54 protein-coding genes (2 of these 54 cut by a window edge) are annotated in these 56916 nt (G+C 59.9%); 29 read left to right on the top strand and 25 right to left on the bottom strand.

The annotated features are described in order from the left end of the window. Window positions 1-367, bottom strand: the 5' portion of a protein-coding gene (gene petA / locus A6U86_RS07310) for a ubiquinol-cytochrome c reductase iron-sulfur subunit (RefSeq protein ID WP_068388340.1). It extends 212 nt beyond the left edge of the window; the window shows 367 of its 579 coding nt (coding positions 1-367); its start codon is at window positions 365-367; the stop codon falls past the left edge of the window. Window positions 368-833: 466 nt separating this feature from the next. Between petA and A6U86_RS07315 the strand changes: the two genes are divergently transcribed. Beyond that, complete coding sequence (locus A6U86_RS07315) at window positions 834-1775, top strand: endonuclease/exonuclease/phosphatase family protein (protein WP_068388343.1); 942 nt, start codon at window positions 834-836, stop codon at window positions 1773-1775. Window positions 1776-1820: 45 nt separating this feature from the next. Here A6U86_RS07315 and A6U86_RS07320 read toward each other — a convergent pair whose 3' ends face one another. Next, entirely contained in the window at window positions 1821-3683 is a 1863-nt protein-coding gene (locus tag A6U86_RS07320; RefSeq protein WP_068388346.1) for an ABC transporter ATP-binding protein, read from the bottom strand. Window positions 3684-3893: 210 nt separating this feature from the next. Here A6U86_RS07320 and A6U86_RS07325 point away from each other — a divergent pair, with 210 nt between their 5' ends. Further along, window positions 3894-4169 (top strand): CopG family ribbon-helix-helix protein, encoded by a 276-nt coding sequence (locus A6U86_RS07325; RefSeq protein WP_068388350.1) that lies wholly within the window; start codon window positions 3894-3896, stop codon window positions 4167-4169. After that, window positions 4169-4444, top strand: coding sequence for a type II toxin-antitoxin system RelE/ParE family toxin (locus tag A6U86_RS07330; RefSeq protein WP_068388353.1), 276 nt, complete (start codon window positions 4169-4171; stop codon window positions 4442-4444). The genes A6U86_RS07325 and A6U86_RS07330 overlap by 1 nt, the downstream gene beginning before the upstream one ends. Window positions 4445-4486: 42 nt before the next feature. Here the strand turns inward: A6U86_RS07330 and A6U86_RS07335 are convergent, their stop codons facing one another. Further along, the gene (locus A6U86_RS07335; protein WP_068388356.1) at window positions 4487-6340 is read right to left on the bottom strand and encodes an ABC transporter ATP-binding protein; all 1854 of its coding nucleotides are present in this window, start codon (window positions 6338-6340) and stop codon (window positions 4487-4489) included. 395 nt (window positions 6341-6735) lie between these two features. Between A6U86_RS07335 and A6U86_RS07340 the strand changes: the two genes are divergently transcribed. The 3 genes from A6U86_RS07340 (at window position 6736) to A6U86_RS07350 (ending at window position 10311) form a co-directional block, all read left to right on the top strand. Further along, window positions 6736-7233, top strand: a complete 498-nt coding sequence (locus A6U86_RS07340) for a tRNA (cytidine(34)-2'-O)-methyltransferase (protein ID WP_068388359.1) — start codon at window positions 6736-6738, stop codon at window positions 7231-7233. A 77-nt stretch (window positions 7234-7310) separates the two neighbouring features. Continuing rightward, the gene (locus tag A6U86_RS07345; protein WP_068388362.1) at window positions 7311-8462 is read left to right on the top strand and encodes a hypothetical protein; all 1152 of its coding nucleotides are present in this window, start codon (window positions 7311-7313) and stop codon (window positions 8460-8462) included. A 205-nt stretch (window positions 8463-8667) separates the two neighbouring features. Then, window positions 8668-10311, top strand: coding sequence for a Na/Pi cotransporter family protein (locus A6U86_RS07350; RefSeq protein ID WP_068388365.1), 1644 nt, complete (start codon window positions 8668-8670; stop codon window positions 10309-10311). A 51-nt stretch (window positions 10312-10362) separates the two neighbouring features. On the opposite strand, the gene A6U86_RS07355 is transcribed toward A6U86_RS07350, so the two are convergent. Continuing rightward, window positions 10363-10623, bottom strand: coding sequence for a hypothetical protein (locus A6U86_RS07355; RefSeq protein ID WP_068388647.1), 261 nt, complete (start codon window positions 10621-10623; stop codon window positions 10363-10365). A 168-nt stretch (window positions 10624-10791) separates the two neighbouring features. On the opposite strand from A6U86_RS07355, the gene hemF reads away from it, so the two are divergent. From hemF to A6U86_RS07370, 3 genes are all read left to right on the top strand, one after another. Next, the gene (gene hemF, locus A6U86_RS07360) at window positions 10792-11703 is read left to right on the top strand and encodes an oxygen-dependent coproporphyrinogen oxidase (RefSeq protein ID WP_068388367.1); all 912 of its coding nucleotides are present in this window, start codon (window positions 10792-10794) and stop codon (window positions 11701-11703) included. Between the two features lie 193 nt (window positions 11704-11896). Then, entirely contained in the window at window positions 11897-12175 is a 279-nt protein-coding gene (locus A6U86_RS07365; RefSeq protein ID WP_068388369.1) for a hypothetical protein, read from the top strand. Between the two features lie 128 nt (window positions 12176-12303). Then, window positions 12304-12489, top strand: a complete 186-nt coding sequence (locus tag A6U86_RS07370) for a DUF1059 domain-containing protein (protein ID WP_068388371.1) — start codon at window positions 12304-12306, stop codon at window positions 12487-12489. Window positions 12490-12503: 14 nt separating this feature from the next. Here A6U86_RS07370 and A6U86_RS07375 read toward each other — a convergent pair whose 3' ends face one another. The 3 genes from A6U86_RS07375 to A6U86_RS07385 are packed head-to-tail and all read right to left on the bottom strand — an operon-like array spanning window position 12504 to window position 15012. Continuing rightward, window positions 12504-13760 carry a CCA tRNA nucleotidyltransferase gene (locus A6U86_RS07375; RefSeq protein WP_068388373.1) on the bottom strand — a complete coding sequence of 419 codons (1257 nt, stop codon included), beginning with the start codon at window positions 13758-13760 and terminating at the stop codon, window positions 12504-12506. Then, window positions 13757-14392, bottom strand: a complete 636-nt coding sequence (locus A6U86_RS07380; RefSeq protein WP_068388377.1) for a CoA pyrophosphatase — start codon at window positions 14390-14392, stop codon at window positions 13757-13759. The genes A6U86_RS07375 and A6U86_RS07380 overlap by 4 nt, the downstream gene beginning before the upstream one ends. Continuing rightward, window positions 14389-15012: a DUF1285 domain-containing protein gene (locus A6U86_RS07385; protein ID WP_068388380.1), complete on the bottom strand. Its 624-nt coding sequence runs from the start codon at window positions 15010-15012 to the stop codon at window positions 14389-14391. The genes A6U86_RS07380 and A6U86_RS07385 overlap by 4 nt, the downstream gene beginning before the upstream one ends. 168 nt (window positions 15013-15180) lie before the next feature. Here A6U86_RS07385 and A6U86_RS07390 point away from each other — a divergent pair, with 168 nt between their 5' ends. Genes A6U86_RS07390 through A6U86_RS07410 form a run of 5 tightly spaced genes read left to right on the top strand, consistent with a single transcriptional unit; the run spans window position 15181 to window position 22465 of the window. Next, a complete protein-coding gene (locus A6U86_RS07390; protein WP_068388383.1) occupies window positions 15181-16194 on the top strand; it encodes a MoxR family ATPase in 1014 nt (337 codons plus the stop codon). Between the two features lie 27 nt (window positions 16195-16221). After that, a complete protein-coding gene (locus A6U86_RS07395; RefSeq protein WP_068388385.1) occupies window positions 16222-17142 on the top strand; it encodes a DUF58 domain-containing protein in 921 nt (306 codons plus the stop codon). Beyond that, window positions 17139-19961, top strand: coding sequence for a DUF4159 domain-containing protein (locus A6U86_RS07400; RefSeq protein ID WP_068388389.1), 2823 nt, complete (start codon window positions 17139-17141; stop codon window positions 19959-19961). Before A6U86_RS07395 ends, A6U86_RS07400 begins: the two co-directional genes overlap by 4 nt. 1 nt (window position 19962) lies before the next feature. Continuing rightward, entirely contained in the window at window positions 19963-22035 is a 2073-nt protein-coding gene (locus A6U86_RS07405) for a hypothetical protein (RefSeq protein ID WP_068388392.1), read from the top strand. A 4-nt stretch (window positions 22036-22039) separates the two neighbouring features. Beyond that, a complete protein-coding gene (locus tag A6U86_RS07410) occupies window positions 22040-22465 on the top strand; it encodes an N-acetyltransferase (RefSeq protein WP_068388651.1) in 426 nt (141 codons plus the stop codon). Between the two features lie 39 nt (window positions 22466-22504). Here the strand turns inward: A6U86_RS07410 and A6U86_RS07415 are convergent, their stop codons facing one another. Further along, window positions 22505-23077: a GNAT family N-acetyltransferase gene (locus A6U86_RS07415; protein WP_068388395.1), complete on the bottom strand. Its 573-nt coding sequence runs from the start codon at window positions 23075-23077 to the stop codon at window positions 22505-22507. A 347-nt stretch (window positions 23078-23424) separates the two neighbouring features. On the opposite strand from A6U86_RS07415, the gene A6U86_RS07420 reads away from it, so the two are divergent. Further along, on the top strand, window positions 23425-24414 hold the full coding sequence (locus A6U86_RS07420) for a glutathione S-transferase family protein (RefSeq protein WP_068388654.1): 990 nt from the start codon (window positions 23425-23427) through the stop codon (window positions 24412-24414). Between the two features lie 329 nt (window positions 24415-24743). Here the strand turns inward: A6U86_RS07420 and A6U86_RS07425 are convergent, their stop codons facing one another. Then, window positions 24744-25235 carry an NUDIX domain-containing protein gene (locus tag A6U86_RS07425; RefSeq protein WP_068388398.1) on the bottom strand — a complete coding sequence of 164 codons (492 nt, stop codon included), beginning with the start codon at window positions 25233-25235 and terminating at the stop codon, window positions 24744-24746. Between the two features lie 47 nt (window positions 25236-25282). Here A6U86_RS07425 and A6U86_RS07430 point away from each other — a divergent pair, with 47 nt between their 5' ends. The 5 genes from A6U86_RS07430 to A6U86_RS07450 all read left to right on the top strand — a co-directional run bounded on the left by A6U86_RS07430 (window position 25283) and on the right by A6U86_RS07450 (window position 28742). Beyond that, window positions 25283-26221, top strand: coding sequence for a metallophosphoesterase (locus A6U86_RS07430; RefSeq protein ID WP_083196753.1), 939 nt, complete (start codon window positions 25283-25285; stop codon window positions 26219-26221). A gap of 91 nt (window positions 26222-26312) precedes the next feature. Continuing rightward, window positions 26313-26879: a M48 family metallopeptidase gene (locus A6U86_RS07435; RefSeq protein WP_068388403.1), complete on the top strand. Its 567-nt coding sequence runs from the start codon at window positions 26313-26315 to the stop codon at window positions 26877-26879. 203 nt (window positions 26880-27082) lie between these two features. Continuing rightward, complete coding sequence (locus tag A6U86_RS07440; RefSeq protein ID WP_068388406.1) at window positions 27083-27592, top strand: RNA polymerase sigma factor; 510 nt, start codon at window positions 27083-27085, stop codon at window positions 27590-27592. A gap of 3 nt (window positions 27593-27595) precedes the next feature. Continuing rightward, on the top strand, window positions 27596-28438 hold the full coding sequence (locus A6U86_RS07445) for an anti-sigma factor (protein ID WP_068388409.1): 843 nt from the start codon (window positions 27596-27598) through the stop codon (window positions 28436-28438). Between the two features lie 100 nt (window positions 28439-28538). Then, window positions 28539-28742, top strand: coding sequence for a hypothetical protein (locus tag A6U86_RS07450; RefSeq protein ID WP_068388413.1), 204 nt, complete (start codon window positions 28539-28541; stop codon window positions 28740-28742). A 129-nt stretch (window positions 28743-28871) separates the two neighbouring features. Here A6U86_RS07450 and leuA read toward each other — a convergent pair whose 3' ends face one another. Beyond that, the gene (gene leuA / locus A6U86_RS07455; RefSeq protein WP_068388415.1) at window positions 28872-30575 is read right to left on the bottom strand and encodes a 2-isopropylmalate synthase; all 1704 of its coding nucleotides are present in this window, start codon (window positions 30573-30575) and stop codon (window positions 28872-28874) included. 328 nt (window positions 30576-30903) lie between these two features. Beyond that, the gene (locus A6U86_RS07460) at window positions 30904-32088 is read right to left on the bottom strand and encodes a benzoate/H(+) symporter BenE family transporter (protein ID WP_068388419.1); all 1185 of its coding nucleotides are present in this window, start codon (window positions 32086-32088) and stop codon (window positions 30904-30906) included. A gap of 228 nt (window positions 32089-32316) precedes the next feature. Here A6U86_RS07460 and A6U86_RS07465 point away from each other — a divergent pair, with 228 nt between their 5' ends. Genes A6U86_RS07465 through A6U86_RS07475 form a run of 3 tightly spaced genes read left to right on the top strand, consistent with a single transcriptional unit; the run spans window position 32317 to window position 34658 of the window. Then, the gene (locus A6U86_RS07465; RefSeq protein WP_068388657.1) at window positions 32317-33102 is read left to right on the top strand and encodes a DeoR/GlpR family DNA-binding transcription regulator; all 786 of its coding nucleotides are present in this window, start codon (window positions 32317-32319) and stop codon (window positions 33100-33102) included. 22 nt (window positions 33103-33124) lie between these two features. Continuing rightward, window positions 33125-34309: an MFS transporter gene (locus A6U86_RS07470; RefSeq protein ID WP_068388422.1), complete on the top strand. Its 1185-nt coding sequence runs from the start codon at window positions 33125-33127 to the stop codon at window positions 34307-34309. Continuing rightward, window positions 34275-34658, top strand: coding sequence for a glyoxalase/bleomycin resistance/extradiol dioxygenase family protein (locus tag A6U86_RS07475; RefSeq protein ID WP_068388425.1), 384 nt, complete (start codon window positions 34275-34277; stop codon window positions 34656-34658). The genes A6U86_RS07470 and A6U86_RS07475 overlap by 35 nt, the downstream gene beginning before the upstream one ends. Before the next feature lie 157 nt (window positions 34659-34815). Here the strand turns inward: A6U86_RS07475 and A6U86_RS07480 are convergent, their stop codons facing one another. Next, on the bottom strand, window positions 34816-35391 hold the full coding sequence (locus tag A6U86_RS07480; RefSeq protein ID WP_083196754.1) for a TetR/AcrR family transcriptional regulator: 576 nt from the start codon (window positions 35389-35391) through the stop codon (window positions 34816-34818). A gap of 64 nt (window positions 35392-35455) precedes the next feature. Between A6U86_RS07480 and A6U86_RS07485 the strand changes: the two genes are divergently transcribed. Further along, complete coding sequence (locus tag A6U86_RS07485) at window positions 35456-36160, top strand: DUF4336 domain-containing protein (protein ID WP_068388428.1); 705 nt, start codon at window positions 35456-35458, stop codon at window positions 36158-36160. A 119-nt stretch (window positions 36161-36279) separates the two neighbouring features. On the opposite strand, the gene A6U86_RS07490 is transcribed toward A6U86_RS07485, so the two are convergent. Beyond that, a complete protein-coding gene (locus A6U86_RS07490) occupies window positions 36280-36867 on the bottom strand; it encodes an ATP-dependent Clp protease proteolytic subunit (RefSeq protein ID WP_068388429.1) in 588 nt (195 codons plus the stop codon). Window positions 36868-37100: 233 nt separating this feature from the next. Between A6U86_RS07490 and A6U86_RS07495 the strand changes: the two genes are divergently transcribed. Continuing rightward, entirely contained in the window at window positions 37101-37919 is an 819-nt protein-coding gene (locus A6U86_RS07495) for a DUF2076 domain-containing protein (protein WP_068388430.1), read from the top strand. 59 nt (window positions 37920-37978) lie between these two features. Here the strand turns inward: A6U86_RS07495 and queF are convergent, their stop codons facing one another. Together queF and A6U86_RS35415 are read right to left on the bottom strand one after the other, a co-directional pair. Beyond that, window positions 37979-38443 (bottom strand): preQ(1) synthase, encoded by a 465-nt coding sequence (gene queF / locus A6U86_RS07500; RefSeq protein ID WP_068388433.1) that lies wholly within the window; start codon window positions 38441-38443, stop codon window positions 37979-37981. Between the two features lies 1 nt (window position 38444). Then, on the bottom strand, window positions 38445-38582 hold the full coding sequence (locus tag A6U86_RS35415) for a hypothetical protein (RefSeq protein ID WP_158008737.1): 138 nt from the start codon (window positions 38580-38582) through the stop codon (window positions 38445-38447). 239 nt (window positions 38583-38821) lie between these two features. Between A6U86_RS35415 and bluB the strand changes: the two genes are divergently transcribed. Continuing rightward, the gene (gene bluB / locus A6U86_RS07510; RefSeq protein ID WP_244509849.1) at window positions 38822-39559 is read left to right on the top strand and encodes a 5,6-dimethylbenzimidazole synthase; all 738 of its coding nucleotides are present in this window, start codon (window positions 38822-38824) and stop codon (window positions 39557-39559) included. A 39-nt stretch (window positions 39560-39598) separates the two neighbouring features. Here bluB and A6U86_RS07515 read toward each other — a convergent pair whose 3' ends face one another. The 5 genes from A6U86_RS07515 to A6U86_RS07535 form a co-directional block, all read right to left on the bottom strand. Then, complete coding sequence (locus A6U86_RS07515) at window positions 39599-40234, bottom strand: glyoxalase superfamily protein (RefSeq protein WP_068388439.1); 636 nt, start codon at window positions 40232-40234, stop codon at window positions 39599-39601. A gap of 120 nt (window positions 40235-40354) precedes the next feature. Beyond that, window positions 40355-41068, bottom strand: a complete 714-nt coding sequence (locus A6U86_RS07520; protein ID WP_068388665.1) for a TIGR02117 family protein — start codon at window positions 41066-41068, stop codon at window positions 40355-40357. 136 nt (window positions 41069-41204) lie between these two features. After that, a complete protein-coding gene (locus A6U86_RS07525; protein WP_068388442.1) occupies window positions 41205-43394 on the bottom strand; it encodes an anthranilate synthase in 2190 nt (729 codons plus the stop codon). 254 nt (window positions 43395-43648) lie between these two features. Further along, window positions 43649-45172, bottom strand: a complete 1524-nt coding sequence (locus A6U86_RS07530) for an ABC-F family ATP-binding cassette domain-containing protein (protein ID WP_068388446.1) — start codon at window positions 45170-45172, stop codon at window positions 43649-43651. Window positions 45173-45599: 427 nt separating this feature from the next. Continuing rightward, the gene (locus A6U86_RS07535; RefSeq protein WP_068388449.1) at window positions 45600-47831 is read right to left on the bottom strand and encodes a TonB-dependent hemoglobin/transferrin/lactoferrin family receptor; all 2232 of its coding nucleotides are present in this window, start codon (window positions 47829-47831) and stop codon (window positions 45600-45602) included. Window positions 47832-48119: 288 nt separating this feature from the next. On the opposite strand from A6U86_RS07535, the gene A6U86_RS07540 reads away from it, so the two are divergent. Next, entirely contained in the window at window positions 48120-48926 is an 807-nt protein-coding gene (locus A6U86_RS07540) for an extensin family protein (RefSeq protein ID WP_244509850.1), read from the top strand. Between the two features lie 126 nt (window positions 48927-49052). Here A6U86_RS07540 and A6U86_RS07545 read toward each other — a convergent pair whose 3' ends face one another. Beyond that, the gene (locus tag A6U86_RS07545; protein WP_068388455.1) at window positions 49053-50732 is read right to left on the bottom strand and encodes a formate--tetrahydrofolate ligase; all 1680 of its coding nucleotides are present in this window, start codon (window positions 50730-50732) and stop codon (window positions 49053-49055) included. Window positions 50733-50896: 164 nt separating this feature from the next. Here A6U86_RS07545 and A6U86_RS07550 point away from each other — a divergent pair, with 164 nt between their 5' ends. After that, window positions 50897-51406 (top strand): TIGR00645 family protein, encoded by a 510-nt coding sequence (locus tag A6U86_RS07550; protein ID WP_083196755.1) that lies wholly within the window; start codon window positions 50897-50899, stop codon window positions 51404-51406. Window positions 51407-51412: 6 nt separating this feature from the next. On the opposite strand, the gene A6U86_RS07555 is transcribed toward A6U86_RS07550, so the two are convergent. Next, window positions 51413-52264 carry a hypothetical protein gene (locus A6U86_RS07555; RefSeq protein ID WP_068388458.1) on the bottom strand — a complete coding sequence of 284 codons (852 nt, stop codon included), beginning with the start codon at window positions 52262-52264 and terminating at the stop codon, window positions 51413-51415. A gap of 47 nt (window positions 52265-52311) precedes the next feature. Continuing rightward, entirely contained in the window at window positions 52312-53295 is a 984-nt protein-coding gene (locus A6U86_RS07560) for a hypothetical protein (RefSeq protein WP_068388461.1), read from the bottom strand. A gap of 586 nt (window positions 53296-53881) precedes the next feature. Here A6U86_RS07560 and A6U86_RS07565 point away from each other — a divergent pair. Next, window positions 53882-54613 (top strand): LuxR family transcriptional regulator, encoded by a 732-nt coding sequence (locus tag A6U86_RS07565; RefSeq protein ID WP_068388465.1) that lies wholly within the window; start codon window positions 53882-53884, stop codon window positions 54611-54613. 190 nt (window positions 54614-54803) lie between these two features. On the opposite strand, the gene A6U86_RS07570 is transcribed toward A6U86_RS07565, so the two are convergent. Then, a complete protein-coding gene (locus A6U86_RS07570; protein WP_068388469.1) occupies window positions 54804-55943 on the bottom strand; it encodes a DUF2333 family protein in 1140 nt (379 codons plus the stop codon). A gap of 198 nt (window positions 55944-56141) precedes the next feature. Beyond that, window positions 56142-56916: the 3' portion of a hypothetical protein gene (locus tag A6U86_RS07575; protein ID WP_068388472.1), read on the bottom strand. The gene runs 245 nt beyond the window's last position; 775 of the gene's 1020 nt are visible here — the last part of the coding sequence; the start codon falls outside the window, past its right edge — the gene reads right to left on this strand; the stop codon is at window positions 56142-56144.

Here is a 56916-nt window from a genome sequence, read left to right on the forward strand (position 1 = left end):
CGCCGGCTGAACGGGCGACATCGGTCGCCTGCGCGTCGGCAGGAAGGTTGGCATTGCGGGCGATGGGATCTTTCAGTTCGGAAATCTGCGTGCCCTTGGCATCGTCGATTTCCTTTTGCGTCCGGTTGCGGATGAAAACGGGCTTGCCGCGCCATTTCACCGTCAGGGACATGCCAGGCTCGAGGCTCGACACGTCGACTTCGATGGAAGCAAGAGCGAGTGTCGATGCGTCCGGCCGCATCTGATCGATAAACGGCCACGCGACGGCAACCGCGCCGACTGCGCCGGCCATCCCGGTCGTCAAATAAAGGAAATCGCGACGAGTTGGCTCGCCGGTGGATTCACTTGTCGTACTATGCTCGCTCAACGCTGCACATCCTCTTCCCGCAAACCACGGCAAAACCGCGGTACCCCTCACCAACAGCGAATCGTGGCGACCATAATTCCGCCATAGATTCCTCCGTAACCCGCTGCGTTCTAAGCTTCATCGCAAATTATGTCCAGTCTTGGCAAGGGGAGAGGGCACAATGTCGCGGCAAAACTGCGCTATTGCGTCGCAAGGACCGAGCCTCAGATCTTCCTTGCCCGCGCCAGGACGTTAAGATCATGAAAAAGCAAGCAATTCGCATGACAGTTTTTTATGTTGCAGAGCGAAATAAACAATGATTTTCATGCTGCATCGCAGCACATATAAATAGAATTCACCGGCAGGCTTTGACAACCCTCGCCTTTCCGCCTCCGAAAGCCGCATGCACTTCATGCACGATTTATCAGCCGACGCGATAATCGCGCAGCGCTGATATAATGCTGCAATTTGAGACTTGAGACGCTTGATGAAACATACGGCCTACTGCGTATTCTCAGTCCTTTCCACTCTTGCGGTCGGCATTCTGGCGGCTCGTTATGCCGTCCATTTGTGGATACTGGCCTTCTTTGAAAGCCTGCAGACCCATTTCAGCCTGGTGGCGATCGCCCTTGCCTTGATCGCGCTCATCTTCAAGCGACACTGGTACGCGGCGCTCATCCTTGCGGCGGGCATAGCGCTCTGCGTCCATTCCGTCGTGATGCTGCGGGAATTTGCCGCCCCGGCGATCGCGGAGACGCCCTCGGCGCAAGCCAAACGCTACAAGCTTCTCTCGTTCAACATTGAGAACGACAATTTCGAAAACGGCGCACGCATTGCCGACTTCATCCTCGCCTCGCAGGCTGATGTCGTTGAAATTTTCGAGGCGGAGCCGATCCTGTCACAGATGGACCGCATCACGCAGCTCTATCCTTATCGCATCGGCTGCGGCGCGATGACGCCGGACTGCGATTCCCTGCTGCTATCGAAAAGACCGTTCCGCACACAGGAAATCCGCAGCATTGGCGGCCTTTGGAACAATCGCTTCATCCTGGCGAATATCGACATGGACGGGCAGCCGGTCAATTTCGTCACGACCCATTTGAGCAAGCCCTATTTCGACGACTTCCATGAAAACGAACTTGATCTCCTCGCCCGGCGCGTCAATGGCATGAGCGACCCGCTGATCCTGGCCGGGGATTTCAATGCTTCCGTTATTGCGCCCGACATGCGTGAGTTTCTGGCCGCGACCGGCCTGCGCCATGTCCTTCCCGAACCGGCGACCTGGCCGATCGAAGCCGGCGCCTATGGCATCGCCATCGATCATGTCTTCGCTCGCGCACCGCTGCGGCTGATATCCGTCGAGCAGATTCCGGATGCCATGGGCTCGAACCATTTCGGCCTGATGACGGAGTTCGACGTTCCTCAATAAGGCGTTGATATCGAAGGACCTTCATCGCCAGTTTATCGATTTTGGTTAGTCGGCTTCCGCCGCGATGAAGCCACCGGACTGACGCGCCCACAATTCGGAATAGAGGCCACCGCGAGCGATCAGCTCGTCGTGTGTCCCCTCCTCGATGATCTCGCCCCTGTCGATGACAATGAGCCGATCGAGCTTGGCAATGGTCGAAAGCCGGTGTGCGATCGCCAGAACGGTCTTGCCCTTCATTAGCGTATCGAGATTGGCCTGCAGGACCGCCTCGGCCTCCGAGTCCAATGCCGACGTCGCCTCATCGAGCACAAGGATCGGCGCGTCTTTCAGCATGACACGGGCGATGGCGATGCGCTGGCGCTGGCCGCCCGAAAGCTTGACGCCGCGCTCGCCGACATGGGCGGCATAGGCAGCCCGCCCCTTCTGATCCTCCAGGGTGGTGATGAACTTGTCCGCCTCGGCCTGTCGTGCCGCTTCCACCATCTGCTCGTCGCTGGCATCCGGCCGACCGAAGAGGATGTTGTCGCGAATGGATCGATTGAGAAGCGCGGTATCCTGCGTCACCATTCCGATAGCACCGCGCAGTGACTCCTGCCGCACATCGGCAATATTCTGGCGGTCGATCAGGATGCGGCCGCCTTCAAGGTCGTAGAAGCGCAGCAGCAGATTGACCAACGTCGTCTTGCCCGCCCCTGAACGGCCGACGATACCGACCTTCTCTCCCGCACGCACGGTGAGAGAGAAATTATCGATGATGCCGCCGCCGCGCCCATAGTGAAAAGTCACATTCTCGAAACGGATTTCCGGGCCTGTTATTGTCAGATCCTTGGCATCAGCCCGATCGACCAGGCCAATCGGCTCGGAAATCATCTCAGCCGAATTCTGGATCGTGCCGAGATTGCGCATGATGGCATTGAACTGCGACATCATGCGGCCGAAGAGCATGTTGAGCCGCAGCACCATGCTGAGCGTGAAGGCAACGCCACCGGTCGAGATCTCGCCCGACAGCCAGAGGTGCACGGCGAGCGCTCCGATGGTGGTGATCATCACGCCCGACAGCAGCGCCAGCGACGAACGCACGCCGGTCAGCAGCCGCGTAAAGGGCATGACGGCGGCCTGGAAGCGGTCAAAACCCCTGCGAATGTAATCGTCGTTCTGCTCTTCCCGTCCGAAGAGCTTCAGCGTCTGGATATTGGCATAGGCGTCGACCATGCTGCCGTTCAGCATCGAGGATGCCTCTGCGGCATTGCGCGCATGCTGCCGGATGCGCGGCACGAAATGGCGGGCGAGCAGCGAGAAGACGCCGATCCAGATCGTGATCACCAGCGCCAGCCGCCAGTCGAGACCACCGACCAGTGCGATAGTCGAGGCGGCGTAGATGATGATGAACCAGACCACCTGCAGCAGCGACACGACAAGATCGCCTGTCGCCTGCCCCGCCGACCAGACCTTGGTAACGACCCGGCCGGAAAAATCGTTCTGGAAGAATTCGACCGATTGCCTGGCCACATGCCGGTAGGCCTGCCAGCGCACAAGATTGAGGAAGCCGGGAACGACCACCTGTTCCTCGACGAGCGCACCGAGGCTGACGATGACGAAGCGGACAACGAGCACGACGAAGACCATGCCGAGAAGCGCCTCGCCATGGCCGGCGAGCAATCCGCTCCAACCCTCGCCCGGCTTCACCTTGTCGAGAATGTCGACCAGGTGGCCGACGAACCAGAAGAGCGCGGCCTCCAGCATCGCCACCGCCCCACCGAGCGCCGCCATTGCCAGGAACGGCCCTTTCGCCTGGCCGACATAATACCAGATGAAGGCCCCGAGCGACCGCGGCGGCCTGAGATCGCCGCTGCGATAGTAGGGATCAATCCAGGTCTCGAACAGGCGGTACACGGAACGGATGAGCATGCGAGCGATATAGGGAATTTCCGAGCACACGCAAAGTGAAGGCTCACCCCGGCAAAGGTTATATTTTGTTCATGTTTCGCCACTTGCGCTCGAATTCCTCGGCGTTGAAACAGTGTAATCAATCCTAATCAAAAAGATTAAAATTGATAAATAGCTATGCAATATTCATCGCACCCGCTATCCTCCAGCGAGAGTTAGGACGCGATAGAAATGAACAACAAGACGGCCGATACAAAAGTTCTTACGGCACACGTGCCGTTGTCATTGGCGGAAAAAGTCGACCAGATAGCTGCCCGGCTGGAGCGCTCCCGTGGATGGATCGTGAAGCAGGTATTGAACAATTGGGTCGAGTTACAGGAAGAGCGCCATAGGCTGACCATTGAAGCCTTGTCCGATGTCGATGCCGGCAATGTTGTTGACCATCAGGTCATTGAGGAGTGGGTGCGCAGCTTGGGCGAGCCGGAAGACGAAGAGCGGTCTCGCTAGTGGAAATCAAGTGGACTGCAAAAGCGCAATCCGACTTGATCCGCGTCCATGATTTTCTGGCACTGGTCAATAAGCCCGTCGCTATAAGAACCGTACAAACTCCGTCGGCTGCTCCGCTACAGCTGCTTCAACACCCGCGCATTGGCGAAAGACTTCAGGAATTCGAGCCTCGTGACGTCAGGCGCATCGTGGTGGGCGCGTATGAAATGCGCTACGAAATTGTCGGATCGACTGTTTTCATCCTGCGAATATGGCACGGTCGGGAAGACCGCTAGAACAGCAACCGGGGCGCCACAGCGCCCCGGTTGCTTGATCAATCACTCCGCTGCCGCCTCGGCCTCTTCGTGGTCGGCGAGGAAACCGCCGGACTGGCGGCTCCAGAGCTCGGCGTAGATGCCGCGGTTCTCGACCAGCTCCTGATGCGTGCCCGTTTCGATGATCCGGCCCTTGTCGAGAATGATAAGGCGGTCCATCTCGGTCAGCGTCGACAGGCGATGCGCGATGGCGATCACCGTCTTGCCGTGCATCAGCGCGAAGAGGTTTTCCTGGATCGCCGCTTCCACTTCGGAATCGAGCGCCGAGGTCGCCTCGTCGAGCACCAGGATCGGCGCGTCCTTCAGGAAGACGCGGGCGATCGCGATGCGCTGCCGCTGGCCGCCGGAGAGCTTGACGCCACGCTCGCCAACCTGTGCATCGAGCCCGGCACGGCCCTGCATGTCGACCAGACCTTCGATGAACTCCCAGGCATTGGCGCGCTTGGCCGCCTGGATCACCTCTTCGTCGGTCGCGTCCGGACGCCCATAGGCGATGTTGTCGCGGATCGAGCGGTGCAGCAGCGAGGTATCCTGCGTCACCACGCCGATCAGCGAACGCAGGCTGTCCTGCGTCGTCTCGGCGATATCATGGCCGTCGATGGTGATGCGTCCACTCTCCAGATTGTAGAACCGGAGCAGCAGGTTCATCAGCGTCGTCTTGCCGGCGCCTGAGCGACCGACTAGCCCGACCTTTTCGCCGGCACGGATATCCAGGCTCAGATCCTCGATGACACCCTTCGCCTTGCCGTAGTGAAAGCGAATGTGGTCGAAGCGGATCGCGCCCTGCTTGGCCGTGATCGGTGCGGCCGCCGGCTGGTCGACGATATCATGCGGCTTGGTCATCATTTCCATGCCGTCATAGACGGTGCCGATGTTTTCGAAGAGCGCCGAGACTTCCCACATCACCCATTGCGACATGCCGTTGATGCGCATGGCAAGGCCGATGGCGATGGCGATCGAACCGACCGCGATCGAGCCGTTGAGCCAGAACCAGATCGACAGTGCCGAGACGACGAACAAGGCCGCGCAGTTGTTGGTGTAAACAGCGGCGTTGAACAGCGTGATCTTGCGCATCTGCTTGTGCACGGTGTCGAGGAATTCCTCCATGCCGGCCCGGGCGTAGCTCTCCTCGCGGCCCGCATGCGAAAACAGCTTCACCGTCGCGATGTTGGTGTAGCTGTCAACGACACGTCCCGTCATCGTGGAGCGCGCATCGGCCTGCTGCGCGGCGATCTTGCGCAGCTTCGGCACGAAGTAGGAGACGATACCGATGTAAATGCCGAGCCAAATCACGATCGGAATCACCAGTCGCCAGTCCGCCATTGCAATGACGAAGATCATCGACAGGAAGTACGTGACCACGTAGACGAAAACGTCGAGGAGCTTCATGACGGTTTCGCGCACAGCAAGCGAGGTCTGCATCACCTTTGTGGCGACGCGGCCCGCGAACTCATTGGCAAAAAAGGTCATGCTGTGGCGCAGCAGGAAGCGATGCATCTGCCAGCGCGCGATCATCGGGTAGTTGCCGATCAGCACCTGGTGCATGATGAAGCTGTCGAGCGCAGCCGCCAGCGGCAGGCCGACAAGCACCATCGCCCCCATCCAGAAAAGCTTGGTCCATTCCGTTTGCAGGAAGGTCGCCCTATCGGCCTTCGTCAACCAATCGACGATATCACCGAGGAACTGGAACAGCGCCACCTCGCCGATCGCGATCGACATGGTGAGGACGCTCATGGCAATCAGCCAGGGCGCGGCCGGTTTGGTATAGTGCCAGCAGAAGGCAACAAGACCGCGCGGCGGAGCGTCCGGTATCTCGCTCGGAAATGGATTTAGTCGGCGTTCAAACCAGCCAAACATTGAAATGCTCCAGAGACTCGACCTTTTGGCCACCCGCTGCACCTAAAGGTCGCAGACTGATATGGTGGCCGGGCGATGAAAGAACGAGGCCACGCTGGCCGCGAAATGGATCGAAAGGGGGTTTTTTACTGCGAAAGTGCGCCCGGGAGCGCCTTGATCAGAGCCGTGGGTCTACGGCACGGAGGCGCATCATCACAAACGAGATATCCATCTGAGCCTCCTCTTTCGCAAGTTGTAGAGCGCCCGTCTTCTAGCGCGTATTCTCCGCTTTGAAAAGCGAAATATGCCTTAAAAATGGGCTGAAATCTTCAATTCTGCTGATGGAAGACATCACAAAAGTCGAAACCTCATGGAAAATCGAAGACAAATCCGGGCGATTTCGCTAGTTGCAACCCATGACCATGCTTCGTATCGCCCTCTATCAGCCCGACATTCCCGGCAACACCGGCACGATCCTGCGTCTGGCCGCTTGCCTCGGCCTTGGTGTCGACATCATCGAGCCGGCCGGCTTCGACATATCCGACCGCAACCTGAAGCGCGCCGGCATGGATTACCTTGCAGCCGTCAGCCTTACCAGACACGTCAACTGGGAGCGCTTCGAGGCATGGCGCCTGGAAAGCGGGCGACGGCTGGTGCTGGCCTCCACCAAGGCGGCCGGGCGCTATACCGATTTCACCTTCCGCAGCGACGATATTCTTCTCTTCGGCCGCGAAAGCGCCGGCGTGCCGGAGCATGTCCACGACAAGGCCGACGGCCGCATTCTAATCCCGATGGTCGAAGGCCAGCGCTCCATCAACGTCGCCATGTCGGCCGCCATGATATCAGGTGAAGCCCTGCGGCAGACGCAATGGTCGCCGATGCCGGTAGCGAGCCCGAATGTCGCACCCCGATAGGCGTTGGCACGCCGAATAAAGTGTGAGAAGCTTCTCCCTGGAATGCTCTAACTCAGGCAGCCTTGGCGAGGTGACCCATGTTCCAGACGGCATTCACACTTTCTCTTACACAGTTCGCACGCAGCTTGAGCCTCCCCGAGCGGCTGCAGCGTTCGCCCGGCCGAAATCTCGCACTCGAAGGTCTCCGCCAGCGAAATCTCGCGCTCGACGCGATGTTTTACGACATCAAGGTGATCACGCCGGAAGAGGCCTTCTACATCAGCGATTCTCTGGCCGCCGAAGGTGCAATCATGATCGTCCCGCCGAGCGGCGGCGCGGCGATCAGCCTCTGCGAGACCGTGGATGAATTCGTGCTGCGCGGTGGCGCCAGGGTGCAGGCCCTTGCCGTCGCAGGCATCGGTGGTTCGGCGCTTGGCGCGGCAGCTTTTGCCCGCAACGTCGCCGACGCGATCCAGGGGCCGGTCGCCGTTGTCGTCTCCGGCTATGGCATCGCCGATGTCATTACCGAGGCGTTCGGCGGGCTGTTTTTCTTCGGCCATCTGAAAGGGCTGCGTCCGTTCCTGGAAACATTGGACGATCTTGCCGGCCGCCCAAAAGTCGGGGCGCAGAGCAACGGACCGGCTGCACGCACCAGCCTCGACACCCGGACAGTGCAAGCGCTCCTTGCCGACCCCCGCCTCTCCTTCCGCCTGCTCACCGGCCATTCCAAGGGCAACCTCGTACTATCCGCCGCCCTGCACGAGCTGTGCAAACAAGATGAAGCGCGGATCGAGAAACTGGCCCGAAACATGAAGATCGTGACGATAGGCGCGCGGATCGCCATGCCGCCGGCCTTCACCGATGTCGTCGATGTCATGGGTGATTGGGACTGGTTCGGCGAGATGAATTCACGCGCCTTCATCCACGCCGATCGACGCATCTCGCATGCATGGCACCACACGAACACGGATCTGAACGGGCATTTGTCCGTAACATCGGCACTCAGGGACATCCTGGCAACGTCGCCGATGACAGCTAAAGGGCATGCCAAAGAACGTGATGGCAAATCCTCGGGAGAGCTATGGTCGACAGTTGCAGAAACGGCCGCGCTCCTAGCTGCCACAAGCCCGGAACCGAGATCCGCAACGATCGAAGAGGTCAAGAAGGCCTTCGCCGCCGGCAGCTTGCCCAACCCGCCGCAGATTGAGCCCGGCTCACCGGATGAATTGCAGCCGCCCAAGCCACATTGAATTGGGCCATGCGCAATTACTGACCAAATATGTCGCAAGCGACGGTGGACTAAGGTTTCGGCAAGCGTATAATGCTTAGCCGGCGAGCAAAACAGCCGTTTCTCATCCAACACGATTACATGCTGAAATCCATGCCTTTTCAGTAGGTTATTATCGCTTTCGGATTCATTGACGACATGCCGGCATGAGAAAGAACTAGAAAAAGATGGAATCAACCATTGTCATGATCAACCTGTTCGGTGCCGTCGGCCTTTTGCTGTTCGGCCTTGCGCAGGTAAAGGACGGCGTGTCCCGCGCCTTCGGTGCCCGTCTCAGAACTGGCCTTGCCAAGGGCACCCGCAGCAGTGCGCGATCTTTCGCGTCCGGCTTCGCGGCGACCATTGCTTTACAGAGCTCAACGGCAACGGCTCTGATGATCGCCTCCTTCGTCGAACGCGATCTCGTTTTACCAAGCATGGCGCAGATCGTGCTGCTCGGCGCCAATGTCGGCACGGCGGTCACGGCATGGATCGTCGCAACCGGCATCGAATGGCTATCCCCCCTCATCATTCTCATCGGCATCGTCTTCTACCGCCGATCGTCGACCGCCCAGCAAGGTGCCGGCGCGGCGCTGATCGGCATCGGGCTCATGCTGCTGTCGCTGCAGCTGCTGAGTATGGCGACCGCGCCGATGCGGCAATCCGCAGCGCTTGGCGCTTTCATCGGCCTGCTTGACGGCGCGCTACCGGTGGCCTTGATCTTTTCGGCGGTGCTGGCCTTCGTGTCCTCTTCAAGTCTTGCCGTCGTCGTCCTCATCCTGTCGCTGGCATCCACCGGCATCCTCTCTCCGGCCCTGACCGTCGTGCTCGTGCTCGGCGCCAATCTTGGCGGTGCGGTTCCGCCCGTCATGGCGACACTCTCGGGCCCGGCAACTGCGCGGCGCGTCACGCTCGGCAATCTGATCGTGCGCGCCATCGGCTGCCTCATCGTTCTGCCGCTCGCGGGCTATATCGGCGACTGGATGCAGAGCCTGCATTTCTCGCCGGCCAAACTGCCCGTGGATGTTCACCTACTGTTCAATATCGCCCTTGCCATCTGCGCCTGGCCCTTCTCAAGCCTGCTCTCGAGAACCATGCTCAGGGTTGTGCATGACGATCCAAAAGCCGATGACGGCCCCAAATTTCTCGATCAGCAGGCGCTGAACACGCCTGTCGTGGCACTTGCAAGCGCCACACGCGAGGTGCTGGGCGTCGGCGATCTCATCGAACGCATGCTCATCCGCACCGAAAACGCCTTCAACGACAATGACCTGTCTCCCCTGAAGGAAATTCCCATTCTTGAAAAGCGCGTCGACCAGATCCAGCAGGAGGTGAAGATCTATCTGTCGAAGCTCGGGCGCGATGGGCTCGATCCCGAGAACGGCCGCCGCTCCATCGTTATCATCGATTATGCCATCAACCTCGAACACATCGGCGATATCGTGGAAAAGGGTCTTGCCGAGCAGGTGGCGAAGAAGATCGGCAAGGGCCTCACCTTTTCAGACGACGGCTATCGTGAACTGCGAAGCCTCTTCAGCCTGACGATCGACAATCTGCGCATCGCCCAGACCATCCTCGTGACGCGCGATTCCAATCTCGCCAAGCAGTTGATGGAAGTGAAGGTGGACGTGCGCCGGCTCGAAAAGCAATCCTCCGAGCGTCATCTCGAAAGATTGCGGGATGGCCGTATCGACAGCCTGCAGACCAGCTCGTTGCATCTCGACATGCTGCGCGATCTGAAGCGCATCAACGCGCATATCGTATCGGTTGCCCATCCGATCCTGGACGAGAGCGGATTGCTGATCGAGAGCCGGTTGCGGAGCACACAGTAAACATCACGGCAGGCTGATCGCCTGCCGCTGCAAGCTTCTGTTCCGTCCGGTTCAATCCGCCGACGGCAAGCGCCTCATGGTGAACTCGATGCGATCGCCGTCGATCTGACGCCAGCTTTCGACTTCGGTCCAATATGCGGCCTTCGGGAATTCATCGAACCATTCGCGCGCCTTGGCGCGCGCATCCGGCCGACTGAGACAAAAAGTCTCGCGAACGAACTCGCTCTTTCCGCCGGCGGGATGTTCCTGCCGATAGCGGAATATTCTGCTTCTCAGCCCATCAAGGGGCGGCGGTCCGGGTATCTTCATGATAAAACCTCGCCAATGTGAGGGAACATAATACCGCATCGAAAAATTTGCGAGTCGATTCTCCTCCATGCCGCCGCACTGGTTGCGCCGCAGTGTTGCTGCTATTCAAAATCACGATACATACGGTGCGAATCGCGGGCCGCCGGCTGCTCGCACTGTCGGAGAGCATGCATGGAACGACCCAACCTTCCCAAAGGACTACCCGAGGATATTGAAGCAAAGAAAGAGGCGGCGCGAAGCTGGTTCGAAAGCCTGCGCGACGCGATCTGCGCCGAGTTCGAGCAGTTGGAAAACGAGCTTGCCGGCCCCCTCTCCGATCAGGAGCCGGGACGCTTCGTCGCCAAGGACTGGCAGCGGGAAAAAGGCCAGGGTGGCGGTGGTCGCATGTCGATGATGGAAGGCCGTGTCTTCGAGAAAGTCGGCGTCCATACCTCGACCGTCTACGGCGAATTTTCTCCCGATTTCCGTAGCCAGATACCAGGCGCGGAGGAAGATCCACGCTTCTGGGCATCTGGCTTGTCTTTGATCGCACACCCCGTCAATCCGAACGTGCCCGCCGTGCACATGAATACGCGCATGGTCGTCACCACGAGCCATTGGTTCGGCGGCGGCGCCGACCTGACCCCCGTTCTCGATCGCCGCCGTACCCAGGAAGATCCGGACAGCGCCCTTTTTCATCGCGCCATGCAGATCGTTTGCGACCGGCACGCCGTCGCCGATTATCAGCGCTACAAAAGCTGGTGTGACGAATATTTCTTCCTGAAGCACAGGAACGAAGCGCGCGGCATTGGCGGCATCTTCTTCGACTGGCTGCATTCGGAAGAGGAAGCCGGCGGCTGGAATGCTGATTTTGCTTTCACCCGCGACGTCGGCCGCGCCTTCTCGATGGTCTATCCGCGCATCGTCCGCTCGAATTTCAACGAGACATGGACCGAAGAGGATCGCGACGAGCAATTAATCCGTCGCGGACGCTATGTGGAGTTCAATTTGCTCTACGATCGCGGTACAATATTCGGGCTGAAGACAGGCGGCAACGTCGAGTCGATCCTGTCGTCTCTGCCCCCGGTGGTGCGCTGGCCCTAAGGCCCGTCGCGCAAGGGCGTGCAGCCGTTTTGCGACGGCGGCACGCGGCGAAGAAGACCTGAAGTGCAGAGAGCGAACCTTGGAGGTCGCGATGTACTTTAGGCGTTCAAAATAAAATGATCAGGCAGGCCCTGAAATCGACGGGAGAAGACCCTAGGTTACGTAATGCTCGTTTCAATCGGAGGAGGTTGCAATGGCAGTACTGAATCAAGCCACGGAAGTTTCGAAGGAAGAGAAGCTTTCGCGGACAGTCGATAGTCCGGAATTCGTCATCCGGCTGGCAGAGGATATGCGGGTCCGCAGCGGCTCCGATCTGCCGCTCTCCTGCTTCATCGAGCAGGTGAGGATGCAGCTGGCGGGTAAGTCGCCAAGCGATGTCGCCCGCATGGCGGCCGATCGTCCCTCAAAACAGGCGCCCATGACCAGATATCAGTCATCGGACTGCTTCAAGTCCTGGGCGATGCCGGACTGAGATTCGCAAGACCGCGTCCGGCAAGCAACGGAGCCTGCCGGACGGGGAAACCTTTTCCTGCCCGTTGCGTTTAACTTCGTGTCCTTCGACATGAGGGACCCCACTGCGTTCAATCTCAGGAGGAAGACATGCGACTTTTCGAATGCGGTACATTGGTACCCGGCTGCGCTTGGCACACACGCGCCAAGGACGATGCCGAAGTAGTTCGCCGTGCCGTCGAGCATATGCGCGATGCCCATGGCGAAACGATCGTCCGCGAAAATATGGTCGACAACATCAAGGCGCGTATTCGTGATGAGGCGCAGGCCGCCTGATCGGCTTGCTGCCGTCAGGCGTTCGCCAGATCCTTCAGCCGGGCGAGCAGTTTTGCCCGGTCCGCGGCAAAGTTAGCTTCCACCCATTCCTGTTCGAGCGTGCTGAGAAATTCTCCGACCCTAGGGCCTGCCGCAACACCGGCGGCAAGCACGTCCGCCCCGCTGAGAGGGAAAGCAGGCTTTTTCCATTTTTCGGTTCGCTGCAGCAATTTGCCGATCCGTGCGCTGCGCGCCATTTCTTCGAAATCGCCCTCCGCCTTGCCGCGTGCAACGGCCAGCGCCAGTCTCAGCCGCGCCGCAACCCCCATGGGGTCATGGCGATACAGCAGGCGATCGAAGCCAGCTTCCGACATATCGTCCTTGACCACAGGCGCAGTCGCCCAGGCCTGCAGATAGGCAGCCTCCGCTTTCGAAAGCCGCAACCGCTCCGCCAGCTTGGCCAGTCTCGCAGCATCCGGCGGCACGATAACTGCCAGTCGCAGCAGGGGATCGGCCGGCCAGCCGAGAGCCTGTTCGGCGGCCACCAGAGCCGGAACGGCATCAATGCCCCATTTTTCCGTTTCCGGCAGAACCTCGGTCAATATCCCGACCTGGCGCATCCAGAGCAGAGCCCGGCCGGGATCGTTGGCCGAGAGCAGCTTCTTCATCTCGGACCAGACACGCTCGGCCGACAGCGTCGCGATCTTCGATCGCGCGCCGGCGCAGGCGCGCAGCCCATCCGCATCCGGCCGGCCGCTGCCGTAATGCGCAAAGAAACGGAAGAAGCGCAATATGCGCAGATAGTCCTCCGCGATCCGGGTCGCAGCGTCGCCGATAAAGCGGATATTCCGACGCTCCAGATCGGCAAGCCCGCCAACAAGATCGACCACTTCGCCATCAGCCGACGCATAAAGCGCATTGATGGTCAGGTCGCGGCGTTCCGCATCCGCCTGCCAGTCCTCGCTGAAGGCAACGAGTGCGCGGCGCCCGTCCGTCTCCACATCCCGGCGCAAGGTGGTGATTTCGAACGGCTTTCCGTCGATGACCAGGGTGACGGTTCCATGCGCGATGCCTGTTGGCACCGCCTTGATACCCGCTGCATTTGCTCTTTCGACAACAGCCTCCGGCAGCAACGTCGTTGCGATGTCGATATCGGCGACCGGCAGGCCCATGAGGCTGTTGCGCACGGCACCCCCAACGACGCGGCCCTCGCCGCCATCGGCATTGAGCAAGGATAGAACCCGCCCCAGCGCCTCATCCCGGAACCATGTCTCGCCGGCAACGGACGTCATGTGTAAAGCCTTTCATAAAGCGTGCGGACGATGCCCGCGGTAATGCCCCAGATCATCCGCTGCCCATAGGGCATGCGATAGAAGTGGCGCTCGGTGCCCTGCCAGAGCATGGTGTCGGTCGCATGATGGCCCGGGTCCATCAGAAAGGAGAGCGGCACCTCGAAGGCATCCTCCACCTCGGTCGGATTAAGGGCCAAGTCGAAGCCGGGCTTTACGACGGCCAGGATTGGCGTGATGCGAAAGCCGGTAGCCGCCAGATAATGCGGGAGCCGCGCAACGGGCTCTATGAAAATATCCGCAAGCCCGATTTCCTCGCCCGCCTCGCGCACGGCAGCCATTTCCGGTGAAGCGTCCTCGGGATCGATGGCGCCACCAGGAAAAGCGATCTGGCCTGAATGCTTGCGCAAGGTCGATGTCCTGAGCGTGAAAATCACCTTGGCATCGTCGCCGCTGTCGACGACCGGCACGAGCACGGCGGCATCTTTCAGCTTCAGACCTTCGACTTGCGATATTGTTTCAGGATTGAGAATGTGATCGCCATGATCTCGCCAGGCAAATTCGACGGGACCACCGCTTTGATGCAGGGCACGACGGCGAAATTCATCCGCAGAATAGAGGGGGAATTCGCTCATCGCGTCAGGGCATCCAGCTCGGCAACCGGCATGACGGGAAAGATGGAGCTGCCGGAGCGTATGCAGAAGATTTCCCGCCCGGCAATCTCCACGGGCTCGCCGAGTTCGACGAGGTCATACATCACCGCACGCGTCACCAGCGCCTCCAGGCGCCCGCGAACATGCAGATAGGGCTTCAACTCATCGTTTTCGCCACGGATGACGAACCGTATCGGATGCTCCCTGCCCGCCTCGACGACATCGCCGACATTGGTGCGAAACGTCAGCACACGCCGGCCGTCGCGCTCCGTCACACTCATCTCGACGGCAACGAAGGGTGCATCGACGACGCGGATCCCGACCTTTTCCACAGGCGTGACGAGATATGTCTTCTCGTCCGCATCCTTGCGCAGCACGGTGGAAAACAGCCGCACCAGCGGCGCGCGGCCGATCGGCGTGCCCAGATAGTACCAGGTGCCGTCGGCGCGAATTTCCATGTCGATATCGCCGCAAAACGGCGGATCCCAACGATCGACGGGCGGCAGGCCCTTCTTTCGACCGCCGCTATCGCCCGCAGCACGGGAAATCAGCGCTGCAAGGCTCGCTGCATCACCTGTCGTCCTGATGTCTTCGGTTGCCATTCTTCCGTCCCGGTTCGCCGTTAGTCACGAATACGACAGTTTCTCACGAGATAGTCATTCGAAACGTGCTTGTCAGCCATGTTCGTGGCGATAAGTTGTATTGATTATGAGGCAAATGTGTAAGGTCTGCGAATCGCGCGCACCGTTTTTCTGCCATTGGAGACGCAAATGGGCATGATCAAATCGACCGATACGAGCCTCGACGAGCAGGCCATCATCGCATCCGCCGAAAAGGCGTTGAGCGATATCGCCCTCATCCGCGAAGAGGTCTCGAAGGTCATTTTCGGTCAGGAAAGCGTCGTGGAAAACACGTTGCTTGCCGTGCTCGCCGGCGGCCACGCGCTGCTTGTGGGCGTGCCCGGCCTCGCCAAGACCAAGCTCGTGACCACGCTCGGCTCGGTCCTCGGCCTTGCTTCCAGCCGCGTGCAGTTCACGCCCGACCTGATGCCGTCGGACATTCTCGGCTCCGAAGTGATGGACCAGGACGAAAGTGGCCGCCGCTCGTTCCGTTTCGTCAAGGGACCGGTGTTCGCGCAGTTGCTGATGGCCGATGAAATCAACCGCGCCTCGCCGCGCACGCAGTCGGCACTGCTGCAGTCCATGCAGGAATATCACGTGACGATTGCCGGCCAGCGCTACGACCTTCCCGCGCCGTTCCACGTTCTCGCCACGCAGAACCCGCTGGAGCAGGAAGGCACTTATCCCCTGCCTGAAGCGCAGCTCGACCGCTTCCTGCTGCAGGTCGATGTCGATTATCCCGAGTTGGCCGACGAGCGCCGTATTCTTCTCGAAACCACCGGCCTCAGTGAAGCAACGCCGCAAGCCGTCATCACGGCCGAACGCCTGCTGGAAATCCAGCAACTGATCCGCCAGATGCCGGTCAGCGACGGGGTAGTCGACGCGATCCTGTCTTTGGTGCGCTCTACCCGTCCCGGTCAGGGCAATGCCTCGACCGACAAGCACGTTGCCTGGGGCCCGGGTCCGCGCGCCGGCCAGGCGATGATGCTCTGCGCCCGCGCCCGCGCGCTCTACGAGGGCCGGCTCGCGCCATCGATCGATGACGTGCATGCGCTCGCCGAACCCGTGCTTGAGCACCGCATGGCGCTCACCTTTGCCGCCCGCGCCGAAGGCATGTCCGTGCGCGATGTCATTGCAGGGCTGGTAAAGCAGTCGAGACCATAAGCTTGAGGTCGAGGAGAATTTAAACGCGTGGCATCCATCGGACAGATCGTCAGACCGACTTCAGGCAATGATGCGCTCTCCCGTGCCCGCAGTCGCGCCGCCCTCGTGCCGGATTGCCTCGTGGAAGCCAAGCGCATCGCCAACACGGTCATTGCCGGATGGCACGGCCGGCGCAAGCGCGGCATCGGCGAGAACTTCTGGCAATTCCGTCCCTATAGCGAGGGCGAAAGCCTCTCGCGCATCGATTGGCGCCGCTCGGCCCGCGACGATCACACCTATATCCGCGATCACGAATGGGAAGCCGCCCACACGATCTGGCTCTGGGCCGACCTCTCGCCATCGATGATGTATAAATCGACCTACGGCCATGTTTCCAAGGAGGGCCGCGCGCTGGTGCTGATGCTGGCGCTTGCGGAAATCCTGTCCCGGTCCGGCGAGCGCATCGGCTGCCCCGGCATCATGGAGCCGGTCTCGACCCGCAACGCCGCCGAACGGCTGGCGGCCGCCCTGATGCATACGCCGCTCGAAGGCGGATTGCCGCAGACGGCGATGATCCGCGGCTGGAGCGATATCGTGCTCATCGGCGATTTTCTGGATGACGCCGACAGCGTGATGAGCCGCATCGGACCTCTGGCGCGACGCGGCTTGCGCGGCCATGTCGTCGAAGTTGCCGATCCCGCCGAGGAAATCTTCCCTTATAGCGGTCGCACCGAGTTCAGCGATCCGGAAACCGGCTCGAAGCTGATCGCCGGCCGCGCGGAAAATCTGCGAGATGATTATCAGCGCGCCTATCTCGCCCGTCGCGAAAACCTTGGTCAATCGCTGCGTCATCTCGGCTGGACCTTCGTCAATCATCGTACCGACCGTCTGGCATCGGAAGCGCTGGTGGCCGTCCACATGTACCTCTCCGGCATGCCTTCCAGGGTCGCGCCAGGAGGACAGCCATGACCGGTCTTTCCTTCGCATTCGCCTCGCCGGCGATCCTCGCAGCTCTGGTCCTGCTTCCGGTGATCTGGTGGCTCCTGCGCCTGACACCGCCGCAGCCCCGCGCGGAAGTCTTTCCGCCGTTGCGTATTCTGGCAACGATCCTCAAGCGCGAGGAAACGCCGGCGCGCAGCCCATGGTGGCTGACGTTGCTGCGCATGCTGCTCGCCGCACTCGTCATCCTCGCCGTCGCCAATCCGATGTTCAATCCGCGCACCAACACCCTGTCGAGTGGCGGTCCGCTGGTGTTGATGATCGACAATAGCTGGGCTAGCGCCTCGGATTGGGAGCGCCGCGTCCGAACAGCCGATGCGCTCATCGACGATGCCGACGCCAAGGGCATTCCGGTCTCGATCGCCTTCACTGCCGAGCAAGGCAATGACGCGACGCCGGGTGCCGCGACCGCAGCCCGCGACAAGCTGCATGCGATGAACCCGCGACCGCTGGTGCCCGACCGCCAGCGCGCCGTCGACGCGGTGAAGGCCGCGCTCAACGGCAGCAAGCCGGGTACGGTCGCCTTCATCTCCGACGGTATCGAGAGCAAGGACAAGGACGACATCGTCAATCGGCTTTCCGCCCTTCAGCCGAGCGAACTGCGCCTGATTGAAGGTGACGGCAGCGATGTTCTCGCAATCACCGGCGCAGCCAATAACGCCAGTGACATGACCGTTACGGCAACACGGCTGAACGGCACCAGCCCGCTGCGCCTCGGACTGACGGCGCAGGACAATCAGGGCCGGCCCATCGCCGCCGGTTCGCTCGATTTCGCGGGCGGCCAAACGGTTGCCAGCGGCTTGATCGCCGCTCCGTTCGAGATGCGCAACGATTTCGCCCGCATCAGCGTCGACCGCTACGCCAGCGCCGGCTCGGTGCACCTTCTCGACGACGGCTTTCGCCGCCGCCGCGTTGCGCTTCTTTCCGGACAGGCGGCCGACGAATTCCAGCCGATCCTGTCGCCGCTCTACTATATCCAGCGCGCCCTGCAGCCCTACGCGGACCTGATCCAGCCCAACAGCGCCGATCTGGCAAAGTCGATCCCCGAACTGCTCGCAGGCAATCCGTCCATAATGATCATGGCCGATGTCGGCCGCCTGCCGCAGGAGAGCTACGCTCCGTTGCAGCGCTGGATTCAAAATGGCGGCACGCTCGTCCGCTTCGCCGGCCCCCGCCTGGCCGCAGCGCCGACCGATGACCCGCTTGTTCCCGTGACCTTGCGGCAGGGCGAGCGCACCTTCGGCGGCGCCCTCTCCTGGGCCGAGCCGCAGCCATTGGCTGACTTCCCCGCCTTCGGCCCCTTCGCCGGCATGCAGAAGCCCACCAATGTGCTGGTCAAGCGGCAGGTTCTGGCCGAGCCGACGCCTGATCTTGCCGAACGCACCTGGGCAAGCCTTGCGGACGGGACACCGCTGGTCACCGAGAAGCAGATGCAGGCTGGCCGCATCGTCCTTTTCCATGTCAGCGCCGAGCCGCAATGGTCGGACCTGCCGATCTCGGGCGATTTCGTTGAAATGCTGCGCCGGCTCGTGCAGCTGTCGCGCTCCGGCGGCGTCGCATCGGCGGAAGGCGCAGCCAAGACGGCCGAGGCAATGCCACCTTACCGGCTTCTCACCGCCAAGGGCGTGCTGACAAGCGAGATCGGCACCGCCCGTCCGCTGGAACCAGGCATCAAGGGCGCGGCCGTTGCCAGTTTCGACAATCCACCGGGCCTCTACGGCTCCGAAGAGGGCTTTACCGCACTGAACATCCTGCCCGCCGGCGCCACGCTCAAGCCACTCGATGCCTCAGCGACGGGCACGGTGACAAGGGATGGCCTCATCGGTGGCGAGGCATGGTCGGCCAAGCCGATCCTCTTCACCCTCGCCTTCCTTGTCCTGCTTGCCGACAGCCTGATCGTCCTCTTCATGAACGGCGCCTTCCCCCGTCTTGGCAGATCGACGAAAACCATGGCCGGCGGCGCGGCAATGCTGATGCTGGCGATCTCGGTCGCCGTCTTCCTGCATCCTGCGACCGCTCTCGCCAATGATTCCAAGCCCGGCGACGACACCATATATTCGCGGTTGGACAAGACGCATCTTGCCTATGTCGTCACAGGCGAATCCGAGGTGGACCATCTTTCCGAGCGCGGTCTTGCCGGCCTCTCCGATTACCTGACATATCGAACGACCCTGGAGCCCGGGCCACCGGTGGGACTGGATCCGGCAAAGGATGAACTCGCCTTTTATCCGCTGATCTACTGGCCGATATCGGCGACAGCGCCGATGCCGTCCAATGACGCAATCAACCGCATCGATGCCTATATGCGCAACGGCGGCACCGTGCTCTTCGACACTCGCGATGCCATCGATACGATGGGCGACACATCGTCGCCTAGCCCGAACGGCCAGCGGCTGCAACAGATTCTCGCCAACCTCGACATCCCGCCTCTCGAACCCGTGCCGTCAGGGCACGTGCTCACCAAGTCCTTCTACCTGTTGTCGAGCTTTCCCGGCCGCTATGCCGACAGCCCGCTTTGGATCGAGGCGCGGCAGGATACGCGGCGCGACGGCAACGCCGTGGCATCCTCCGATGGCGTGACGCCGATCATGATCACGGGCAATGACTTCGCAGGCGCCTGGGCCGTGGACGATAACGGCACGCCTTTGCTGCCGACCGTGCCTCCGGACGAAACCCAGCGTGAATATGCCTACCGCACCGGCGTCAACATCATGATGTACATGCTGACCGGAAACTATAAGGCCGATCAGGTGCACATCCCGGATATCCTGCAACGGTTGGGGCAATAAGATGAATATCGGTTTTGCCCCATTCCTGCCCTGGCCGATACTGGCTGCTCTTGCGGTGCTGACCCTCGCCATCGCTGCGCTTGCGATCTATCGGCGCCTGCGCGGCGGTTGGATCCGCGCGCTCGCCGGCGCCGCGCTGCTGCTCGCGCTCGCAAATCCCGTGCTGATGCAGGAAGACCGCGATCAGCTCACCACCATCGTTCCCGTCGTCGTCGACCGCAGCCTGAGCCAGGACACACCGGAACGTACCAAGATGACAGACGACGCCCTGGCGATGCTCAAGGACCGGCTGGCGCAATTCCCGCGGATCGAGCCCCGCATTGTCGAGGCGCGCGACCCGGCTGAATCGGACTCTCCCTCGACACGGCTTTTCGCCGCCCTCTCCTCGGCGATCGCGGACGTACCGCCTGCCCGGATCGGTGCCGCGATCTTCCTGACCGATGGCCAGATCCACGACATTCCCGGCGTGAACCAGCAGCTCGGCTTCGACGCGCCCATCCATGGGCTGATCACCGGCAAGCCGGACGAGTTCGATCGCCGCATCGAAATCGTCCGCGCCCCTCGCTTCGGTCTCGTCAACGAGGAGCAGCAGCTGGTCTTTCATGTCGTCGACGACGGCAAGAGCCCCGGCGGCCTCGCGGACGTAACCGTCAAGATGAATGGCGACGAGATTGCCACGCTGCAGGCGACACCGGGCCAGGATACGCCCTTCAGCTTCAAGGTGCCGCGTGCCGGCAACAATGTTCTCGAATTCTCCGTGGCCGAAGTGCCGGGCGAAGTGACGCCCGTCAACAATCAGACGGTCCAGCTGATCGAGGGCATCCGCCAGAACATGCGTGTCCTGCTCGTGTCGGGCGAACCGCATGCCGGCGAGCGCGCCTGGCGCAACCTGTTGAAATCCGACGCCTCCGTCGATCTCGTGCACTTCACCATTCTGCGCCCACCGGACAAACAGGACGGCACGCCGATCAACGAACTGTCGCTGATCGCCTTCCCGACGCGCGAACTCTTCGTCGACAAGATCAGCTCTTTCGATTTGATCATCTTCGACCGTTACCAGGACCGTCAAAACGTCCTGCCGACGATCTATTATGATTACATGGCCCAATACGTGGAAAACGGCGGTGCATTGCTCGTGGCGGCCGGCCCCGAACATTCCGGCGGCAATTCGATTGCTCTGACGCCGCTCGCCTCGGTTCTTCCGGCCGAGCCGACGGGACAGATGATCGAGAAGCCGTTCTATCCGCGCCTCTCGGATCAGGGCCGCAAGCATCCTGTCACGCGCGGGCTGGATGGCTCCGACACGGAGCCGCCGCATTGGGGCCGCTGGTTCCGCAGCGTCGACGTTGAAAAGCCGCAGGGCCAGACCGTGATGGTCGGCGCCGACAACAGCCCGTTGCTGGTGCTGAATCGCGTCGGCCAGGGCCGCGTCGCCATGCTGCTTTCCGATGAGGGCTGGCTTTGGGCACGTGGCTTCGAAGGCGGCGGTCCGCATGTGTCGCTCTATCGGCGCATAGCCCATTGGCTGCTGAAGGAGCCGGCGCTGGAAGAAGAGGCACTGACGGCAAATGCCGCCGGCCGCACGGTGCAGGTGACACGTCAGACTGTCGGTGACGATCCAGGCCCCGCCACGATCAAATCGCCCTCCGGCAAGACGCAGAGCTTGCCGCTGAAGCAGACGCAGCCGGGGCTTTACCAGGCCGAGAAACATATGGACGAGATCGGGCTCTACCAGGTCGCCAATGGCAACCTCTCGACGCTTGTCCATATCGGTGCCATTGATGCTCCGGAGTTCAAGGCGATGATCTCGACCACCGAGACGCTGAAGCCGCTAGCCCAGAAGACCAAGGGTCTCGTCACCCGTGTCGCCGGCGCCAATGGCGGCGTCACGGTTCCACAGATCCTGCCGGTTCGTGGCGCGGTTCGCGTCGCCGACGGCCAGCGTCTGACCGTCCGCATGACTGACGAAACCGTGCTGAAGGGGATCAATACGCTGCCCCTGTTCGCGGGTTTTGCCGGTCTCGCCGCCCTGCTCTTTGCCTTCTCCGCCACCTGGTGGCGCGAAGGACGGTGACATGATGACAAAAATCGATGTAACGGATACCCCTTCCGAAAGCGATCTGGCTACGATCACCAGCGGCCTGATCGCCTTCAATGCCGCCGATATCGGCCCATCCGAACGCCGGCCGCTGGGGGTGCTGATCCGCGACGAGAACGGCGAGACTATTGGCGGAATCTCCGGCTATACCGGCTGGGGATGGTTGTTCACGCAATTGCTGTTCGTGCCGGAAACCCTGCGTGGCCAGGGCATGGCGAGCAAACTGCTCGATGCGGCGGAAACGGAAGCGATAGCCCGCGGCTGTTTCGCAGCCTGGATCGATACGTTCAATCCGCAGGCGCTGCGCGCCTATCAGCGGCAAGGCTATGAGATCTTCGGCGAGTTGCCGGATTTCCCGGTTGGCCGCAGCCGCTTCTTCCTGCAGAAAAAACTATCGCCCCGTTGATCTCAACAGGGCGACGTTTTCTGCATCCGGCGTAAAGGCCTAGACCGCAATCGCCGTCAGCGGCATGACTTCATCAAAATCCTCGCCTTCGACCTCGACGATCGAAGCGGAATCATCCCGCCAAATGATAGGGCCATGCAGCCGCTCATGCGTGTCGGCGGCAATCGGCACGACGAGAACGCGGTTGGGATCGACAGGCCCCGGGAAGGCCAGGGCGTTGTAAGCGACCTTTTCGAAGCCGAGCGGGCCATAATAAGGCGGGTCGCCAACAAGGATGACGCATTCCGACCCCTTGCGTTTGGCCGCTTCGACAGCGATCCGCACGAGCTCGCGGCCGATACCCTTGTTCTTGTGCGAGGGCCTGACGGCAAGCGGCCCGAGCAAATGACCCTTGACCGAACCGGCCAGGACCGGTGTCATGCGCACCGAGGCGATCGTCTCGCCATCGTCGGCGCAGATGAAGGACAGCGTGCGGTCATGCGGTCCCTGCTCGCGAATCCGCGCAGCAGCACGGGTAAACCGACCGGGACCGAATGCTTCTTCATTGATGAGTTCGATAACGGCGTCGTGCGACGCATCCTCAGTGAGGTAGACCAGATCGTGCTTGTACATGAGCCAAAGAAACCAGATAGACAGACGGAATTGTTCTCGAAGGCGCTCGTGGAGCGTTCGGGATCATCGGCGTCGTCGCAGGCTTCTGATGGCTTTCATGAGAGCTGTTCCTCAAAGTCTGACAAGCCCGATAGCAGGAAATATTCGGCACGTCCAACGCAAAATGTGTACTGCCGTTTGTTGATGCAAGATCGTGTCCGCATGATGACACCTCTCGATGAAATCTCGCGCCCATGCCTGCCGATCATGCCCGATACGCAGTGTTCATCGTTTATCGCCTCGAAATTCGTCCGGCATGCCGTATGCTTGAGGCAGGTTTTAAGCAGCATTTCCGGAAGGACAAAGCAATGGGCATGTTGGTTGACGGCATCTGGCACGATGTCTGGTACGACACCAAGGAGACAAAGGGTCATTTCCAGCGCGCTGCGTCGCAGTTCCGCAACTGGATCACCCCTGACGGTGCAGCCGGCCCAACCGGAGCCGGCGGCTTCAAGGCCGAGGCCGGACGTTACCATCTCTACGTTTCGCTCGCCTGCCCCTGGGCGCATCGCACCCTCATCTTCCGCAAGCTGAAGAAGCTAGAAGATCTCATTTCCGTCTCGATCGTCGACCCGCTGATGCTGGAAAATGGTTGGGAATTCAAAGGGAAAGACGGTGGGACGATCGATCCGCTCTTTGGCGCAAAGGCGCTTTGGGAAATCTACGTCAAGGCCGATCCGCATTATTCCGGCCGGGTCACCGTTCCCGTTCTCTGGGACAAGCAGGCCGGCACGATCGTCAACAATGAGTCAGCCGAAATCATCCGCATGTTCAACAGCGCCTTTGACGAATTGACCGGATCGAAGGACGATTTTTATCCCGAGAATCTGCGCGCAGATATCGATGCATTGAACACGCTGGTCTACGACACGGTCAACAACGGCGTCTACAAGGCCGGCTTTGCAACGACGCAGGACGCCTATGAAGAGAATGCCCGCCGCATCTTCGAAACGCTCGACACCCTCGAAAAGCGACTATCGACAAAACGCTATCTGTTCGGAGAGCATCTGACCGAGGCCGACTGGCGGTTGTTCACCACGCTCGTCCGTTTCGATGCAGTCTATGTCGGCCATTTCAAATGCAACATCCGCCGCATCGCCGATTACCCAAATCTCTCCGCATATCTGCGGGATCTTTACCAGGTTGCCGGCGTGGCGGAGACCGTGAATCTCGTGCACATCAAGCATCACTATTACCGCAGCCACAAGACGATCAACCCGACCGGCATCGTTCCCATCGGCCCGGAGCTTGATCTCGATCGTCCGCATGGCCGCGAGCAATTGTCGAAAGCTGCCTGAGGCGCGGTCAATCTCGCCCCTTGCGGGCGAGAAAGCAAAATCAGCATTTAGCTTCAGCTAAGTGCTAGATTTTGCAAGAGAGGGGGAAGGTCGGGACGCACCCTGTTTCAGAAGTAAATGAGCAAGAAACAGACCCCCGCTCTTGCAATTTCAATGGCTTAGAAATTGCGCTAAGCTTGAAGCCTGTTGAACCTATGGCATCGCAATTCCTAAACCAGTGAAATTGCTTTCTCGCCCGCCAAGGGGCGAGATAGTTCCACCATTCACCCCGCGGACGCCAATTTTCATGTCACGGTCGAAATGCCACAAGGTGGTTAACGGCGACGTCATTACCAATAATTCGAAGGGAGTTCGGACCCGCTCAACTCTTCCAACCGGCGATAGGTCGCCTTCGTCGTTCCCGGCGGCAGGGCGTCGAGCGGAAAGAAGCCGCTCTCGACGATTTCGAGATCAGGCTTGCGCGGCGCAGTCTGCGTTACCTCGACGCGATAGAAGACGACATGGTCGCGTTTGCTCGTGCGATTGTTGAAATAGACGTGAAAGAGCTGCGGTCTCCCCGATATCGCCAGATTGCCCTCCTCCCGCAACTCTTTCTCGAGCGCCTGCTCCATCGTTTCATGACGTTCGACACCGCCGCCCGGCATGTGCCATCCCGGAATATAGGAGTGCCTTACCAGGAAAATGCGCCCATCGCCATCGAAACAGGCAGCCCGCACGCCAAGCGTCATGCTGCGGGTGAGCAGGAAATACACATGCAATGCGCGGCCGAACAACCAAGCCCGCAGACCACGCCCTTCGCTCTTCGGAGCTTCCTCGCTCATCCCTCAACTCCGGCGCGCTGATCCTTGAGGCAAGGCATGTATTTGTTTTGACAATCGAATGGGCTATGTCTCATCCCATGTTCAAGCTCGCGCATATTTCCGATGTTCACCTGGGTCCCCTGCCACGCCTTTCGATCAGAGAGCTCGCCTCCAAACGCATTACAGGATTTGTGAACTGGCACAGGAACCGGCGCAAGCACCTTTTTGGTGATACGCTCGATCTGCTTCTTGACGATATCAAGGCGAAGCAGGCCGATCATCTTGCGGTAACGGGCGATCTCGTCAACCTTGCAAGCGGCATCGAAATCCAGACCGCCGCCGCCTGGCTGAAGACAGTTGGCGACCCTCAGCACACCTCCGTCGTGCCCGGCAATCACGATGCCTATGTGCCCGGCTCCTATGAGAAGGCCATGCGCGCCTGGTATCCCTATGTCAGAGGGGATCGCTCCCCCGCCGAATGGCCTGAAGATGAGCATGTCTTCCCCTATCTACGCGTTCGCGACCAGGTCGCGCTGATCGGCTGCTCGACCGCCGTGGCAACGCCGCCGTTTGCCGCCAGCGGCTTTTATTCCGCCCGTCAGGCGCGCGAAACGGTGAACATGCTCCACGCGGCCGGCGATGCCGGCCTCTTCCGCGTCGTCATGATCCATCATCCACCGATCCGCGGCGCGACTAGCTTCTACAAGCGGATGATCGGCATTCGCCGCTTTGCCGCTGCCATCTCCACGGGCGGCGCCGAGCTTGTTCTTCATGGCCACACCCACCTCAATACTCTTCACTGGCTCCGCAGCCAGACAGGTCCGGTGCCAGTTGTCGGTATCGCTTCGGCGTCTCAGGGCGTCGGCGGGTTAAAGCCGCGGGCCGCCTATAATCTCTTCACGATTGCCGGCAGACCAGGCGCCTGGGAGCTGAAGGCCGAGCGCTACAGCCTCGATCCGAAAGGCGACAGGGTCGATGCGGAAGGTGTCGATATTTTAGCTCCGTGATCGCTGTTTTGCGACTTGCGACGGCATCGTTTCGGTAGCGTTTTCGAAGATACCGAGATACAATCGTCACCTGGGAATCTCGGAGGATGGAATGGATTTCAAGGTCGTGACGAAGAGAGCCGCAACGCTGGCGCTGGCCAGCGGATTTTTGCTCGTCGCCAGCCTGCAGGCCTTCGCTGCCGGTTCGGAAGATGATGAGACCGCCCCTCCGCCGAAGAGCAAGACCACCACCGAATGCACCGACGGCAAGGTGTGGGACAAGGACAAGAAAGAATGCGTGAAGCCGACGCAAAGCGGCTTCAATGACGATCAATTGTTCCAGGCCGCGCGTGAATTTGCCTATGCCGGTCAGTACGACAATGCCATCACGGTTCTGAAGCTCGCCAGAAACCAGGACGATCCCCGTATCCTCAATTATCTCGGCTATTCCAACCGCAAGGCCGGCCGCATGGAGCTCGGCATGAGCTACTACCGGAAAGCCCTGCAGCGCGACGAGAACTACATCCTTGCCCGCTCCTACATGGGGCAAGCCCTGCTTGAGCAGGGCGACGTTCAGGGCGCCCGGGTGCAGCTGGTCGAGATCCGGGACCGCGGCGGCGAAAATACCTGGGCATATCGCTCACTGATGCAATCGCTGAAGGGCCAGGTCACCTATTGAGTCGACGCGGACGTGGCGCACGCCGCGAATGTGCGACAGACAAATGCGCAAGTACTTTTGAACTACTTGCGAAACGGCACAGAAATGGTTCATACCAATACAGGACGGTCATTCCTTTCGCATCGCCCTTCCCAAGGGAAAGGTCTTCATTTGCCGGAAGACATCGTCATTGTAACAACCTCCAACGCCTCCCTGGAAAGACAATGCCCACGCCGGTAGCTGCCATCGATATCAGACGCGATCTGGTCGGCCTTCTTCCGAAGCTGCGCCGCTTCGCGGTGACGTTGACCGGCGATCTGGCGGATGCCGATGAGCTGGTGCAGAACGTCTGTCAGCGCGGCATAGCCAAGTTCCATCTCTGGAACGGCACCGGAAAGCTCGAAAGCTGGCTCTATACGATGGCGCGGCATCAATGGATCGATGAAGCGCGGCGCCATAGGCTGCGGCCCGCCAAAGGCAATGCGCTTGAGCAGGGCGAGCCGGCATCCGGGGTGCATTCAAATCCGGTGGAAGCCGGCGAAGCGCATCGCTTGGTCACATCTTTGCCCGAAGGACTTGCCAGTGTCTTCCTGCTGGTCGATGTCGAAGGACATAATTACAAGCAGGCGGCCGATATTCTCGGCATCCCCTTGTCCGCAGTGATGTCCCGCCTCTCCAGCGCCCGACTGCATCTTGCCGCACAGGGTCACAGCCGCTCGCCTCGAAGGTTTTAAGCATTGCAGGACATGAAGAAATTGCCGCTCGAAGTTCGCCTTTCCGCCTTTTTGGACGGCGAGATGAGCCGCGAAGAAAAGGAAGAGCTGGAAAGGCTGATAGCCTCCGATCCCGATGCACGCCGCATTTTCGACGAGCTGCGGCACGGCTCCGATGTCGGCCGCAAGGCTTTCGATGAAGTCCTGAAGGAACCCGTGCCTCTGGCACTCGTACGCTCCATCAAGAGCGCGCAGCCTCCTAAAACACGCGATCCCTCCCCCCGCCTCGCCCGGCCGTCCTTCAAGCTTGCCCCCTCGGGCAAGCAGTCGCTTGCGGCCGCTCTCCTTCTTTTCGTCCTCGGCGGTGGCATCGGCTATCTCTTCGGCCTACAGCCGGCCCAGGCGCCCGCAGCCGCATCCCCTACACCGGCTCAGGTCGCTACACGCAACTGGCTGGACGATATCGCCGCCTACCATCGCATCTATTCGCGGCAGCCACGCCACTTGGTTGAAATGCAGGCAAGCGAGCTGGACGAGATCAGCAAGTGGCTGTCGAGCACGGTCGGCGTGAAGTTCAATTTTCCGGATCTTGCCGCAGACGGTCTTGTCTTCCAGGGCGCCCGCATGTTCATTGCCGGCGGCAAGCCCGTGGGCCAGCTGATCTACAAGAACCTGGACGGCGAAGTCGTCGCCATCTGTTTCACCAAGGCCGACGGTGTTCCGGACGACGACGATTTCGACGAAATCATCAAGGACGATGTCAGCATCGTCTCCTGGCATCGCAATGGCACGACATATGCCGTCGTCGGCCCGTCCTCGGATGCCATGCTCGACCAGATCGCCAACAGGGTATCCTCGGAAATCTGATAGAGCCGCTCCCGCTTTGCAGCTTGCGGTGGCCAGCCAGCCGATGGATAATGACCAACGGTAAATCGTACCGGGTTGATATTCTCGCTGGAGTTTCAATATGTCCGACGTTCTGCTGACTATTCCGGAAATCGACAGGCGCATAGCCGTGATAAGGGAAAACCTTCGCGAACTGATCGAGCAGGCCACAGCCTTTTCCGGTGCGGCTGACGAAGAGCGAACATCCGAACGCATCGCCGAACAGGAAGAAGAACTCGAGCGACTGACGAAGCGGCGCGATGAGCTTGCCAGGCAGAAGCCCTAAACACCTTTTCGTTTTGCGCAAAACGACTGCTTAGCCCACCGCACTATTGTTGCCAGGCAGAACGAAAAATCCCCTCGACGATAGCGAGAGGATCTGACTTCATCAGGCCCGAGTGGTTGAAACTCAGCCCTACTTCTTGATATCGAGCACGCGGTTTGCCGCCGAGACGATCGCCTCGAGCGAGGCGGCAACGATATTGGTATTGATGCCGGCGCCGAAGAGCTTGCCGCCTGGATGGGAAATCTCGACATAGGAGATTGCCGCGGCGTTGGAGCCGTGCTGCAGCGAGTGTTCGGAATAATCCTCGACCGACATGGAAACGCCGAGATAGATCGAGAGGGCGTTGATGAAACCGTCGATCGGACCGTTGCCGCGGCCTTCGATGCGCTTCACCTCACCATTGTCGGTGATTTCGGCTGCGACGATGCGCTGACCCTTATGCTCGGGATCGGCGAAGGTGTGGTGATCGACGAAGCGGATGCGGGCGCCGGGCTGCGTCACGTAGCGCTCGATAAAATGCTCGTAGATGCGCTTGGAGGGTAGCTCCTTGCCTTCTTCGTCGGTGATGCGCTGGATCTCTTCGCGATATTCCACCTGCAGATTGCGCGGCAGGTTCAAGCCGTAATCCTGCTGCATGATATAGGCGATACCGCCCTTGCCGGACTGCGAGTTGATGCGGATGATCGCCTCATAGGTGCGGCCGACATCCTGCGGGTCGATCGGCAGATAAGGCACTTCCCAGACGGGATCATTGGCAACCTTGGCGGCCTTCATGCCCTTGTTGATCGCATCCTGGTGCGAGCCGGAGAAAGCCGTGTAGACCAGTTCGCCGACATAAGGGTGACGCTCGCCGATCGCCATCTGGTTGGAATATTCGAAGACTTCCTTCATGCGTTCGATGTTGGAGCAATCCAGCTCCGGATCGACGCCTTGCGTGAACATGTTCAGCGCCATGGTGACGACATCGACATTGCCGGTGCGCTCGCCATTGCCGAACAGGGTGCCCTCGACACGGTCGGCGCCGGCCATCAAAGCCAATTCGGCAGCGGCGATGCCGGTGCCGCGGTCATTATGCGGATGCAGCGAGATGATCAGGTTTTCGCGATTATCGAGATTACGGCACATCCATTCGATCTGGTCGGCATAGATGTTGGGCGTCGCCATCTCGACTGTCGACGGCAGGTTGATGATCAGCTTGTTGTCAGGTGTCGGCTTCATGACGCCAATGACGGCGTTGCAGATTTCCAGCGCCACATCCAGCTCGGTGCCGGTGAAGCTTTCCGGCGAATATTCGAAACGATAGCCGCCGCCGGCCTTGGCCGCCATGTCGCTGATCATTTTCGCCGCATCGACGGCGATCTGCTTGATGCCCTGCACATCCTTGGCAAACACCACGCGGCGCTGCAATTCGCTGGTGGAATTGTAGAAATGGACGATCGGCTTGTTGGCGCCTTCCAGAGCCTCGAAGGTCCGCGTGATCAATTCCGGGCGGCACTGAACCAGCACCTGCAGCGACACGTCGGCGGGCACATTGCCCTCTTCGATGCACCAGCGCGCAAAGTCGAAATCGGTCTGGGAGGCCGAGGGGAAACCGATCTCGATTTCCTTGAAGCCCATGTCCAGCAGCAGCTGGAACATGCGGGCCTTGCGATCATGGCCCATCGGATCGACAAGCGCCTGGTTGCCGTCGCGCAGGTCTACCGAACACCAGACCGGCGCCTTGGTAATGACCTTGGACGGCCAGGTCCGGTCGGAAATGTTGATCTGGGGATAGGCGCGGTATTTTACCGTCGCTTCGGGCATGCCTTTGGGGGAATGGCTGTTCGCGTCCATGGTCTCGTCTCTTCCTTTCCCGTCATTTTATCCCGCGTCTTAGCCGATCGGATGCGGCTTGGCGATGACAAATGCGGATCCCTTGCGGGTGTGCTGTCGATTTTAGGGTAAGTCGCGAGGAGCGATGGCCAGCGGGCTTTTCGGCCGCCGGGCGCTCCTCAAAGGACCCGGCAACCGCGCGTAAGGCCGAGGAGGAGAAGCGAGGTAAGGGCGCGCGTATTGTCACGCAGGGCAACACGCCCACGTGCAATCTGCTCAGAAATCTTTGCGCCAGTCGTCTTCATGGCCGCGCTTATAGCCGCGCGGCCAAAAAGAAGCAACCCCCTGCTCACTTCTTCAGCGCACGCACACCGCGCGACAGCGCCATCATCAATCCGCCGGCGATCAGGCCCCAGAAGGCGCCGGAAACGCCGCCGAAGGAAACGCCCGAAGCCGTCACGAGAAAGGTAATGGCGGCAGCTTCGCGCGATTCCGCCTGTTGGAAGGCATTGAGCGCCGAATTGGACAGTGCTCCCACCAGCGCCAAACCGGCGACCGCTTCGATCAGCACCGGCGGCGCCAACGCCACGAAAGCAGTGACGGCACTGGCCAGCAGACCGAGGATGACATAGCCGGCGCCGGCGATCATCGCCGCCCAATAGCGCCGCTTCGGATCGGGATGCGCATCCTGTCCGGCGCACATGGCGGCGGTGATGGCGGCAAGATTGACGGCATGGCCGCCGAAAGGCACGGCCAGCAGCGAAAACACGCCGGTGACGGCAAACAGTGGGCCAGGCTTGGGATCGTAGTTATGGACCTTCAGCACGGCGATGCCGGGGATATTCTGGGACGCCATCGTCACGACGAAAAGCGGAAGCGCGATGGAGACAATGCCGGCGACGGTAAAGACCGGCTTCACCAGCTCGACTGTCGGCAGCAGTGAGTTGCCCAATGAGGCGAGAGCGCCGCCCGGTATCTTGACGCCGAAAGCCAAGACAAGTGCGAAAGCGGCAAGGGCCGCCGGCACCGCCCAGAGCCGCTTGAAGGAACCAACGACGATCCAGGCGAGAATGATCGGCAGACCGAATGCGGGGTTGAAGGCGATCGCCTTGACCGGCGCGAAGCAAAGGCCGAGCAGCACGCCCGAAAGCATGGCATTGGCGAGTGGCGCCGGGATCAAGGCCACCGCCCGGCCGAATGGCCGAAACAAGCCGGCGATGACGATCAACAGGCCGCAGATGAAGAAAGCCCCCACTGCCGCCGGAAAGCCGCCGTCGATCGCTCCGGCGCTGGCGAGCAAGGCCGCCCCCGGCGTCGACCAGGCCGTGCTGATGGGCGATCTGGTAACGGCACTCAGCACGATCGCGCAAAGGCCCATGGCAACCGAAAGCGCCATCAGCCCGGACGCAGCCTGCGCATCGGTCGCACCGACCACCTGCAGACCGTGGAAGACGACGGCAAAGGAACTGGCAAAGCCGACAAATGCCGTGAGGCATCCCATAAACAGGCTTTGGACGGAGAAATCTTTGAGCATGGGGCGAGACTCGGACGATAAGACGATTGCGTCGCATGGAGCATTACAAGCTGCGGACGTGCAAGTGCAGTTTCTGGCCAAAATGACTGCCATGGTCGCGCGAAGGCCCAATCGGCAAACAGCACCGACGAGTTGAGATCACTCGCCGATCCGGGGGCCTGCAATCAATTAACAACAAGTACAAATACGCACATTGACTCTCCTATTTATGCACGTTAATGCATGATTATGAGCACTTCACTTCCATTGTCCCGCAGGGACGTCATCGAAACACGGCTTGCAGAGGGACAAGAGATCGTTGCCGCATCGCTTGCGGCCGAGTTCAATGTTTCCGAGGATGCCGTGCGTCGCGATCTCAGGGCGCTGGCCGCCGAGGGCAAATGCCGGCGTGTCTATGGCGGCGCTCTTCCTCTCTTGACCCCTTCGCGGCCCATCTCTGCCCGTATCGGGCAGGCGTCCGAGCGAAAGCAGGCACTGGCGCGTGCAGCCGTCAGCATGATCGAACCCGGCGCTTTCGTGTTTCTCGACAGCGGCAGCACCAATCTTGCGATGGTGGACCTGCTGCCGAAGAACAGCGAACTGACGGTCGCCACGAACTCCATCGACATCGCGTCTGCCGTCATGAAACGTGGCGACCTCCCGCTCATCCTGATCGGCGGCGCGGTCAACCCCATCGTCGGCGGCAGCGTCGATGCGGCCGCGGTGGCAGCCATCGAAAATATGAACATCGATCGTTGCTTCGTGGGCGCCTGTGCAGTCTCGGCGAAAAACGGCATCAGCGTGCATGAACATGCAGACGCGATTTTCAAAAGGATGCTCATCAAGCGCAGCACGATACGGATCACCATGGCAACCTCGGAAAAATTTCACGAGCAAGCGCCTCATCGCATCGGCGATGCCGCCGATATCGACTGGCTGATCGTCGAAGACGATCTGCCCGATGATGAAGAGGAAGCCGCTATCCGCGCTGGTTTCACGCTCATCAAGCCGAGCGCCATCACCACATCATCCTGATCTCGAAAGACGGGGAATCATCATGCAATCCGCCGATCGGCCGGAAACCCGGCTGGCAACACGACTGGCCTTTCTCATTGCGGGATTCGGTATCGCCTGCTGGGCGCCCCTCGTCCCCTTCGCCAAGACCCGGCTTGGGGTCGATGACGGCGTACTTGGCATATTGCTGCTCTGCCTTGGCCTCGGCTCGGTCGCCGCAATGCTTGCCACCGGCATGCTGAGCGCGCGCTACGGCAGCAAGCCGATCATCATTGCCGGTGGGCTCGGCCTCGCGCTCACACTCCCGATCCTCACCATAGCCAGCACGCCATTCACGCTGGGCATCACCCTCGCCTTGTTTGGCGCAGCTCTGGGATCACTCGACGTCGCGATGAACATCCATGCCGTCGAGGTGGAAAAAGGTGCGGACAAGCCTCTGATGTCCGGCTTTCACGCGCTTTTCAGCATCGGCGGCTTTATCGGCTCGCTGCTGGTGACTCTGCTGCTGTCAGTCGATGCCGGCCCTCTCGTCGCAACGCTGCTATCGTCTGCCCTGATGCTGATCGCCCTGGTCGTCGCCTGGCCCCGGCTGCTCAGAACCGTCCCATTGGAAGATGCGCCGCTCTTCGCCATTCCCCGCAGCTTCGTTCTGTTGCTTGCCGTACTTGCCGCCATCACCTTCCTTGTTGAAGGCGCCATTCTCGACTGGAGCGCCCTGCTTCTCACCACGCAAGGCCGGGTCGAAGCTAGCCATGGCGGCCTTGGCTACATGCTGTTTGCAATTGCCATGACAGTGGGACGCCTGGCCGGCGACAGGATCACCGCAAAGCTCGGAGACAGAGCCATGATGTTGTGGGGCGGGCTCGTCGCGGTAGCTGGCTTCGTCATTCTCCTGTTGAGCCCGATTGCAATCCTCGCCATGAGTGGCTTCCTGCTGATCGGGCTTGGCGCTTCCAACATCGTGCCAGTGCTTTTCCGCAAGGGAGGGACGCAGACCGTCATGCCGGCGGGGCTCGCTGTCGCTGCGATTACCATGTGCGGATATGCCGGCGTGCTGATCGGGCCTGCCAGTGTCGGCTTCGTCGCCAATCACATCGGCCTGCCCGGCTCGTTCTGGATGCTCGCCATCCTGCTTTGTGCCGCACCTCTATGTGCCGGGATCGTCACCCGCACGCAGGATAAGGAGGAGACGAATGCGCATCGCTCATACCGCTCTGTGGACACGTGATATCGACGCCGCCGCGGCGTTCTGGATGAAGTATTTCGGAGCGACCGTCGGCGAACCCTATCGCAGTCAGCGCCGCCCCGGCTTCATCTCCCGCTTCGTGCACCTGCCTGACGGCGCCGATCAGATCGAACTGATGACCGGCCCCTGGCTTCCAGCCGACGCACAGGGCGAACGTGTCGGCTGGGACCACATCGCCATATCTCTGGGTGACGAAGCCGCCGTCGATGCGCTGGCGGAACGATGCAAGGCGGATGGCTGTCTCAAATCTGGCCCCCGAACGACGGGCGACGGTTTCTACGAGGCGGTTGTTACCATGCCGGACGGAACCCCGGTCGAGATCACCACATAGAAAGCGCCCCAGACCGTGGCACCCTTACCCGATCTTTCGAATTCGCCGCCCTCGGAAACGTTGCAAATCTCCCTAGCGGCGAAAGCTGGCGGCGGTCCATCCCGCCGCCAGCACCGTCCTTCCGGGTAGCCAAAGCTCGGTAATCTGGTCAGGGGAATCAGCGCCGCTCGCCAATGCCCTCGACGACAATGCGGATGAGATGCCTGATCTCATCCTCGCTAAATCGGCCGCTCGAAAGAGCCGTCAGCATGGCCTGCCCATAAATGCCAAGCAGAACCAACGACATGAAATTGGGGTCGTCGTCCTTGCGAATGACGCCCTGCTGTTGACCAAGCACCAGAAGGTCCCTGACGAGCCGTTGGAAAGACGGACGGTCTGGCCGGGGTTCAAGCGATGGTCTCTCGGCTGGAGCCAGCGCCAGCTTAGCGAGCGAAGGATTTGCCAGGCACCAGCCGGCACTGTCGAGAAAGACCCGCTCCAGCAACACGAAGACGTCCTCATTTGCCTCCATGCGGGCACGATAGATTGCGTCACCTGCTTCCACGCGGGCGATGAGCTGCAGGGCGATCTCCTCTTTAGAGCCAAACAGATTATAGACCGTCTTGCGCGTGAGGCCGGCACGCGTCGCGATTTCCTCCACCGAGGTCTCGGCAAAGCCGGCCTCGCGAAACGCCAGCACGGCGGCATCCAGGATGAGTGTTCGTGATCGCTCAATTCGCTTTGGTATTGCCATTTTTATACTTTAGTGTAAATTTACACTCATGTAAACTTTCTCTCGCGTGGGAACGCTTTGAAGAATGGTTGCCACCCTCAAAGAATTGGGCCCCGATATCTGGATCGCCGATGGCCCCATCATCACGGCGGCCGCCGGTTTCCATTACTCGACGCGCATGGCCGTCATCCGATTGTCCAATGGCAGCCTGTTCCTGTGGTCGCCGACGCAAATCTCGGATGCCCTTCGCACAGAGATCGACGCCTTGGGGGATGTAGCTTATCTGATACCACCCAATTCGCTTCACCATGTATTTCTGGGTGACTGGCAGCGCGCCTACCCCAATGCCAAGGTCTACGCCCCGCCCGGTCTGGCGCAGAAGCGCAGGGACATCAGATTCGACGGCAACCTCGATGGAGCCATGGACAGCGATTGGGTCGATAACATCGATCTCGCCGTCATACGCGGCAACCTGATCACGACGGAGATCGTCTTCTTTCATCGCCAAAGCAGAACGGTGCTTTTCACCGACCTTATCCAGCATTTCCATCCGGGATGGTTCAAGGGCTGGCGGGCATTCGTAGCCCGTCTCGACCTTATGGTCGCCGCGGAGCCGTCCGTACCTCGAAAGTTTCGTGCCGCATTTACCGATCGCAGCGCTGCGCGCGCATCGATCCGCCAAGTTCTTGAGTGGCCGGCCGAGAAGGTGCTAATGGCTCACGGAGATCCTGTCACCGAAAACGGACAAGCCTTCATTCGCAGCGCTTTTCGCTGGCTCACCGCCGCATGACGGCCTCCGAATGCCGGTCACCTCAGATTGACCAATAAGGCAAACAGATCACCACCATACAAAAACCCTCGCCTGCCTTCCGGCAAGCGAGGGTTTTCGTTCAAGCAAAATCGGCTAGATCAAATCTCAGCCTGCGAGGTCACGATGCGCGAGACCAGGCCATAGGCCTTGGCTTCCTCGGCGGAAAGCCAGTAGTCGCGGTCCGTGTCCTTGGCGATCTTTTCGATCGGCTGACCTGTGGCTTCCGAGAAGATCTTGTTCAGACGCTCGTTCATCTTGATGATTTCGCGTGCCTGGATCTCGATATCGGACGCCATGCCGCGCGTGCCGCCGGAGGGTTGATGCAGCAGGAAGCGCGTGTTCGGCAGGCAAATACGGCGTTCCTTGGGAACCGAGACGTAAATCAACGCACCGGCGGAAGCGACCCAGCCCGTGCCGATCACCCAAACCTTCGGCTTGATGAACTTGATCATGTCGTGGATCGAATCGCCTGATTCGACGTGGCCGCCGGGCGAGTTCACATAGATGCGAATGTCTTCGTCGCTGGCTGCAGCAAGTGCCACGAGCTGCGAGCAGACCTTCTGGGCCAGTTCCTGCGTGATGCCGCCATAGATGAAGATCGAGCGCGACTTGAAAAGATTCGCCTCCGCGTCCTTGCCCAACGGCTGTTCGTTCTTCTTGTCTTCCTGTTCGTCTTCGTCGTTCATTCGCAAGTCTCCAGCATGATGCGTCGTACACCGCACATAGTGCGACTCAATGCGTAAAACAATGCAGGAAAAAGACAAGGCGGGAATAGCGTCTGACAACATGGCGTTATGGTTGCGGATTACCGAAATGTAACTTGAATGGCTTTGAAAAGCCGAGATTGGATCCTACGTCAGGTCAGCGCGATTGAAGTCGCGCCCCGAATTTACAGCAACAGATTGCCAAGGAGGCCATCATGTCGCCTGAAGAACGTCAATTGCTTAGCTCTCTCTTCGATCGCGTGCGCACAGCTGGTGGCGCCCAGCGTGACGCTGATGCGGAGGCTTTCATCAACCAGTCGGTTCGCGACCAGCCCTACGCGCCATATTTTCTGGCGCAGGCCGTCATCATGCAGGAACAGGGCATGAAGGCCGCAGCCGATCGCATCCAGCAACTCGAGGCTCGCGTCCACGAGCTCGAGCAACAGGGCGCCGACAATCATCAACAGGGCCAGAGTGGCGGTTTCCTCGGCGGAATCGGCTCTCTCTTTGGCGGTGGCCAGCAGCAGCGCGCTCCGGCACCCCAGCCCCAAGCTGGATATCCGCAGCAGCAAGGCCGCCTCTATGACGACTATGCCCGCAACGCGCCGCAGCCCGGTCCCTGGAGCGGCCAGCCGCAACAGCAACCATCAGGCCCGTGGAGCCAGCAGGCAGCAGCCCCCTCGGCTGGCGGCAGCTTCCTGCGCGGCGCTCTCGGCACGGCAGCCGGCGTCGCCGGCGGCGTGATGCTGGCGGAATCGCTCTCCAGCCTCTTCAGCCCACATCTTGGCGGCACTGGCGGCGGTCTCTTCGGCGGAAATGCCGGCAGCGGCCTCTTCGGGGCCACAGCGGCCAACGCAGCCGAACAGCCGGTGCAGGAAACGATCATCAACAACAACTATTTCGGCAATGACGATAATAGCGATCAGGATGATCAGCGGGCGGCCGATTACGCCCAGGATGCTGCCCAGGACGCTCAGGACGACGCCGATGACGATTCGTTCGACAACAGCGACGACGACAGCTCGTTTGCCTGAAATCAGGCAGACATAGGCTCCAGGAAAAAGCCGCCATCTCCGGATGGCGGCTTTTTTGTTCAGCCTCGGCCGCGATAGGGCTGCACGCCCTGATCCGGCAGCCAGACGCCCTCCGGCGGCTTGCCCGTCTGCCAGAAGACATCGATCGGGATGCCGCCGCGCGGATACCAATAGGCGCCGATGCGCAGCCATTTCGGATCCAGCAGCTCCACCAGGCGTTTGGCGATATAGATCGAGCAATCCTCATGGAATGCGCCGTGATTGCGGAAGGAATGCAGGAAGAGCTTCAGCGACTTCGATTCCACCAGCCATTCGTTTGGCACGTAATCGATGACGATATGGGCGAAATCCGGCTGACCCGTCATCGGGCAGAGCGAGGTGAATTCCGGCGCGGTGAAGCGCACGACGTAATCCGTGCCGGCATGGCCGGCCGGCACCTTTTCGAGAACCGCCGCCTCGGGATTTGCGGGGGCCTCGGTTTGGCTGCCGAGCATCGACAGGCCGGAAACATCGGTGTTGGGCATCTCAGATCTCCTTGACGCGGATACGGCGGGCCTGTTCGCCCTCCGGTTCCGCATGAATAGCTATTTCGGCGCTCGCATGGATCGCCCTTGTGGCGTCTTCAAGGCGAATACCAGCCAAGACAGGCTTGCGAACTGGCATAACGCCCCTCGCAATCATTTGGAAGTCGACTTGGGTCGCCGCATCGTCCGCCAAAAGCTACAGAGAGACTTTGCAAACCACCGCTTCGCGACAGTGGAAGCCGGTTATGCGCTCGCCTGTGAAAAACCGAGCTGTTAGTTTCGCTTGCAATCGTGCGCTAAGCTGTGCTTCAGCCCCGCATGCAAGGGTGGCCGGCATCGGCCGACAAATCGCCACTCTCTATAAAACCATGGTTGAATATGCCCGCTCCTGACAATGCCCCTATTGCCGCATCTGCTATCGACGTCCAAGCGGGAGCGGCTGATCATCTGGTTGCGGCCGGCGCTTTTTCGCAAGAGGAGCGCAATGCCGTCTATCGCGCAATCGAGACGCGCCGCGACGTCCGTGATCAATTCAAGTCCGATCCCCTACCCGATCATCTCGTCAGGCGCCTGCTCGAAGCGGCTCATGCTGCCCCCTCGGTCGGCTTCATGCAGCCATGGAACTTCATCCTGGTCCGTCAGCCGGAGACGCGCGAACGCGTCTGGCAGGCATTCCACCAGGCAAATGAGGAGGCCTGCACGATGTTCGCAGGCGATCGCCGCGCCCAATATCAGCGGCTGAAGCTCGAAGGCATCCGCAAGGCGCCGCTCAGCATCTGCATTACCTGCGACACCAAGCGCGGCGGCCCTGTCGTGCTCGGCCGCACCCACAACCCGGCGACCGACGTCTATTCGACCGTCTGCGCCGTGCAGAACCTCTGGCTGGCCGCCCGCGCCGAAGGCGTCGGCGTCGGCTGGGTCAGCATCTTCCACGAAGAGGCCATCAAGGCGATTCTTGGCATACCCGAGCACGTCAAGATCGTCGCCTGGCTCTGCGTCGGCTATGTCGACGAACTCTATGACATGCCCGAGCTTGCCGTGAAGGGATGGCGCGACCGCCTGCCGCTCGACAAGCTCGTCTTTGAGGAAGGCTGGCAGGATTGCGAGGATCTGTGAGGGCCGCTGTTTCGCGGCAACCCTCTAGGGGTCAAGGCGTTACGATCTGAACGTGACAAACGAGAACACGTTGCCATCCGGGTCGCGCACATGAAAATCGGTGCCGCCCCACGCCTGCTTGGTCAACGGTTGCGCGAACTCAACGTCCCTGGCCTTGAATTCCTCGAACAGTCCCTGGACATTCGAAACCTCGATCGAAGCGAGAATGAGCGCCCCCTCCTTTGCCGCCGCAGCGGCAAAATAGGGCTCATAGACGAGTCGCAGATGGATCCAGATGCCGTCCCGCGACACCGCTCCATAGAATGGTGGCGCGCCATGCAGGAACTCCGCCACAAAACCAAGCTTTTCCCTGAAGAACGCCGCACTCGTCGTCACATCCCGCACGAAAAGGATCGGTATGACGCTCTTGAAAACCGGCGGTTCGGGCGAAGCAGGCGGCGTCTTCGGCGCATCCGCGGCAACGGCCTTCAACTCGGCCCAACTTCTGTGGCCCGCTTCGACCGCAACGATCTCCTGCGCCAGCGCCAATGGGAATTTCATCGCCAGGATCTCACGATCCGTCAGGGCGCTGAAACGGTCGAGGACTCGAACTCTCCCGCCAATGGAATAGTCACGATCACGGTGCCAGCGCATCAGCAGCTTGGCTTGTTTGCGATAGGTATCGAGGGTTGGCATGGACAGACTCCTGCTGAGTGATATCAGCGGGCGGGCCTAGCCCTTTCGGCCTCCATGCCGATGTGCCCCACAGGAACGCCGGCACAATAATTTACAACCGGGAGCAAGTCAAACCGGCGGCTACAGCTCTTTGACGGACGAACGATCTGCGGCGAAACGATCGCGATCATTGTGCAGATCAAGCGATTGCCGCAGCATCCACGGCAGCGTGGTCCATAGGCCGGAGGTCAACCCCGCCTGTCTCAAGGCGGCGGCCGTCCACGTATTGCAGCCCATAAAGGCATTGAAATACCCCCTCGCCTCGAAGAATGCGTCATTCGGCCCGTAATTGCTGCCCGGCAGGGATATCGGCCCTCCATCGCCCTGAACGAGGCTATCGAGAATGAATTGCTCCAACCGCTCAAGCCCACCGGCATCGATATTGAGCACGGTCACCGCCGGTGCGTCCTTGGGAATATTGCCGGCGAGCTCGGCATGGATGACCGAGCGATCCAAGGTAAAACTCTTTAGCACCGGGCCAGGCTTCAGATCAGCCCATGTCGGCGTCTCGATATAGAAGCTGCGGCCTCCCCAGCCGAAGACGAGGTAACGCAGGTTGGGATTATCGAGATCAAGACCAGCCGTCCGCAGGAATGCAAAGCGAGCCAGGAGATCGCCGTCGACAGGTATGGCGATATCCGTATGGATGGGGTTGCTGAGCATGAGGATGCGATGGGTTTGCTCGGCCGGCACCGGCCCATCGTGCCAGAGCGGACGCGGCACCACGATGCCGAGTGCGGCGATCGCAACGAGAGCCAGCGCGGCAATCAGAACGCCTTTGAATATCTTTGTGATCAACAACCGGAAGCCCCTACCCGACACGAGATGTCTTCAGGTGTTTGTTGGCTCTTTCAAGGCAAAAAACATCGCCATGCACTTTGTCCGAGTGCATGGGGATGTTCTATTTAAAGCCATAGCGTCGGAGCCCTGATCAGGCGGCCTTCGTCTTTGCACGGCGCGCCAGATGCGCCACCACGTTCTCGATCATCCGCATGCCGGCATCGCCGCCGAGCGTCATGATCGATTCCGGATGGAACTGTACAGCCGCGATCGGCTCCTTCACATGCTCGATGCCCATGATCGTGCCATCCTCGCTTTCGGCAGTGATCATGAAGTCACGCGGCAGCGTCGAGGGATCGGCAAAGATCGAATGGTAGCGGCCGACGGTGACTTCACGACCGAGACCGGAGAAGACAAGACCCGGTTCCAGCACGCGAATGCGCGACGGCTTGCCATGCATCGGCAGTGCGAGATGACGCAGCTCGCCGCCATAGGCTTCGGCCAGTGCCTGCAGGCCCAGGCAGACGCCGAAGATCGGCAGGTTGCGCGCCCTCGCCTTCTTGATCGTCGCCTTGCAGTCGAAATCCTTCGGATTGCCAGGTCCCGGCGACAGCACGACCAGATCAGGGTCCAGCCGGTCGAACACCTCCTCCGGCACCGGCGTGCGCACGGTGGAAACCGTCGCGCCCGTCTGGCGGAAGTAATTGGCAAGCGTATGGACGAAGCTGTCCTCGTGGTCGATCAGCAAGATCTTCACGCCCTTGCCGACGGAAGCAACGTCGCGCTGCTGCTTGCCGGAATTCGCAGCCTTGGCATCACGGATGGCAGACAGCATGGCGGAGGCCTTCAATTCGGTTTCGGCTTCTTCTTCCTCGGGGATCGAGTCGTTGAGCAGCGTTGCGCCTGCCCGCACTTCGGCGATGCCGTCCTTGATGCGCACGGTGCGCAGCGTCAGGCCGGTATTCATGTCGCCGTTGAAGCCGACCATACCGATCGCGCCACCATACCATGCGCGCGGGCTCTTTTCATGGCTCTCGATGAAGCGCATGGCCCAGAGCTTCGGCGCACCGGTGACGGTGACGGCCCAGGCATGGCTGAGGAAACCGTCAAAGGCGTCCATGTCGTCGCGCAGACGGCCCTCGATGTGGTCGACCGTATGGATCAGGCGCGAATACATCTCGATCTGGCGACGGCCGATGACCTTGACCGAGCCCGGCTCGCAGACGCGGCTCTTGTCGTTACGGTCGACGTCGGAGCACATGGTCAGCTCCGACTCGTCCTTCTTGGAGTTCAGAAGCTTCAGGATCTGCTCGCTATCAGCGATCGGATCGTCGCCACGCTTGATCGTGCCCGAGATCGGGCAGGTCTCGATGCGGCGGCCGGAAACGCGCACGAACATTTCGGGCGATGCGCCCACCAGATATTCCTGATTGCCGAGATTGATGAAGAAGGAATAGGGCGAAGGATTGATGGCCTTCAGGCGCTTGGAAATATCGGAAGGCTTGCTCTCGCAGCGCTCCATGAACTTCTGGCCGGGGACCACTTCGAAGAGATCGCCCTTGCGGAAGCTCTCCTTCGCCTTGACCACCAGCTCCGCATATTCGCCGGGACGATGATCGCTCTTCGGCGGAATCGTATCGGTGTGACGGAAGGGCTCGGCGGCGATCTCGCCGGATTTGCCCTCGGTGGAAACGCCATCCCTGGCGAAATCGTAACGGTCGATCCAGGCCTTGGCAGAGTAGTTGTCGACCACCAGGATCTCGTCCGGCAGGTAGAGCACCATGTCGCGCTGGTCGTCGGGACGCTTGAGCTTCAGGTTGATGGCGTCGAACTGGAAGGCAAGATCGTAGCCGAAGGCACCATAGAAGCCGATGCTGGCATCCGCCTGCGAATAGAACAGCTCCGTCACCGCGCGCAGCACGGTAAACACCGTCGGCATCTTCGAGCGTTCTTCCTCGGTAAAGATCCGGTCCGGCATCTTCACCGTCAGGTCGAGCCGGCGCGGCGTCGAGGCGCCAAGCGTCAACTCGGAAACCGTCTTCAGCTTTTCCGCGATGAAGCCGAGAATGACCTCGCCACGCTCGTTATAAGCGTCGATCCAGACATCGCGGCCGGAGCAGGAAAGGCCGAGCGGCGGGTCGACGACAGCGGTGTCCCAACGCGTATAGCGGCCGGGATATTCGTAGTTCGACGAAAAGACCGCGCCACGGCGCTCGTCGAGCTTGTCGATGTAAGACGAAACCGCATCCGCATAGGGCGTCGACCGGCGCTGCCGGGTAACGGTGATCCCGCCCTTCGTCTCGTAGATTTCCGCACCATCATCCCGAAGGATCGTTACCATTATTCCCACTCCGTTATCGGGCCCGGATGACAGGCGGCCTTTATAACAAAAAAGCCGCCTCGAAATCTCGGGCGGCTCACTCGTGGTCTTTGAACACGATTGGTCGAGGCCGCCTCAGCGAGCCCACCACCAAACTGCAATGTTGTTCAAGGACATGTTCATGGCGGGAATTGTTAGCGTGAGATGACGGGATGCGCAAGCCGCAATCTCAGTGAATGGGCAGAAACGATTTTTCGTCTCTGCCCACCCTTTTGCTAGTCCTGCGTTCGGGCCGCTTCGAAGAACTCCTCCGGCCCGTCAACTTCGATCAGCCGCTTCCGGTCGATCAGCCAGAAGCGGTTGCCGATGCTGCGCACGAAGCTGCGATCGTGGGAGACGAGCAGGCAGCTAGCCTCGTTCGCCGTCAGTTCGTCTTCCAGAGCCTCCTGGCCATCGATATCGAGATGGTTGGTCGGCTCGTCGAGCAGGTAGAAATTGGGGTTGGTGAGCCTCAGCACCAGCATCGCCAGCCGCGCCTTCTGTCCGCCCGAAAGCCTGCCGATGGCACGCCCCTGCATCTCGATGTTCATGCCTGCGCCGGCGAGCAGCGTCCTCGCGCGTTGCTCGCCGAGTTCGAACAGCCGCGTGATGACGCCCAACGGCGTATCATCCTGACCGAGATTGGAGAGGGCTTGATCGCTATAGCCGAGCACCAGCGACGGCGTCGGCTTGATCGCTCCGGCATTCGCCGGATCGTCGATGGTCTTGCGGATCATCTCGACAAGCCGGGTCTTGCCGGCGCCGTTGGCGCCGAGCAGGACGATGCGGTCCCCCTGGCAGATCCAGCGCTTGCCGGTCTTGAACAGCAACGTACCATCGGGCGTCTCCACAGAGGCATCGTCAAGCGTCACCAATATCTTCGCCTGCGTGCCGCGATTGGCGAGCTTGATCGCACCCGCCGAACGCTCCTGATAGCCGGGTCGAGCGGCGTCCTCCAGTTTCTCGGCTCTTGCCCTCAGCTGCTTCGTCTTCACGGTCAGCAGATCGCTGCCGGAGTTGACGCCGATATTGTGGAGCTTGGCCGCCTGCTTGCGTAGCTGCTGCGCCGTCTTCATCTCCTTCTGATAGCGCCGCTCTTCCGAAGCATCGGCCTCCTCCAGCGCCGCCCGCGCGCGGCTATAGGGCAGCGCATAGATCTGCGACTGCTCCTGCCGCAGGAACAGCGTCCGGTTGCTGACGGCATCGAGAAAGGCGCGGTCGTGGCTGGCAATCAGCACGGCGACATCGCGCGGCAGCGCATTCAGCCAGTCCTCCAGCAACGCGATCTTGGCGAGATCGAGATGGTTGGTCGGCTCGTCCAGCATCATCACATCGGGCTCGGTCACCCAGACGCGGGCAAGCATGGCAAGCCTTTGCCAACCGCCGCTGAGCTGGGCGAGCGTCCGCTCCCGCATCACCGCGGGCACATCGAGCGAATCGAGGGTGACATCGACGCGCCAGCTCTCGCTTGCGGCCTGTTCCTTCGGCAGGGCGCGGAGAACCGCATCATAGAAGGAGACATCAAGCAGATCGGCGGGGACGTTCTGTTCGACATAGCCGACCCGCAGGCCGCGGGCGCGCGTCATATCGCCCGTCGTTGGCTCAAGCCTGCCGGCTATGCTGTTGAGCAGCGAAGTCTTTCCGCGCCCGTTCGCAGCGACGATCCCGATGCGGTCACCGGCATCGACGGTCAGATTGAGATTGGAAAACAACGGCGCACCCAGGGTAACGCCGAGATTGCGGAGATTGATCAGAGTCATGGTTTTTTCCGGTCTTGCTCGAGCATTTACGAGACATCGCCTGCGGCTCCTTTCGCCGCGCTACGCCGATGTCGCTGGCCATGGACAGGCCAATGCTCGAAAACATGTCATGACGCGGCAGCACGGGCATAAATGCACGAAGCCACGTCGCCCAAAGGGCAGACCAGAAGAATGAGTGAGTTACAGCCTCTGATCAGCCCTGCAAACGCATCCGCAGGGCACGAGTCGGACCGAACTGGCGAATATGCCAGACTATCTTGGTCATAAGGTCCTCCTCTCTTTTCTCAACAGGTTTGAAGACTGGGCGCTTCCATTAGCATCGAATGTTGCGATTTACAATTGCGCAAACCTCACGATACCGCCTCATAAGGGCAAAAAAAGAGGCGATGCCGAAGCATCGCCTGAGTTGCTGCGTCGGTGAGACCGCTTAGAACTTCTGCGTCAGCGTCAGCTTGAAGGTACGGCCGGGCTCGGAATAGTAGGAAGCGGGCTGGGCCAGCGTGCCGCTGTAGGACGGTGAGTTGAGCGCGTCGTAATAGGTCTTGTTAAAGATGTTGTAGATGCCGCCGCGAATGCTGAGCCCCTTCACCTGTTCCGGCTCCCACCAGCCCGTCAGATCGAAGATGCCATAGGCAGGAGTCTGCAGGGTATCTCCCGTCTTCTTCGCTTCGCGAGCGGCGGTAACGAACGTCAGGTCCGTTCCCCAGACGTCAGCCGCATAGCCAACGGTGAAGGCGGCCTTGGCAGGAGCCACCGAGTTGATCCATTGGCCAGTATCAGAGTCCTTGCCGTTGACATAGGCAAGAGAACCCTTGACGTGGATACCGTTGTCGAACTTCTTATGCGCATTCACCTCGACACCGAACATGCGAACATTGGCGCGGTTGAAGTATTCGGTAATCCCCAGCGGATAGGTGCCTGTCACATCGCGATAATTCAGCGTGTCGATGAAGTTCTTGTACTTGTTGTAGAAGGCGCCGACATGGCCGCCGAAATCGTCATCGCCGAGATTGGTGCCGATTTCGATGCCGTTGCTGGTCTCTGGCTTCAGGTCAGGGTTACCGTAGCTGACATAGCCGCCGGGAACACCATAGTTGACGTAAAGCTCACTCGCATTCGGCGCACGGAAAGCCATCGCCCATTGCGCGTAGATCTCGACATTCTGCTGTGGCTCATAGGCAGCACGCAAGCTTGGCGAGATGTGGGTATCCGACTGGCCGGCCGGCAACCCCTTGTAGTTGGCGCTGTCGCGATAGGCCGGCGTGTTCTTCGGCGAGTAGTCATACCAGTCGAAGCGCAGCCCCGGCGTCAGAGAGACATTGCTGGAACCGAACTCGATCTTGTCATTAATAAAGGCACCGACACGCTTGCCATCGACATTGGGCATGTCGGATTGGTTGGTATGCAGGAACGCACAAGTCGCACGCCAACGCGGGTTGCTGCAACTGTCCTTGCCCGCCGAATACTGACTGGTTTTGTCAAACGAGGTGTCGAGACCAAAGGTAACCGTGTGATGCAGCCCGCCCGTGTCGAAGGACTTCGACGCGTTGCCATTGAAGCCGATGCTACTGTCTTTCAAATCATTGAGGCGTGAATAGTCACCGATAACGGAAGTGTAACGGTAGCCGTCGGTACCGGTTTCACGCAGAAGATTCTGCCAGTAGAAGACAGCATTAGCGGTATCGAGCAGCGAATCGGCGCTCTCCGCTTCATATTTGTAATCGAACGAGACGCGATTGCGCTCGACATTATCGGTCCCATTGTAGTTGCCAGGCCGGAAGTTTCCGGCCGGGCTCTGCAGGGTCATCAGATCGGTTTCTTTATCTTTGTTATAGTGTTCAGCCGTGATGCCAAAAGTGCCGATATCGGTATATTGGCGGATCTTGAACAGGCCGCTTCTCTGGTTGTAGTCGGCCGGGTTTGCCTCGGTACGCTTGGTCGAATAGCCACCGACATCGCCGTTGTTCTCAAGCTCATGGCCATGCGTATAGCCACCCTGGAAGAGAACGGCGGTGTTGTTGATGCGCTCGGCAACGGCCGCTGAGCCACCGATGCTCCGGTCGTCGCCATTATAGCCGAACTTGAAGACTCCGCCCCAGGTAGAACCCGGGGTGATCAGATCTTCCGGCTCCAGCGTGCGAAGCACGAAGGCTCCGCCGAGAGCACTGGAACCGCCGCGGCTCGAATCGGCACCACGAACAACATCCACACTCGAGAGCGCGTTGAAGTCGAAGCTGTTGATGCCACCATCGGAATCGCGAGACGCATCGAGGAGAAACGGCACCTTGATGCCGTCGATCGTCGTCAGGACGCGATCGTCGCCCAGACCGCGAATGTTGACGCCGCCGGTCGTGCGGTTGAAGCCGACGCCGACTTCGGTGCTGCGGCCGAGATCCTCGATGCGGCTGATCTGCTTGTCATCGATGTCCTTTGCCGTCGTCTGGCTGGCGGTCGGGGAATCGGCAAGCACGTCCTTGGTCGCCTTGCCCTTGCTCTTCACGACGATCGGTTTCAGGTTCGTGGCACTCTCGCCGCTGGCGGCTTCGCCAGTCCCCTTCTCATTCTGAGGTGCTGTTTGCGCAAAAGACGGCGTCGCCAGCCCAAGAGCCAGAAACGCAGTGCACGCCAAGAGAGCCGAGCGGGAGCGCCGGACAACCATAACCATTCCTTTCGAACTGCTTTACCGGGCTGGCTGGTTGCTGCGTCAAAAGCAGACAAGGGGCTGGCTGGGCTGATTTTGTTAACGAGGCAGAAATATTCCGCCCTCTTTCTGCCGCATAAAAAACATGAGTATTTTTGTCAATATATCAGCCGCCAATAATCATGAATAAAATGATCATGTTTAAAGGCAAACGCTAAAAGTTGCTGAATTGCAACGAAATGGTCGCTTCAAACGTTCTATCGGCACCATCATTAGAATTGGCTGAATTACTTGATGCTGTTTAGAATGATTTCACTAATCTCTACTGTTGTCGTGCTGGTGGCTGCTGCACTTCCGCAAACCGGGCCTATACCAGAGCAAAAGCCGGACAAGGTGCAGACACAGCCAGCCGAGGCTCCACCGATCCCGGCGGAAAAGCCTGCCGTACCCGAGGAAAAACCGGTCGTCCCCTTGGAGAAGCCACCGGCTGCGGCGGATGAGCCGGCGACGGATCAGACGCAGGCCCCGCCTGCCCCGCCACTGACGATCGCCCCGGAGTCGGATGAAGAGCACCAGACATGCCTCAAGGAGTTGACCGCCATGGGCGCCACCTTCAAGGAGATCCCCCGCATCGATGACGGCAATGGCTGTGGCATCGACAAGCCGATTGCGTTGTCCTCACCGCTGCCGGGCATAGCGTTCAAGCCCGAGGGCAAGATGCGGTGCGAGGTCGCGCTGGCGCTGGCCCAATGGATGAAGGAAAGTGTGATACCCTCGGCCGCCGCACTGGAGAACGGCAAGATCGTCACGATCAACCAGGCCTCGACCTATATTTGCCGCCTGCGCAACAATGCCTCAACCGGCAAGATCTCCGAGCACGCCCGCGGCAACGCCATCGATGTCGCCAGCTTCACCTTCGAAAACGGCAAGACCATCAGCATCGAGCCCCGGCGCGAAGATCCGACGCTGACAGGCGCATTCCAGCGCGCCACGAGCGCCGCAGCCTGCCTCTATTTCACGACAGTGCTCGATCCGGAAAGCGATGCCGCCCACGAAACGCATTTCCACCTGGATGTAATCGAGAGGAACGGCGGCTTCCGGTACTGCCACTAAAGCAATTCCTGGAAAAGTGCGCAGCGGTTTTCCGTCCGGAATTGCGTGAGAACAATGAGATAGAGCGGTTCAGAGATTCCGTGAAAACTGAACCGCGCCAGAAGGCAGTTCCACCAGAATCAGAACTTAAAACAATCCTTCGATGTAGCCCTGATCATTGAGGAAAATCCGTTCCGCTGCCGGTGACTTCGGCAGACCGGGCATGGTCATGATCTCGCCGGTGATGACGACAACGAAGCCGGCGCCGGCCGAGAGACGAACCTCGCGAACCTGCACCACATGACCCTCGGGTGCACCGCGAACATTCGGATCGGTCGAGAAGGAATATTGGGTCTTGGCCATGCAGACAGGCAGATGGCCATAACCTTGATCCTCCCAGGAGCGTAGCTGGTCGCGCACGGCCTTATCAGCCGTAACCTCGCCCGCATGATAGATCTTGGAGGCGACGATCTCGATCTTTTCCAGCAGGGAAAGATTGTCGGGATAAAGCGGCTGGAATTTCGCCTGACCGGATTCGGCAAGCTCCACCACCTTGTGCGCGAGGTCTTCGATCCCGGCCGAACCCTCGGCCCAATGACGGCAGAGGATCGCCTCGGCACCAAGCCTTGCGACATAATCCTTCAGCGCCGCGACCTCGGCTTCCGTATCCGAGACGAAGTGATTGATGGCCACGACCACAGGCACACCGAACTTGCGGACATTGGCGACATGACGGCCGAGATTGGCACAGCCCTTTACCAGCGCCTCGACATCCTCCTTGCCGAGATCGTCCTTCTTGACGCCACCGTTCATCTTCAGTGCGCGCACCGTCGCGACGATGACGGCCGCGTCCGGCGAGAGCCCGGCCTTCCGGCATTTGATATCAAAAAACTTCTCAGCGCCCAGATCGGCGCCAAAGCCGGCTTCGGTCACGACATAATCGGCGAGTTTTAACGCTGTGCGCGTGGCAATCACCGAATTGCAGCCATGGGCGATATTGGCAAAGGGACCGCCATGCACCAGCGCCGGATTGTTCTCCAGCGTCTGCACGAGGTTCGGCTGCATCGCATCCTTGAGCAGCACCGCCATGGCGCCATCGGCCTTCAGATCGCGGGCATAGACGGGCGTGCGGTCGCGGCGATAGCCGATGATGATGTTGCCGAGCCGCTTTTCCAGGTCCTTGAGATCGGAGGCAAGACACAGGATCGCCATGACCTCGGATGCAACCGTGATATCGAAGCCGCCTTCGCGCGGAAAGCCATTGGCGACGCCGCCAAGCGAGGCGACGATATCGCGCAGCGCCCGGTCGTTCATGTCCATCGCGCGCCGCCAGGTGATGCGGCGGATATCGATATTCTGCTCGTTTCCCCAGTAGATGTGGTTGTCGATCAGCGCCGCAAGCAGATTATGGGCCGAGGTGACGGCATGAAAATCGCCGGTAAAATGCAGGTTGATGTCTTCCATCGGCACGACCTGCGCATAGCCGCCGCCGGCCGCCCCACCCTTGACGCCGAAGCAGGGACCGAGCGAAGCCTCGCGAACGCAGACGACGGCCTTCTTGCCGATACGGTTCAAGCCGTCGCCGAGGCCGACTGTCGTGGTGGTCTTCCCCTCGCCCGCCGGCGTCGGATTGATCGCCGTTACGAGGATCAGCTTGCCATCCTTCTTGCCGGACTGCGCGGTAATGAAGCTGGCGCTGATCTTCGCCTTGTCATAGCCATAGGGAGCAAGATCTTCCGCCGGAATGCCGAGCTTGGCGCCGATCTCGATGATCGGCAGCTTCTTTGCGGCTCGTGCAATTTCTATGTCGGATGCCACCGTTGCCATAAGACCTATCCCCAGCATGCAGTCATTTCCCTGTCGGGATAACCCAATACGTATCCGGTGTGAATAGCCGCGCTTCGCTGTCCCGCGCGAAACTCACCGCCTTGTTGCCGAACCGAGGCGCGCCTATTATCTCCCGGCAAATACAGGATAGAAAAGGAAAATACATGAAGTCCCTGGAACTACTGGTCGAGCGCATCATCCTCTCCAGCCGCTGGCTCCTGGTCGTTTTCTATCTCGGCCTGGCCGCTTCGCTCGCCGTCTACGCGGTCTCGTTCGCCTTCAAATTCTACAAGGTGACGATCAACGTCTTCCAGTATGACGAAGCCGATATGATCCTCGCGATCCTTGGCCTGATCGACGCTGCGCTGGTGGCAAGCCTGATAGTGATGGTGATGATCTCAGGCTATGAGAATTTCGTGAGCCGCTTTGACGAAGCGGAGGGCGAGGTTTCCTTCCTCGGCAAGCTGGATTCAGGTAGCCTCAAGATCAAGGTTGCATCCTCGATCGTGGCGATTTCCTCAATCCATCTGCTGCAGATCTTCCTGAACGCTACTCAATATGACAACGCCAAGTTGATGTGGTTCACCATCATCCATCTCGCCTTCGTCATCTCGGCGCTGCTGCTCGGCTTCCTGGAAAAAATCATGGCGAAAGCCAAGGGCAAGGATAGCTGAAGGCCGTTATTTTCTGGGTGGTATACGCGCTCTTGCGGCACAAACCCCAAGAGGTTCATTGTCTTGACAATTACGTGCCGCCACCAGGTCCTCAACAGCCGCCAGCTCTGTTGTAAGATTCAGCGATCGTGCCTCCATTTGCGGCACGTTGCGCATCTGGTTCGGTTTGGCTTCAAGTGAGATATCGAAAAGGTGTTTATCGACGCCCATTTCCTCAATAAACTGAATAACCTTCTTTTCCCATTGAGGCGAAAGCCCTGCCCTTTCAATTTGGGCACCGTTATCAAATGATTTCGCTTGATGCACGCCGAGCCAAGCCCATTGGCCACAAACACGCTTGACACCCCCTGAAAAAAATAGAGTGCAGGCGGAGTTGCAAAAGGCGCCAGCCGAATATGTTTCACCCTTCATTGTACCATCTGGCATGTGCGCTTTGGCGCACATCGGGTCGGCCACAGGGCAGGTCCTCCACCGTGTCCGCCCAACGGCAATCATAAGATTATGCTTGCGGATAGCCCTTGCCATTTCCAGCGCCGCGCCGATATCGCCCCCCGGCGAACTGACGACAATGGGCACCCTGTCGTCACCGAGACGATCGAGAATTTTGCGCAGCTTCGTCGGAGTGTCTGGCGTGATATCCCCCTCGGCGGAAATCCAATCCGGACATCGGTTGTCGCTTCGGCACCAAGCCATGTCACCATGCACCAGCACAAATTCCATCGGCTTGCCTACAGCTGTAGCGGCAATAACAGGCTGAACCGTCATGGTCATAAAAATTGCAACGGCAATAGCCGCTAGCCGCAGAAAGGCATTTCGGTAGCTTTGGAACAACGGCCATGGAGAGAAACGAAACATCATGGAGAACGAACTCGACAACGATTGCTGCTATCAATTTTTAGTAGGAATTACTTTTCATCACCGTGAGATCGTTCGTTGCTCCGAAATGCGGAACTGACGATGGTAGACAAGGCATGCTTGTCATACTCAATACAACCAGCGGCTGCTCTGTGAGAACTGCAAACATCCGCAGCCACAAGTGCCACGGCATCCGCAAGCTCGGTCGTCAGCTTCAGCTTGAGAGCATCCATCTGCGAAATCAGATGGATGCCGCTGGGGTCCGTTCCGAGCATCAGATCGACGAGCGATTTGTCGATGCCCATCTTGTCGAGAAACCCGACCAGCCTTGCCCTTTGCGCCTTGTCGAGCTTGGTCGTATCGTACTTGCCGACGAACTTGCGTCCGATCTCCTTCTTCGACAGGACCTTGCGCTTGCCATCCACCATTTCATATTCGGTGCGGTACTGGACGCGCACCTCGCTGTAGGTCGTCGTGATCTGATGAACACCGAGAAGTGCAAAGGGGCTCGAGACACGCTGGACGCCGCCTGAGAAAAACAGTGGGCAGGCAGAAAAACAGATCGCGCCCGCGGAAAATGGCTCGCCCTTGATCGAACCGTCCTTGGCGATCGCAGCCGAGCAGATCGGTTCGGCATAGGGGCACGCCCGTGAGCGGGTACGGCCAACCGCGACGGAAAGCTTCTGCTTCCGGATCGCGTAGGCCATCTCCATGGCCGCCCGCACATCGCCACCCGGCGAACTGACCACGATCGGCAGCTTGCGATCACCGAGCCGCTTCAGAAACTTCTGCAGCTTCCTTGGCGAATCCGGCATGATCTGCCCTTCTGCGGATATCCAGTCCGGGCAGCTGTTGTCGGCGCGGCATTGGCCCATATCGCCATGAACCAGCAGGAACTGCATCGGCGAGCCGCCGACGACCTCTGCCGCTTGCGAAGGTGCGGGCGAAAGCAGCAGAAGCGAAATGGCCGTCAGAAACCACAGCGCCGTTTGACAACACCGCACTGCAACATGCGGCCGGAAGCGAAAATTCATGAGATATACGCCTGGAAGCGATTACTTTTGCAAGACCGATAGCAACCGCTTTGGGCCTTCGCAAGGCAGACCTGCCGCCTCCCGCATCATTTACCGAAAGACAACTCGCCTCAGCGCTACAGGCAGATAAATCCTGGGTGGCGGGAAGGCTTTGCAGCCATCGGACTTAGCCAAAACCAGCACCGGCAAATCCTGGGGTGCTCATCATACCATTTCAGCGCAAAATCGAAGGAAGATAATCACAAGACCGATTTCCATCAAGCCCCAAAACCATATTTTGGATCACAAGTCGATGCCGAAAAGACTGCCTCTAACATGCCCTGAGAGCCGATCCGCCGTTGCCGGATTTCATTCCGCGGGCACCCAATCGACGTGAAATGTATGCCTCCGTCGCAATCCGGCGCACCGAAGACGAAATTTTCATCCACAAGGCCTATTTTGGGAAAAAGTCATACAAATCCGCATGTTGGAATATTAAAATATATGAAAATGAAATTATTTCTGGTCCTGTGGTATTTTTGCGTCTAGCATTCACTCATAAATCGGGTATTTGATTGCGACAACACGCTGTGGGCGCTTCACTCATATGTCCTATATCATCACTGCTGAGAGACAATTGCTGCTTTCCGCCGAGCTCGCTTCTGCTCGGACTCAAGCAGCGTTTGCCAAGGCGCTGGAGCGAACGGGAACGGCCTTTGGCTTCAGCCATGTAGCCTTCATGAACGCCCCGGTCCCGGATGATTCGATGATGACGCCGCTGCTAATCGAAGGATCGGTGCCCGTCCAGTTCGTACGTGAGTTCGACCGTCAGCAACTGGTTCGTCGCTGTCCAATGCTGCTGCGCACACGCGATTCAGTCATGCCGCGCTCCTGGCATCTGCTGGAAAAGGATGGCGCGCCGGATGTCGACCTGCCCCGTGAACTCTATGTCCTGCTGATCAACTACAATTGCCCGATGAGCGTGATCATTCCGATCAACTCCTCGAACGGACAGCGTCTCCTGTTCTGGTTCATGGGCAATCGCAACAGCCTCGGCCAGAGCGAGCTCAACGAACTCACCATGATCATGTTGCAGGCGCTCGATGCCTATAACGGCCTGAAGCGCAACGACGGCGCGATGCCAAACACGCTTTCAGCCCGCGAGCTCGAAGTGGTGCGCTGGACCGCGCAGGGCAAGACCTCGGTCGAAATCGGCCAGATCCTTTCCCTCTCCGACCATACGGTCAACGCCTACATGATGAACGCGATCAAGAAGCTCGATTGCGTCAACCGCACGCAGCTCGTTGCAAAAGCCATCCGGCTCAAGCTGATCAGCTAGAGCATTTCCAGGAAAAGTGCGTAGCGGTTTTCCGTTCGGAATGCGCAAAAACAAAGAGATAGAGCGCTTTCGCGATTCGAAGAAAAGCGAAAACGCTCTAACCGCGACAAACTTCGCCGCAGTCTTTTCCCATCATCGATCGACAATGCCCGCGCGCGCCGCTGCGCCGAGGGCGTGACCGGCTTCGCTTTTAGCGACCGCCCAATACCGTGCGGATTTCAACCAGGTTCGAGCGCACGCGCAAGATATGGAAACCCATGGTCGCCAGATGGCTTGGCATGAATGAACTGTCTTCAGGTCCGTTTGAGATGATCAGGGGCTGGATGCGCAGCGCCACTTGCAACTGCGTTATCGTATCCGCCCAAAGGGTGCCGACGCTACGCTCGGCTATAACCTGTTGGAAATCGGCGCCGGCCGCACTCAGAATGCCGTAGCTGGCATAAAGCTGGCCATAAGCGAACCAGAAGCGATCGTCCGCACGCGTGTCCAGCCAGCCATAGCTGTGATCCGCGGCACGCTTGGCCAATATGTCTGCGGTGCTGCCAAGGTCGTTGGCAATGTGATCGACAAATTGCAGAAGGTTGTCGGCGCGGCCGTCGAAAATCGCCTTGCAGCTGCCAAGGTCGGTATTGAAGCTGCGCAGATTGGCAATTGCAGCGCGATAGTAGCTCGGCGTCGGCGTCTTAGGACCGAACGGATGCAGACCGAAATACCAGCTCGACTCGTCGAATTGCAGGTTGCCGCGCGCTTTCTGCAGGTCACTGTTGATGCCGGACGTTCCGCGCACGCGGCCGATCGTGTCGACCAGCTCGGCCGAGGTGCGGCGGACGACCGAGTTTATGCCCCGCTGGAAAGACGCCTTGTTGTCGAGAAACGGCGTGTCGTCCCATGACATTCCGAAGAGCCCGAGCTTGTAAAGCAGCATCGAGGATATCCAAGCGTTCTGGTTGACGTTGAAGTCGGTAAGATCCGCGGCGACATCGACGACTGCGGAGGTTTGGCAGGTCTTTGCCGCAGCGGCAGCGGCCTGCTGCCCGCTTGCAGCAGGCAATTCCTGCCCGGCGGAAAACTTGCGGTCGGAAAACTTGTAGACATCCGGATAGGCCGTGTTGAACCCGCTCCAGATCTGCGTCTGCCAGACGAAGTAGATATAGAGCAAGGCGAGCAGGGTCACGAAGCCGACGACCGGCAGCTTGATCAGCCAGTTTCGCTGCCGATACCAGCCATGCGCCGCCAGAAATGGCCAGGAAATCCCGACGAAGACCAATCCCAGCCACCGCGCAATGGCGCTGCCTATCCGCCTCAAAACCGCTGTGATCGAGTCAAGCATGGACACGCCTCCTAAACCGTAACGCGCATCCCGCCGACATGCGAAGGACGCACCACACTGAACCTGCGCATTGGCCCCGCCGAAAATCTCGTTCGATTTCCGTGCTGTAAGACCCAGTCTTCATTCGCGCTCAAGCAGATATGTGTTCTTGAGAGGAACAACAACCGTCTGCACCGAATTTTCGACGCTGGACGGCAATCACTCCTCCGGTTGCGCATCGCCTGAAATTCCTCCCACCGCCGCGGACACAGGCAAGAGATGCGGCTCCAGCCGCCGCGTGAAAACCCGGTCGACATGCGCCTTGCGTGCCGCCAGATCATGCCCGGCGAGCACATTCGCTTCGAAAGCCTCGATCAAGCCCTGAACCGCTTCAGGGCGCGCCGCCGCCAGTGATGGCGGATCGGCCTCCGGCTCCAATGCCTTCAGCAGGGCAATCCGCTGCTCGATGTCGATCGTGAGCTTGCCCGCCATGGCCCCGACGGCGGCGATCTGCGCATTCAAGACCCCTGCCAGTCCCTCATACATATCGATGAGACGCTGGCGCACCGTTCGGCCTGCCTGCAACTCCCTCTCCTGCTTGCGAATTTCATCCTGTTCGGCCAGCAGAACGCGATAGTCCTCATCAAGTTCCGCATGCATGTCGGCCTGGCGTATCGAAGGCAGGCTACGCCGGTGATCGATGATCCTCGCCGTCATGGCATCGGCGGCGCGTTGCACCTCCTCAATCTCGAAATCGAGCTTCTGCCGCCGTTCGATCACGCCCTCGAGCTGGAGCTCGCATTCGTGAAAGCACTCTGCGAATGCAGGACGAGCCTGTTTTAACTGGAGATCGAGCGTGGCCGAGGCATTCAGGGCTGCATCGAGATCGGCAATGATTGCCTCCGGTTTTGTGGGGCCGCCTGCCAGCTTCCTGCGCAGCAAGCCCGCATTCTCGAGGCCTGCCTTTTCGTCAAACAGCCGCCGATGCTGCAGA

The organism is Rhizobium sp. AC27/96, from assembly GCF_001692325.1.
Classification (GTDB): Bacteria; Pseudomonadota; Alphaproteobacteria; order Rhizobiales; family Rhizobiaceae; genus Rhizobium.

Bases quoted from the DNA above. Each gene is read 5' to 3' on its own strand.
- A6U86_RS07435 (WP_068388403.1), top strand. From the start codon at position 26,313: ATGGATTTCAAGGTCGTGACGAAGAGAGCCGCAACGCTGGCGCTGGCC.
- A6U86_RS07410 (WP_068388651.1), top strand. From the start codon at position 22,040: ATGACAAAAATCGATGTAACGGATACCCCTTCCGAAAGCGATCTGGCT.
- A6U86_RS07315 (WP_068388343.1), top strand. From the start codon at position 834: ATGAAACATACGGCCTACTGCGTATTCTCAGTCCTTTCCACTCTTGCG.
- A6U86_RS07550 (WP_083196755.1), top strand. From the start codon at position 50,897: ATGAAGTCCCTGGAACTACTGGTCGAGCGCATCATCCTCTCCAGCCGC.
- bluB (WP_244509849.1), top strand. From the start codon at position 38,822: ATGCCCGCTCCTGACAATGCCCCTATTGCCGCATCTGCTATCGACGTC.
- A6U86_RS07345 (WP_068388362.1), top strand. From the start codon at position 7,311: ATGTTCCAGACGGCATTCACACTTTCTCTTACACAGTTCGCACGCAGC.
- A6U86_RS07545 (WP_068388455.1), bottom strand. From the start codon at position 50,732: ATGGCAACGGTGGCATCCGACATAGAAATTGCACGAGCCGCAAAGAAG.
- A6U86_RS07425 (WP_068388398.1), bottom strand. From the start codon at position 25,235: ATGAGCGAGGAAGCTCCGAAGAGCGAAGGGCGTGGTCTGCGGGCTTGG.
- A6U86_RS07470 (WP_068388422.1), top strand. From the start codon at position 33,125: ATGCAATCCGCCGATCGGCCGGAAACCCGGCTGGCAACACGACTGGCC.
- A6U86_RS07320 (WP_068388346.1), bottom strand. From the start codon at position 3,683: ATGCTCATCCGTTCCGTGTACCGCCTGTTCGAGACCTGGATTGATCCC.
- A6U86_RS07485 (WP_068388428.1), top strand. From the start codon at position 35,456: ATGGTTGCCACCCTCAAAGAATTGGGCCCCGATATCTGGATCGCCGAT.
- A6U86_RS07525 (WP_068388442.1), bottom strand. From the start codon at position 43,394: ATGGTAACGATCCTTCGGGATGATGGTGCGGAAATCTACGAGACGAAG.
- A6U86_RS07370 (WP_068388371.1), top strand. From the start codon at position 12,304: ATGCGACTTTTCGAATGCGGTACATTGGTACCCGGCTGCGCTTGGCAC.
- A6U86_RS07385 (WP_068388380.1), bottom strand. From the start codon at position 15,012: ATGGCAACCGAAGACATCAGGACGACAGGTGATGCAGCGAGCCTTGCA.
- A6U86_RS35415 (WP_158008737.1), bottom strand. From the start codon at position 38,582: ATGCCAGTTCGCAAGCCTGTCTTGGCTGGTATTCGCCTTGAAGACGCC.
- A6U86_RS07480 (WP_083196754.1), bottom strand. From the start codon at position 35,391: ATGGCAATACCAAAGCGAATTGAGCGATCACGAACACTCATCCTGGAT.
- A6U86_RS07415 (WP_068388395.1), bottom strand. From the start codon at position 23,077: ATGTACAAGCACGATCTGGTCTACCTCACTGAGGATGCGTCGCACGAC.
- A6U86_RS07440 (WP_068388406.1), top strand. From the start codon at position 27,083: ATGCCCACGCCGGTAGCTGCCATCGATATCAGACGCGATCTGGTCGGC.
- A6U86_RS07350 (WP_068388365.1), top strand. From the start codon at position 8,668: ATGGAATCAACCATTGTCATGATCAACCTGTTCGGTGCCGTCGGCCTT.
- A6U86_RS07460 (WP_068388419.1), bottom strand. From the start codon at position 32,088: ATGCTCAAAGATTTCTCCGTCCAAAGCCTGTTTATGGGATGCCTCACG.
- A6U86_RS07565 (WP_068388465.1), top strand. From the start codon at position 53,882: ATGTCCTATATCATCACTGCTGAGAGACAATTGCTGCTTTCCGCCGAG.
- A6U86_RS07535 (WP_068388449.1), bottom strand. From the start codon at position 47,831: ATGGTTGTCCGGCGCTCCCGCTCGGCTCTCTTGGCGTGCACTGCGTTT.
- A6U86_RS07365 (WP_068388369.1), top strand. From the start codon at position 11,897: ATGGCAGTACTGAATCAAGCCACGGAAGTTTCGAAGGAAGAGAAGCTT.
- queF (WP_068388433.1), bottom strand. From the start codon at position 38,443: ATGCCCAACACCGATGTTTCCGGCCTGTCGATGCTCGGCAGCCAAACC.
- A6U86_RS07555 (WP_068388458.1), bottom strand. From the start codon at position 52,264: ATGATGTTTCGTTTCTCTCCATGGCCGTTGTTCCAAAGCTACCGAAAT.
- A6U86_RS07420 (WP_068388654.1), top strand. From the start codon at position 23,425: ATGGGCATGTTGGTTGACGGCATCTGGCACGATGTCTGGTACGACACC.
- A6U86_RS07515 (WP_068388439.1), bottom strand. From the start codon at position 40,234: ATGCCAACCCTCGATACCTATCGCAAACAAGCCAAGCTGCTGATGCGC.
- A6U86_RS07540 (WP_244509850.1), top strand. From the start codon at position 48,120: ATGATTTCACTAATCTCTACTGTTGTCGTGCTGGTGGCTGCTGCACTT.
- A6U86_RS07335 (WP_068388356.1), bottom strand. From the start codon at position 6,340: ATGTTTGGCTGGTTTGAACGCCGACTAAATCCATTTCCGAGCGAGATA.
- A6U86_RS07560 (WP_068388461.1), bottom strand. From the start codon at position 53,295: ATGAATTTTCGCTTCCGGCCGCATGTTGCAGTGCGGTGTTGTCAAACG.
- A6U86_RS07570 (WP_068388469.1), bottom strand. From the start codon at position 55,943: ATGCTTGACTCGATCACAGCGGTTTTGAGGCGGATAGGCAGCGCCATT.
- leuA (WP_068388415.1), bottom strand. From the start codon at position 30,575: ATGGACGCGAACAGCCATTCCCCCAAAGGCATGCCCGAAGCGACGGTA.
- A6U86_RS07375 (WP_068388373.1), bottom strand. From the start codon at position 13,760: ATGACGTCCGTTGCCGGCGAGACATGGTTCCGGGATGAGGCGCTGGGG.
- A6U86_RS07450 (WP_068388413.1), top strand. From the start codon at position 28,539: ATGTCCGACGTTCTGCTGACTATTCCGGAAATCGACAGGCGCATAGCC.
- A6U86_RS07465 (WP_068388657.1), top strand. From the start codon at position 32,317: ATGAGCACTTCACTTCCATTGTCCCGCAGGGACGTCATCGAAACACGG.
- A6U86_RS07475 (WP_068388425.1), top strand. From the start codon at position 34,275: ATGCGCATCGCTCATACCGCTCTGTGGACACGTGATATCGACGCCGCC.
- A6U86_RS07325 (WP_068388350.1), top strand. From the start codon at position 3,894: ATGAACAACAAGACGGCCGATACAAAAGTTCTTACGGCACACGTGCCG.
- A6U86_RS07400 (WP_068388389.1), top strand. From the start codon at position 17,139: ATGACCGGTCTTTCCTTCGCATTCGCCTCGCCGGCGATCCTCGCAGCT.
- A6U86_RS07530 (WP_068388446.1), bottom strand. From the start codon at position 45,172: ATGACTCTGATCAATCTCCGCAATCTCGGCGTTACCCTGGGTGCGCCG.
- A6U86_RS07405 (WP_068388392.1), top strand. From the start codon at position 19,963: ATGAATATCGGTTTTGCCCCATTCCTGCCCTGGCCGATACTGGCTGCT.
- A6U86_RS07340 (WP_068388359.1), top strand. From the start codon at position 6,736: ATGACCATGCTTCGTATCGCCCTCTATCAGCCCGACATTCCCGGCAAC.
- A6U86_RS07380 (WP_068388377.1), bottom strand. From the start codon at position 14,392: ATGAGCGAATTCCCCCTCTATTCTGCGGATGAATTTCGCCGTCGTGCC.
- hemF (WP_068388367.1), top strand. From the start codon at position 10,792: ATGGAACGACCCAACCTTCCCAAAGGACTACCCGAGGATATTGAAGCA.
- A6U86_RS07490 (WP_068388429.1), bottom strand. From the start codon at position 36,867: ATGAACGACGAAGACGAACAGGAAGACAAGAAGAACGAACAGCCGTTG.
- A6U86_RS07390 (WP_068388383.1), top strand. From the start codon at position 15,181: ATGGGCATGATCAAATCGACCGATACGAGCCTCGACGAGCAGGCCATC.
- A6U86_RS07495 (WP_068388430.1), top strand. From the start codon at position 37,101: ATGTCGCCTGAAGAACGTCAATTGCTTAGCTCTCTCTTCGATCGCGTG.